Annotated in this window: 50 protein-coding genes (1 of these 50 running past the window's edge); 11 read left to right on the top strand and 39 right to left on the bottom strand. The window is 30.8% G+C overall.

Features of this window, described 5'->3' with window-relative positions:
- The 16 genes from ACW9UN_RS14135 to ACW9UN_RS14060 form a co-directional block, all read right to left on the bottom strand.
- Window positions 1-784 carry the 5' portion of a vWA domain-containing protein gene (locus ACW9UN_RS14135; protein WP_459486958.1) on the bottom strand. It extends 227 nt beyond the left edge of the window, so the window shows 784 of its 1011 coding nt (coding positions 1-784); its start codon is at window positions 782-784; the stop codon falls past the left edge of the window.
- The gene (locus ACW9UN_RS14130) at window positions 768-1766 is read right to left on the bottom strand and encodes a hypothetical protein (RefSeq protein ID WP_459486957.1); all 999 of its coding nucleotides are present in this window, start codon (window positions 1764-1766) and stop codon (window positions 768-770) included. Before ACW9UN_RS14130 ends, ACW9UN_RS14135 begins: the two co-directional genes overlap by 17 nt.
- A 67-nt stretch (window positions 1767-1833) precedes the next feature.
- Complete coding sequence (locus ACW9UN_RS14125) at window positions 1834-2703, bottom strand: DUF58 domain-containing protein (RefSeq protein ID WP_459486955.1); 870 nt, start codon at window positions 2701-2703, stop codon at window positions 1834-1836.
- Between the two features lie 120 nt (window positions 2704-2823).
- Window positions 2824-3813, bottom strand: a complete 990-nt coding sequence (locus tag ACW9UN_RS14120) for an AAA family ATPase (protein ID WP_459486954.1) — start codon at window positions 3811-3813, stop codon at window positions 2824-2826.
- A gap of 110 nt (window positions 3814-3923) precedes the next feature.
- On the bottom strand, window positions 3924-4688 hold the full coding sequence (locus tag ACW9UN_RS14115; RefSeq protein ID WP_459486953.1) for a UDP-2,3-diacylglucosamine diphosphatase: 765 nt from the start codon (window positions 4686-4688) through the stop codon (window positions 3924-3926).
- Between the two features lie 15 nt (window positions 4689-4703).
- Window positions 4704-6368, bottom strand: a complete 1665-nt coding sequence (locus ACW9UN_RS14110; RefSeq protein WP_459486952.1) for a S41 family peptidase — start codon at window positions 6366-6368, stop codon at window positions 4704-4706.
- The gene (locus tag ACW9UN_RS14105; RefSeq protein ID WP_459486951.1) at window positions 6355-6786 is read right to left on the bottom strand and encodes a deoxycytidylate deaminase; all 432 of its coding nucleotides are present in this window, start codon (window positions 6784-6786) and stop codon (window positions 6355-6357) included. Before ACW9UN_RS14105 ends, ACW9UN_RS14110 begins: the two co-directional genes overlap by 14 nt.
- Before the next feature lie 357 nt (window positions 6787-7143).
- Window positions 7144-7725, bottom strand: coding sequence for a HupE/UreJ family protein (locus ACW9UN_RS14100; protein ID WP_459486950.1), 582 nt, complete (start codon window positions 7723-7725; stop codon window positions 7144-7146).
- 97 nt (window positions 7726-7822) lie between these two features.
- The gene (locus tag ACW9UN_RS14095) at window positions 7823-10471 is read right to left on the bottom strand and encodes a carboxypeptidase-like regulatory domain-containing protein (protein ID WP_459486949.1); all 2649 of its coding nucleotides are present in this window, start codon (window positions 10469-10471) and stop codon (window positions 7823-7825) included.
- A gap of 4 nt (window positions 10472-10475) precedes the next feature.
- The gene (locus ACW9UN_RS14090; protein ID WP_459486948.1) at window positions 10476-11207 is read right to left on the bottom strand and encodes a GLPGLI family protein; all 732 of its coding nucleotides are present in this window, start codon (window positions 11205-11207) and stop codon (window positions 10476-10478) included.
- A 52-nt stretch (window positions 11208-11259) separates the two neighbouring features.
- Window positions 11260-11985 carry a GLPGLI family protein gene (locus tag ACW9UN_RS14085; protein WP_459486947.1) on the bottom strand — a complete coding sequence of 242 codons (726 nt, stop codon included), beginning with the start codon at window positions 11983-11985 and terminating at the stop codon, window positions 11260-11262.
- Window positions 11986-12055: 70 nt separating this feature from the next.
- The gene (locus ACW9UN_RS14080) at window positions 12056-12280 is read right to left on the bottom strand and encodes a hypothetical protein (RefSeq protein ID WP_459486946.1); all 225 of its coding nucleotides are present in this window, start codon (window positions 12278-12280) and stop codon (window positions 12056-12058) included.
- Window positions 12281-12541: 261 nt separating this feature from the next.
- A complete protein-coding gene (locus ACW9UN_RS14075) occupies window positions 12542-13264 on the bottom strand; it encodes a GLPGLI family protein (RefSeq protein ID WP_459486945.1) in 723 nt (240 codons plus the stop codon).
- 58 nt (window positions 13265-13322) lie between these two features.
- Window positions 13323-13532 carry a hypothetical protein gene (locus ACW9UN_RS14070; RefSeq protein WP_459486944.1) on the bottom strand — a complete coding sequence of 70 codons (210 nt, stop codon included), beginning with the start codon at window positions 13530-13532 and terminating at the stop codon, window positions 13323-13325.
- 703 nt (window positions 13533-14235) lie between these two features.
- Window positions 14236-14991, bottom strand: a complete 756-nt coding sequence (locus ACW9UN_RS14065; RefSeq protein ID WP_459486943.1) for a GLPGLI family protein — start codon at window positions 14989-14991, stop codon at window positions 14236-14238.
- 27 nt (window positions 14992-15018) lie between these two features.
- The gene (locus ACW9UN_RS14060; protein WP_459486941.1) at window positions 15019-15309 is read right to left on the bottom strand and encodes a hypothetical protein; all 291 of its coding nucleotides are present in this window, start codon (window positions 15307-15309) and stop codon (window positions 15019-15021) included.
- A 521-nt stretch (window positions 15310-15830) separates the two neighbouring features.
- Here ACW9UN_RS14060 and ACW9UN_RS14055 point away from each other — a divergent pair.
- Window positions 15831-16124 carry a helix-turn-helix domain-containing protein gene (locus ACW9UN_RS14055; RefSeq protein ID WP_459486940.1) on the top strand — a complete coding sequence of 98 codons (294 nt, stop codon included), beginning with the start codon at window positions 15831-15833 and terminating at the stop codon, window positions 16122-16124.
- Window positions 16125-16274: 150 nt separating this feature from the next.
- Here ACW9UN_RS14055 and ACW9UN_RS14050 read toward each other — a convergent pair whose 3' ends face one another.
- From ACW9UN_RS14050 to ACW9UN_RS14025, 6 genes are all read right to left on the bottom strand, one after another.
- A complete protein-coding gene (locus tag ACW9UN_RS14050) occupies window positions 16275-17015 on the bottom strand; it encodes a succinate dehydrogenase/fumarate reductase iron-sulfur subunit (RefSeq protein WP_459486938.1) in 741 nt (246 codons plus the stop codon).
- Between the two features lie 79 nt (window positions 17016-17094).
- Window positions 17095-19092 carry a fumarate reductase/succinate dehydrogenase flavoprotein subunit gene (locus tag ACW9UN_RS14045; RefSeq protein WP_459486937.1) on the bottom strand — a complete coding sequence of 666 codons (1998 nt, stop codon included), beginning with the start codon at window positions 19090-19092 and terminating at the stop codon, window positions 17095-17097.
- Between the two features lie 12 nt (window positions 19093-19104).
- Window positions 19105-19779 (bottom strand): succinate dehydrogenase cytochrome b subunit, encoded by a 675-nt coding sequence (locus ACW9UN_RS14040; protein ID WP_459486935.1) that lies wholly within the window; start codon window positions 19777-19779, stop codon window positions 19105-19107.
- 184 nt (window positions 19780-19963) lie between these two features.
- Entirely contained in the window at window positions 19964-20551 is a 588-nt protein-coding gene (locus ACW9UN_RS14035; protein WP_459486934.1) for a DUF6973 domain-containing protein, read from the bottom strand.
- A gap of 28 nt (window positions 20552-20579) precedes the next feature.
- The gene (locus ACW9UN_RS14030) at window positions 20580-21077 is read right to left on the bottom strand and encodes a hypothetical protein (RefSeq protein ID WP_459486933.1); all 498 of its coding nucleotides are present in this window, start codon (window positions 21075-21077) and stop codon (window positions 20580-20582) included.
- Entirely contained in the window at window positions 21078-23909 is a 2832-nt protein-coding gene (locus ACW9UN_RS14025; protein ID WP_459486932.1) for a WD40/YVTN/BNR-like repeat-containing protein, read from the bottom strand.
- Between the two features lie 138 nt (window positions 23910-24047).
- Between ACW9UN_RS14025 and ACW9UN_RS14020 the strand changes: the two genes are divergently transcribed.
- Entirely contained in the window at window positions 24048-24314 is a 267-nt protein-coding gene (locus ACW9UN_RS14020; protein ID WP_459486931.1) for a GlsB/YeaQ/YmgE family stress response membrane protein, read from the top strand.
- A gap of 146 nt (window positions 24315-24460) precedes the next feature.
- Window positions 24461-25786, top strand: coding sequence for a DEAD/DEAH box helicase (locus ACW9UN_RS14015; protein WP_459486930.1), 1326 nt, complete (start codon window positions 24461-24463; stop codon window positions 25784-25786).
- Window positions 25787-25844: 58 nt separating this feature from the next.
- On the opposite strand, the gene ACW9UN_RS14010 is transcribed toward ACW9UN_RS14015, so the two are convergent.
- Both ACW9UN_RS14010 and ACW9UN_RS14005 read right to left on the bottom strand, forming a co-directional pair.
- Window positions 25845-30782, bottom strand: a complete 4938-nt coding sequence (locus ACW9UN_RS14010; protein ID WP_459486929.1) for a BspA family leucine-rich repeat surface protein — start codon at window positions 30780-30782, stop codon at window positions 25845-25847.
- Between the two features lie 43 nt (window positions 30783-30825).
- Entirely contained in the window at window positions 30826-33966 is a 3141-nt protein-coding gene (locus tag ACW9UN_RS14005) for a BspA family leucine-rich repeat surface protein (protein WP_459486927.1), read from the bottom strand.
- A 301-nt stretch (window positions 33967-34267) separates the two neighbouring features.
- On the opposite strand from ACW9UN_RS14005, the gene ACW9UN_RS14000 reads away from it, so the two are divergent.
- Window positions 34268-35560 carry an aminopeptidase P family protein gene (locus tag ACW9UN_RS14000; RefSeq protein ID WP_459486926.1) on the top strand — a complete coding sequence of 431 codons (1293 nt, stop codon included), beginning with the start codon at window positions 34268-34270 and terminating at the stop codon, window positions 35558-35560.
- A 53-nt stretch (window positions 35561-35613) separates the two neighbouring features.
- Here ACW9UN_RS14000 and ACW9UN_RS13995 read toward each other — a convergent pair whose 3' ends face one another.
- The 10 genes from ACW9UN_RS13995 to ACW9UN_RS13950 all read right to left on the bottom strand — a co-directional run bounded on the left by ACW9UN_RS13995 (window position 35614) and on the right by ACW9UN_RS13950 (window position 44924).
- On the bottom strand, window positions 35614-35817 hold the full coding sequence (locus ACW9UN_RS13995) for a hypothetical protein (protein WP_459486925.1): 204 nt from the start codon (window positions 35815-35817) through the stop codon (window positions 35614-35616).
- A gap of 88 nt (window positions 35818-35905) precedes the next feature.
- Window positions 35906-37222 carry a Fe-S cluster assembly protein SufD gene (sufD, locus tag ACW9UN_RS13990; protein ID WP_459486924.1) on the bottom strand — a complete coding sequence of 439 codons (1317 nt, stop codon included), beginning with the start codon at window positions 37220-37222 and terminating at the stop codon, window positions 35906-35908.
- Between the two features lie 80 nt (window positions 37223-37302).
- Entirely contained in the window at window positions 37303-38052 is a 750-nt protein-coding gene (gene sufC, locus ACW9UN_RS13985; RefSeq protein WP_459486923.1) for a Fe-S cluster assembly ATPase SufC, read from the bottom strand.
- A gap of 104 nt (window positions 38053-38156) precedes the next feature.
- The gene (sufB, locus tag ACW9UN_RS13980; protein ID WP_459486922.1) at window positions 38157-39602 is read right to left on the bottom strand and encodes a Fe-S cluster assembly protein SufB; all 1446 of its coding nucleotides are present in this window, start codon (window positions 39600-39602) and stop codon (window positions 38157-38159) included.
- A 38-nt stretch (window positions 39603-39640) separates the two neighbouring features.
- A complete protein-coding gene (locus tag ACW9UN_RS13975) occupies window positions 39641-40033 on the bottom strand; it encodes a four helix bundle protein (RefSeq protein ID WP_459486921.1) in 393 nt (130 codons plus the stop codon).
- A 36-nt stretch (window positions 40034-40069) separates the two neighbouring features.
- Window positions 40070-40399 (bottom strand): HesB/IscA family protein, encoded by a 330-nt coding sequence (locus ACW9UN_RS13970; protein WP_397444729.1) that lies wholly within the window; start codon window positions 40397-40399, stop codon window positions 40070-40072.
- A 106-nt stretch (window positions 40400-40505) separates the two neighbouring features.
- Complete coding sequence (locus tag ACW9UN_RS13965) at window positions 40506-41564, bottom strand: cytochrome-c peroxidase (RefSeq protein ID WP_459486920.1); 1059 nt, start codon at window positions 41562-41564, stop codon at window positions 40506-40508.
- A gap of 47 nt (window positions 41565-41611) precedes the next feature.
- Window positions 41612-42364 (bottom strand): MbnP family protein, encoded by a 753-nt coding sequence (locus ACW9UN_RS13960; protein ID WP_459486919.1) that lies wholly within the window; start codon window positions 42362-42364, stop codon window positions 41612-41614.
- A gap of 2 nt (window positions 42365-42366) precedes the next feature.
- Window positions 42367-43683, bottom strand: a complete 1317-nt coding sequence (locus ACW9UN_RS13955) for a hypothetical protein (protein WP_459486918.1) — start codon at window positions 43681-43683, stop codon at window positions 42367-42369.
- A gap of 5 nt (window positions 43684-43688) precedes the next feature.
- Window positions 43689-44924: a choice-of-anchor B family protein gene (locus tag ACW9UN_RS13950; protein WP_459486917.1), complete on the bottom strand. Its 1236-nt coding sequence runs from the start codon at window positions 44922-44924 to the stop codon at window positions 43689-43691.
- A gap of 162 nt (window positions 44925-45086) precedes the next feature.
- On the opposite strand from ACW9UN_RS13950, the gene thiL reads away from it, so the two are divergent.
- A complete protein-coding gene (gene thiL / locus ACW9UN_RS13945; protein WP_459486916.1) occupies window positions 45087-46136 on the top strand; it encodes a thiamine-phosphate kinase in 1050 nt (349 codons plus the stop codon).
- Between the two features lie 45 nt (window positions 46137-46181).
- Here the strand turns inward: thiL and ACW9UN_RS13940 are convergent, their stop codons facing one another.
- The 4 genes from ACW9UN_RS13940 to ACW9UN_RS13925 form a co-directional block, all read right to left on the bottom strand.
- Window positions 46182-48560 carry a TonB-dependent receptor gene (locus tag ACW9UN_RS13940; protein WP_459486915.1) on the bottom strand — a complete coding sequence of 793 codons (2379 nt, stop codon included), beginning with the start codon at window positions 48558-48560 and terminating at the stop codon, window positions 46182-46184.
- Between the two features lie 140 nt (window positions 48561-48700).
- Complete coding sequence (locus tag ACW9UN_RS13935) at window positions 48701-49810, bottom strand: helix-turn-helix domain-containing protein (RefSeq protein ID WP_459486914.1); 1110 nt, start codon at window positions 49808-49810, stop codon at window positions 48701-48703.
- A gap of 1 nt (window position 49811) precedes the next feature.
- Window positions 49812-50927 carry a helix-turn-helix domain-containing protein gene (locus ACW9UN_RS13930; RefSeq protein ID WP_459486913.1) on the bottom strand — a complete coding sequence of 372 codons (1116 nt, stop codon included), beginning with the start codon at window positions 50925-50927 and terminating at the stop codon, window positions 49812-49814.
- A gap of 27 nt (window positions 50928-50954) precedes the next feature.
- Entirely contained in the window at window positions 50955-51740 is a 786-nt protein-coding gene (locus tag ACW9UN_RS13925) for an alpha/beta fold hydrolase (RefSeq protein WP_459486912.1), read from the bottom strand.
- Between the two features lie 43 nt (window positions 51741-51783).
- Here ACW9UN_RS13925 and brnQ point away from each other — a divergent pair, with 43 nt between their 5' ends.
- Window positions 51784-53070 (top strand): branched-chain amino acid transport system II carrier protein, encoded by a 1287-nt coding sequence (gene brnQ, locus ACW9UN_RS13920; RefSeq protein ID WP_459486911.1) that lies wholly within the window; start codon window positions 51784-51786, stop codon window positions 53068-53070.
- Window positions 53071-53190: 120 nt separating this feature from the next.
- Here brnQ and ACW9UN_RS13915 read toward each other — a convergent pair whose 3' ends face one another.
- Complete coding sequence (locus tag ACW9UN_RS13915) at window positions 53191-53769, bottom strand: Crp/Fnr family transcriptional regulator (protein ID WP_459486910.1); 579 nt, start codon at window positions 53767-53769, stop codon at window positions 53191-53193.
- Window positions 53770-53999: 230 nt separating this feature from the next.
- On the opposite strand from ACW9UN_RS13915, the gene ACW9UN_RS13910 reads away from it, so the two are divergent.
- From ACW9UN_RS13910 to ACW9UN_RS13890, 5 genes are all read left to right on the top strand, one after another.
- Window positions 54000-54758 (top strand): DUF481 domain-containing protein, encoded by a 759-nt coding sequence (locus ACW9UN_RS13910; protein ID WP_459486909.1) that lies wholly within the window; start codon window positions 54000-54002, stop codon window positions 54756-54758.
- Between the two features lie 122 nt (window positions 54759-54880).
- The gene (locus tag ACW9UN_RS13905; RefSeq protein ID WP_459486908.1) at window positions 54881-55720 is read left to right on the top strand and encodes a helix-turn-helix domain-containing protein; all 840 of its coding nucleotides are present in this window, start codon (window positions 54881-54883) and stop codon (window positions 55718-55720) included.
- Between the two features lie 278 nt (window positions 55721-55998).
- A complete protein-coding gene (gene trxA / locus ACW9UN_RS13900) occupies window positions 55999-56313 on the top strand; it encodes a thioredoxin (RefSeq protein ID WP_459486907.1) in 315 nt (104 codons plus the stop codon).
- A gap of 242 nt (window positions 56314-56555) precedes the next feature.
- Window positions 56556-57104 carry a carboxymuconolactone decarboxylase family protein gene (locus ACW9UN_RS13895; RefSeq protein ID WP_459486906.1) on the top strand — a complete coding sequence of 183 codons (549 nt, stop codon included), beginning with the start codon at window positions 56556-56558 and terminating at the stop codon, window positions 57102-57104.
- A gap of 46 nt (window positions 57105-57150) precedes the next feature.
- Window positions 57151-57531, top strand: coding sequence for a hypothetical protein (locus ACW9UN_RS13890; RefSeq protein ID WP_459486905.1), 381 nt, complete (start codon window positions 57151-57153; stop codon window positions 57529-57531).
- The last annotated feature ends 140 nt before the right edge of the window (window positions 57532-57671 follow it).

Genomic DNA, 57671 nt, shown 5'->3' with positions numbered 1-57671 from the left:
GCGCTTCATCAATTTCTACTTGTTGTTTTCTAAAATTTAAAGCACCTGTTCTTGGGTCTTTACTCCAAGGAAAATCTGCCATTCCATTAGTTCCTATTCCTATGGTATAAACTTTAATACCCAATTCTTTAGCCAGTTCTGTGGCGGTTCTTGGATCTATATTTCCAGAATTATTTACACCATCTGTTAATAGAATAATTACTTTGCTTTTGGCCTTACTTTGCTTTAATCGGTTTACACCAGAGCCTAACCCCATACCTATGGCTGTACCCCCCTCTAATTGTCCCCATTGCAAACCTTCTATGGTTCTTTTTACAATAGATTTATCGCTTGTAATAGGTGTTTGTGTAAAACTTTCGCCTGCATACACCACAATACCAATTCTATCATTTGGCCTTTTATTTACAAAGGTAACTGCTACTTTTTTTAATGCTTCTAGGCGGTTTGGTTTTAGATCTCTAGCCAACATACTTGCAGAAATATCTATTGCCATTACAATATCTATACCATTATTGCTCTTTGTTTTTTTACTAACAGAAACATTTCTAGGTCTTGCTAAAGCAAAAATAATAGCTGCTAACGCTAGCAAACGCAAAACATATACAATTGGTTTTAGCTTAGCTGCTAACGAGGGTTTTGTTTGAAAACCTTTTATGGTAGGCACTGTTAAAATTGCAGTATCTTTTTTGCTAACCAAGAAATACCATACTGCTAATAACGGAATGAGTATTAGCAACCATAAAAATTCTGGATTTAAAAGCTCGAAATTACTCCAATTCTTCATCCTTTATTACAGGTTTAGGTTTTAAATTATGTACAACTTGTTCTGCGTCTTTTCTATCTTCTTCAATTTCGCTAGCTAATGGTTTTGATTTTGCAAACTTTACCAAATCTGCTTCTTGAAATAAATCTCTTAGCTTTTTAATGTTTTCTTTAGTGGTGTTGATGGTATTTGCTTCATAAAAATCATTTAAGGTTTCTATGATTTCGTCGGATGTTTTTTCTAATGCTGGTACTTTAAGTTCGCGCTCAATATAATTTCTAATAATATCTGTAAGCTCACTATAATATTCTTTTACCCTATTATTTTGCCACAATAGTTTTTCATCTAATTCATTTAACTTATACATGGCTTCATCATAAGGACGCAAAGCAACATAGGTTGGTTTTTCTTCTTCTTCTTTTTTCTTTCGGATAACAAACCAATACACCCAAAAACCAATAATTATTAATGCTGCAATGAGTAGGTAAATGTATATTTTAAAATCATCAAAAACATAAGGTTCTTTTTTAATTGACTTTATAGGAAATTTTTTAACCTTAGTAGTATCAATAGGTACTGTAGCTACATTTATTAATATTGAATCTGTTAAATACGCTTGATTTCTAATAAAAACTTGTTGCTGCGGTATGTAAAAGGCACCACTATCAAAACCCGTGATTTTATACTTTTGAATAAGCATATAGTTAATGGTATCAATCTTAGCAGAATCTACCACTTCTAATCCTTTTAATTCTAGTTTTGGTAGAATTACCTTGTCTACATCTTTTACCGTTAATTTATAGGTAAACTGTTCACCTATTCTAATATTAGAGGTTTCTACTTGTGCTTTTACAATTCGGTCTTGAGAAAAAGCAAAAGAAACGCAAAAAATAATAAAAAGAAAGCCTAGCTCTCTAAGGCTCTTTCCTAAAGAAAGAAAGCTCTTAGCATGTGCTTTTTTATAACTTTTAGAAGGTTTAATATGTGTTCTACTTTTTTTCAATTTTATAAATTTTCCTTAATATTTCGTCAACAATTATTTCTCTTTAAGAAGGTTAGGTTGGTTCTATTTATCTTCCTTTATGTTTAAAATAGCCTAACATTTTTTTTACATAACTTTCATCAACCCTGGTATTTATAGTACCTGCACCACTTCTTTGAAACGTATTTTTATAATAATTTGTTAGGCGTAATGCATTTGCTTTGTAATTTTTTCTTGTGGTTTTAGAAGCTGTATTTACCAATTGTACAGTACCAGTTTCTGCATCTAACATGGGCACCATCCCTAAATTCGGAATTTCTTCATCGTGTTTATCGTAAACCCGAATACCTGTTAAATCGTGTTTACTACCTGCTATTTTTGCGCTTTTTTCGTAATCATCATCCATAAAATCAGACAACATAAACACAATAGCTCTCTTTTTTAATACGCTAGATAAAAACTTTAAAGCAACATCTATATTTGTTTTTTGGCTTTTTGGTTTAAACTCAATTAATTCTCTAATAATTCTTAAAACGTGACTCTTCCCTTTTTTTGGTGGAATGAATAACTCAATATCATCAGAAAATAAAATCAACCCAACTTTATCGTTGTTTTGAGTTGCAGAAAAAGCCAATGTTGCTGCAATTTCTGTAACTGTATCTTTTTTAAATTGATTGGTAGTACCAAAAAGCTCTGAACCTGAAACATCTACCATAAGCATCATGGTTAACTCGCGTTCTTCTTCGAAAACTTTTACGTAAGGTTCGTTATAACGCGCAGTAACATTCCAGTCTATTCCTCTTACATCATCTCCAAATTGATATTGGCGCACTTCAGAAAAAGTCATACCACGCCCCTTAAAAGATGAGTGGTATTCACCTCCAAAAATATCATTAGACAAACGCTTTGTCTTAATTTCTATTTTACGAACTTTTTTTAGTATTTCTTTAGTATCCATTTTTCCAGTAAGCAGTCTTCAGTATCCAGTTTTCAGTCAATAGTTTGTGGTAAAAGTGTACAGTTAATCAGAACTGAGTAAGCAACTGCCTACTGAATACTGATTTTACTGCCAACTTTTTTAAGGCACTTCTACTTCGTTGATGATAGCGTTTATGATATCTACAGAAGTTACATTTTCTGCTTCGGCTTCATAGGTAATACCAATTCTATGACGTAAAACATCTGTTACCACAGCTCTTACATCTTCAGGAATTACATAACCTCTTCTTTTTATAAATGCATAACATTTTGCAGCTTTTGCCAAGTTGATACTTCCCCTTGGTGATGCTCCAAAACTAATTAAGTCTTTTAAATCTGGTAGATTGTATTTTTCTGGATAACGAGTTGCAAAGATAATGTCTAAGATATATTTCTCAATTTTCTCGTCCATATATACCTCATTAACCATATCTCTAGCTCTAATAATTTGCTCGACAGAAATTACCGGTTTTACCTTTGCAAAACCACCTGATAAATTTTGACGCATAATTATTTGCTCGTCTAATAATTTTGGATAATCTATAACCACTTTTAGCATAAAACGGTCTACCTGTGCTTCTGGTAATGGATACGTACCCTCTTGCTCTACTGGGTTTTGCGTTGCCATTACTAAAAATGGCTCGTCTAATTTAAAAGTAGTATCACCAATAGTTATTTGGCGCTCTTGCATTGCCTCTAGTAAGGCAGATTGTACTTTAGCTGGTGCTCTGTTAATTTCGTCTGCCAGCACAAAATTTGCAAAAATTGGGCCTTTTTTAATTTCAAAGCTATTTTGCTGCATGTTGTAAATCATGGTTCCTACAACATCTGCAGGTAATAAATCTGGTGTAAACTGCACTCTACTAAATGAACCTTGAACCGCTTTAGACAAGGTATTAATTGCTAAGGTTTTTGCTAAACCTGGCACACCCTCTAATAAGATATGACCATTACCTAACAAACCAATTAACAAACTTTCAATCATCTGTTTTTGCCCTACAATTACTTTATTCATTTCTAAAGTAAGGATATCTATAAAGGCACTTTCCCTCTCTATTTTTTCGTTAATAGCTCTAACATCTACGTCCATTATTTATGACAATTAATTATTAAATTTTGTGAAACAAAGCTACAATTTTAACAAAATTATTCTGTTAAAACAAGGTTAAAGATAATTAGTATTTTAGCGGTACTGCTAACCTAGCTGAAGTTTTTTAATTGTAAGTGAGTATTTGCAAATTCGCCATAGGTAAAATGCGTTATCCAATCTCCGATATTAATGTACCTACTATTTTCTTGTAATTGAATATCTAATGGTAAATGTCTATGCCCAAAAACAAAAAAATCGTAATGATTACTTTCTAATTTTCGTTTGCAATATTGCACCAACCATTCGTTTTCATTGCCTAAAAATATAGCATCATCATCGCCAGAAATCATTCGGTTTTTTACAGACATGTACTGCCCTAGTTTTAAGCCTATATCTGGGTGTAGCCATCTGTACAACCATTGAAATAGCGGAAAAGTAAGCACTTTTTTTAGTCGTTTAAAACCTTTATCATGAGGGCCTAAACCATCTCCATGACCCACAAATACTTTTTTATTGTTGATGAGAAAAACTTGGGGTTTATGGTATACAGGAATGTTGAGTTCTTTTTCGAAATAATCTAACATCCATAAATCGTGATTACCTACAAAAAAATAAATGGGTATGCCAGCATCTCTAATTTCGGCTAATTTGCCTAAGGTTCTTACAAACCCTTTAGGAACAACAGTTTTGTATTCGAACCAAAAATCGAACAAATCACCTACTAAAAAAATGGCTGCTGCATCTTTTTTTATTTCGTTTAACCAGGCAATAAACTTTTTTTCGCGAGGAAAACTTAGAGCCGCAGTTGGTGCGCCCAAATGCTGGTCTGAAGCAAAATAGACTTTTTGTTCTTTAGTAGTAGTAATTGTAATCATCTTTGCAAAGAAACGCTATTCCTGTTTACTTTCCAACTCCAATACTTTTTGCAGCATTTTATCGTCTTGATGCATAATTCTGTAAAAGCCAACATCACCAAAAAGCACATTGGCAATAGATGCTTTTAAATAACGCTGTAAACTTTTTTTCTTTTTGATAATATCTTGTTCAAATGCATCTTTATTTGATTCACCATTATTAAGAAGAGTACCATCTTCTAAGACAATTTTTAAATTTTGAATTTCTTTTAAAAATCGATTATTGTTTGGTTTAACGCTATTGATGTATTTCTTAAATATTGCCTCATCAGCATCAAATTCATCAACAAAGCTGTCAATGGTCCAATTTGAAAGTTTGGTTCTGTTACTATCAACATAATCAAAGGCGAATTCATTTATGGTACTAAAGTAAAAGTTGGTCATATACGAAGTGGTATCTATTGGCACAAAAACATCAGGTATTATGCCTCCACCACCATATACTACTTTTCCTTTAGGGGTTATATACTTTAAAGAATCAATTACTTTGATGCTGTCTTTACTTAATAATTCGCCATTTAAAACCCTATTCTGATAGTCTTTTCTATAATTTTTATCACCGTTTTTGCTGTATGGTTTTTGGATAGAACGTCCTGTAGGCGTAAAATATCTGGCAGTAGTTAAACGCACTGCAGAGCCATCACCTAAACCCATTTCTATTTGCACCAAACCTTTACCAAAAGAGCGTCTTCCTATTATGGTTCCTTTGTCATTATCTTGTAAAGCACCTGCTACTATTTCTGAAGCTGAAGCTGAGTTTTCATCAATTAAAACGTATAAGCCTCCTTTTTCGAAAGACCCAATTTCTGTAGCTTCATATTCTTCAATTTCATTTTTATTATTTTTGGTAAATACCATTAATGTATCATCTTCTAAAAACTCATCAATAATTCGAGTAGCAATATCTATAAACCCACCTCCATTACCTCTTAAGTCGATCACCAAATCTGTCATCCCATTATTGATTAATTGATTTAATGAGGTTTTAAATTCGCGGTACGTATTTCTTGCAAAACGATCTAATTTGATATATCCTAAAGAATCGTTAATCATATAGGCAAGATCTACACTTTTAATATTTACTTTTCCACGAGTAATTTCTACATTAAATAAAGAATCGTTACTTTTTCTATAAACTTGCAGATTCACTTTGGTTTGTGGTTTTCCTTTTAAATATTTTGGTACAATACCACTTCTAAAATTCTTACCATACAAAGTATCTTTATTTGCCATTAAAATACGATCACCAGCTTTAATGCCTGCTTTAATGCTTGGCCCACCTTTTATGGGTTGCACTACTGTAATGGAATCTTTTATCATTCTAAACTGCACACCAATACCCACAAAATTACCTTGCATATTCTCGATATTAGCTTGTTGATTTTCTTTAGGAATGTATACAGAATGTGGATCTAATTTGCCCAACATTTGTGTAATAGCACCATCTAACAAATCGTCTGTATTTACATCATCTACATAATCTCTTTCAATAAAATTAATGAGTCTTTTTATTTTTTGTTCTTGCGATGTGTTTTTAGAAAATGATGCTATACCACTAGAATTACCCCCGAAGAAAACACCTATTAAAATTCCTAAAATAACGGCTATTGCAAAATATATGGGTAAATTATTCTTGTTCATAAGGTAAATGATTGATTTCTACACCTGCTTTCTCTAAAAATTGTATTCCTGATAAATCTTTGTACGCATTGGCATACACTACTCTTTTAATACCTGCTTGGTGAATAAGTTTACTACATTGTGTACATGGTGATAAGGTGATGTATAAGGTAGCTCCTTTGGCTGATTGTGTAGACGAGGCTACTTTTAAAATGGCATTGGCTTCTGCATGCAAAACTTCCCATTTTGTTTGGCCCTCATCATCTTCGCAACAATTATCAAACCCTGTTGGAGTGCCATTAAAACCATCAGAAATAATCATGCGTTCTTTTACAATTAAAGCGCCTACTTGTTTTCGCTTACAATGAGATAGCTTGCCCCACTCGCGAGCCATTTTTAAATACGCTCTATCGTACTTTAATTGCTTTTTTTCTATCATCAACTACGAAAATAAAAAGATTTGAAAGATAAAAAATGTTAAATAAAGATTTTTTTTAATCTAAATACATTGCATACCTAAAATTAATGCGATACTTTTTGTAAGAAGCAACACAACGTTTTTAACTGTTTCTAAAGTTTTTATAAAACAGTCTTTGATTTGTTGTAAATGTTATAGAGACTTTTACATATTGCCTAAGCACGCTACTTATAAATATACTAGTATATTTTATAAAAAATAGTAGTATTTATACAAAATAATTGTAGTATAAATTACAAAAAATTGTAGTACTTTTTTAAATGCTATGCTTGTACAAACCAAAAAAACGCTTTGTAAGTTAAAAGTATCCTCTTTAACTTACCAAAATACTCTATCTACCATCATTTGTATGGCAAAACCAATTACTATGGATGACAGCACTAAAACCCAATCTCTTTTAGAGACTTTTAAGTGATTTTTAACTAAGGCACCTATAATTAAAATACCAACTACAATGATTATTTGGGCAACTTCTATACCTAAGGCAAATTCTATTAAAGGAAAAAGTTTACTTTCTTCTTTGCCAATCATCATTTTAAAATAATTAGAGAATCCTAAGCCGTGAATTAAGCCAAAAAATAAAGCAAAGATTAAATTGATATTGTCTTTTTTTGTTGATGTTTTATTTGAATTGAAGATGTTAACTGCCCCTGTTATAAAAATAGATAAAGGAATTAAAAATTCTATAACATCCATTCTAATATTTAAAACTTCATAGGCAGATAATGCCAATGTTAGTGAGTGCCCTAAGGTAAATAAGGTAACCAACCACAAGACTTTTTTTACTTCGTAAAAACTAAAAACGACGGCTAAAACGATTAAAAATAAAATATGATCATAGGCTGTAAAATCTAATACATGATTTAAACCCATTTTAAAATACAGAATAAAATCGTCCATTTAGTGCTTTTGTTTGTAAATTTCTCAAAGATATTAAATGGTTTTGAAGATAAAAATGGAATTGTGTAATTTTTAAGTTAAAAATTCATTGAATAACTTACAGATTATAACCAATAGTAAACAACAAAATTCTTGGTAAAATAAAGGTTTTGGTGTCCGAAATTAAAAAATCTGAAAAGCTATTGCTTTGTTTAAATTGAGTATTAAATAGATTTTGTGCAGTTATTTTATAGCTCCAGGCAGCATTTTCTGTTTTGTAGGATAAAGTGGCATTGGCAATTTCGTAGGTGTTTTTTTGATTCAACGTTTTATTTTGATAATTGCTTTTGGTATAATCGAAATTAAAAATAAAGTTTTCTAGAAAATTGTAATCAATATTGATAAATGGCTGAGTGGTTATGAATTTTGAAGTATTTGCACTTGCTGTAAAATTACCAATATCTTGCTTAAAACCAATTTCTATGGTTGGAAATTTATCAAACAGCGTTTCTATAGCAATTTCATAATCGTAATTTTTATTGGTATTGGTTTGTAAAGTGCTGTTTAATTCTTGTACGAATTGGGAATTGCTAAAACCAACATCAAACTTATACTTTAGTTTTTTTATGGATTTTTCTAAATGAATATTTCCTCGCCAATTTTCTGAAGGATTCTCAAACATTTTTACCGTTAAAAATTGATTGATGTCATTAAAATCAACCGTGTTTCTTACTCCACGTATTTGTTTATTATAATTTACACTCGCAAACAACATTAAACCTCTGTACAAACTAAATCTGCTGTAATAAATTCTTGCACTATGAAATAAGTTATTTTGCAAGTTTTCATTTCCGCGAAAAACCGAGTTATACGATTGCAAATAAAAACGATTGGCGAATTTACTGGCATCAGAAAATGAAGTTTTTAAGTTGTAATTTATGGTGATTTTTTTTGATTTATTAAACTCAATTTTGGCTAAAAAATCTGGCAAAACAACCCATTTACCAATTGCTATATTTGTGTTTTGATTGATGTTCCAATCGTATTTATGAGCATAGACACCTTGTTTTAGGGTAAAAATACCTGCTCTGAATTTGTAATGCATGCCCACAAAAAAATCATTCAAACTAAAATTTACATCGTTTCCAAATCCGCCATTGGCGAAATTATTTAGAGTATCATCGTCTAAACGTTGTGTGTCTTCCGTAAAAAAGTCTTCTTGTAAAAACTTGTTTCCTAAAGTTGTATAAATGTGATTGCTGTTGTTAATTTCCCAAAAGTGTTTAAAAACACCATCAAAATTATGTTCTTGGGTGTTTTTTAATTGATTGATGCGTAATATTGCTTGGTTATTATCAGCAGGAATTAAGCCTTGTAAAATTGGGTCTTGGGTTTCCCAAAAAGCCCTTTTATTACGTTTATCAAACTTATAATTGATGACTGACGAAAACGTGTGTTTGTCATTTTGTCTTTTATGCCATTCTATATTTTGGTTGATGTAGGTTGCTGTTAAACCTCTATCTGTTATTATGGTATTTGTGTTGTTGTTGATAATACTCGTAAGACTTTGATTATTGGTATTATTGGTTCTTTTTACCTGTGTTCTTGCATAGAATTTCGATTTGGAGTCTGGTGTGTATTCTAAATTCAAATTTCCAATACCTAAGAGATTGTCGAAATTGGTTTTTCTGGTTCTGTCTTCTGTAAAAGCACTATATTCATTCAAATTTTCCACCAAGCTAGTTGTTTCTGAGTTTGAGAAAATAGCATACCCAGAAACATCTAATTTAGAAGTAGCTACTTTTGTAATATTTAACGCACCGAATTTTTGTTGGCTTCTCAACACATCATTACTTTGCATAAATTGAGAAAAATCGCCTCTATTCCAATTAAAGTTTCCACTAAAAATGGCATTTACACCTCCAGAAAAACTTAAATAATCTCTGAACGTAAATGTCTTTTCGCCAATGTTATTCACATTACCAATAAAGTTCACATTAGTTTTTGGCGAATAATAAAATAAATTGGCACTGGTTTTGTAAAAATCTTCATTTCCTTTGCCAGCCTCAACATCACCAAAAACAAAACGTTTTTTATCTTCTTTTAGGTTGATGTTCATTGCCATTTCATCAGAATCGGATAAACCTTTTAGAAAAGAAACTTCATTATAATTATCGATAACCTCTACATTACCAACTGCATCTGCAGGAATGTTTTCTACAGCCAATTTAGAATTACCGCCAAAAAACTTTTTACCATCTACGAGCATTTTCGTTACTTTTTTACCTTGTACTGTAACTCCGCCATTTTTATCTACCTCAACTCCTGGTAGCTTTTTTAATACATTTTTTAGCTTTCGTTCTGAACCATCTATAAATTTACTGGTTTTATAGATTGTGGTGTCTCCTCTCACAGTTACTGGCATTTCTATAACAACCTCATCCAACTGTTCTGAAGATTGTTGTAATACAAAGTTTTTTTTGGTGTCTTTTAAAGCGATAAATTGATAATCTAAAGGTTTATAACCCAAATAAGAAATACTAATGGTTATGGTATCTCCTTTTTGTAATATTAGTTTGTAATAGCCTTCATTATCTGTTATAGCAAATTGTAAATTTTTAGATACATCTTTGGGTTTTGCAATTACGTTTGCATAAGGCATTGGTTTTTGAAGGCTGTCTTTTACGGTTCCTGATAAAGTTATTTTTTGACTATAAGAGGTAATTGCGAACAATAGAAAGAGTAAACACAATAGAGTTCTTTTCATAAATTTATTGTTTATTCTTTTCTAAACTGTTCTTCAGTGCTATTAATCTTTCTTTAAACTGTGCTTCTGAAATTCTTTTTCCCTTTGTTGGTTTTATTATTTCCATTTTTTCATTTGGGTTTAGAACAATTTTTGAAGCACTGAAAGTTCTACCACCTGCCATTTCTACCCTAATAACCAAACCAGGTAAGCCGTTAAAATCTAATGGCCCAAAACTGACAGGAATTTGCGGAGTAAACCAGACTATTGGTTTCATTTTTGTATTCGTAGATGCTATATCTATTGCCTTAAAGCATACATATTCTCCTATTTTTTTTGATTCTTGTGTTACTTTCCATTTCTTTTCCTTTTTTTCTATTAAAAGATGCTCTCTTTTGTATTCTTTTAAATATTCTTTTGTTCTTGTATTTTTATATACTTTATTATCACCTCCAGCTGATATTCTATTAATGTTTAGTGTCGATTTGCCACCTATCTCCATTTTTTGCTCTACGTAATAAATTGATTCGCCATTGGCAAACTCTAAATAAGTATTTACACTAGGTGTATTTTTAAACATATTTTTCACCCAATCATTCATTTTTTCATTCTTCGATTTTCTTGTTGACAATAACGAATCGATTTTCTTATCTGGAATTGGAGACATCGAAGCTACATAAGTAACTTTACCACTTAATTGTCGAGAAAAAGTAGTAATTGAAAAAAATATAGTAATCCAAAAGAAGATATGTTTCATAGCTGTTTTTATTGATGTATATTATTCAAGGTAAAAAATTCATTTTTTTGAATTAATTTCCAAAAAGACCTTTTTTCGCCTTATTTGTAAGTTTTTTGTATTCTTCAAATGAAATTCTCACACCATCACTAGGCCTTTCAATGGTAATTTTGGTTTTAGGATTTAATACTATTTTAGTTGCTTTAAAAATGATTCTGCCTACTTCTAATTCTAATATTAAACCAGGTAAACCATACTCCCCTTTAGGACCAAAACCAACAGGTATATCTGGGGTATACCAAGCTATTACTTTACCTTTACTTCGGGTTGCTTTATAAACTTTATAATTATTTATCTTCTTTGTTTCTTGCGTCAAATTCCATTCAAAATATTTATTATCATGAATAAAACAATCACCTAAAGACGCACAATCTTTAATCAAATATTCTTTATTCTTAGTGTCGTAAAAATAAATTTTTGTGCTACCACTTGCTATTTTTAAAGCTCTTTGTTGCAAATCTTTTTTATCAATTGATAATTTTTCATCTACCTTAAAAATTCCTTTGTTATCAGAAAATTTAAGTTTAGATGTTAAAGCTTTGGTATTTAGAAAAACCTTATCTAAAGTTTTCTGAACTCTTTTATTTTTTATATCATTTCTCTCTTCACTTAAATATTTTTTAAGTTGTTCACTGTTAATTTTAGACTCATAATGTACAATACCATATAGGTTATTTTGTGAATTTACAGTCATTGAAAATACAATGAAAGTATTTAACATAATTAAAAAGTTTCTCATATCTAAAAGTTTTAAAAGACTGACTAAAACTAGGTTTTAGTCAGTCATAAATATCATTTGAAATTAATTATTATCTAGGACAATCTCTTGCATCCATGCAAGACTCATAAAAAAGACCATACCACTCCATTAATTCACCATCAGCGCTTCTATCCTCTGTATCTGAAGAAAAAGCCAAAGCACCGGCTCTAGAATCTGCAACACAATCTCCAGCACAGCTAAAATCGTCTTTTGTCTCTATATTTGTTCCTTTTGTAGTTTTAACTTTTTCACTATCCAAGGGTTTAGCATTCATAAAACTAACTCCTAATGATAAAACAAAAACTAAACTAAAATTACTTTTTTCATTTTTTCTAATTTTTAAAATGATTTATAAATATATTTTGATGTATTTAATTGATTGAACAAGTTTAAATAACACCTAAAACTTGTAGAAAAAATAGTACTTTTGCAACACTTCTTCTGCTTGTTATTTGTTTATTTACATAGGCAATGGTTTTAAGTGATACATTTATTTGGTAATTTTTATATTTCTTATTTCCGCAAGCGGAGGTTTTTAATTTCTTCTACGACGACGATAATACATCTCTTTTACAATAGAATCGTATTTTTTAAGGGTTACTTTTTCTCCTTGAGATGGTTTTTTAATAACAATTTTATTTTTTGGTTTCAATGTTATTTTAGAAGCTTTTATTAGTAGATTATCTTCTTGTAGTTCTAAAATTAATCCAGGTAAACTATTATAATCTTTTGGCCCAAAATTATAAGGTAGTTCATTAGTGTACCAAGCAATAACATTTCTTTCCATTTTACCATTACGCCCTTCTACGAACTTAGATGTTGTTGCTTTATAGCATATATATTGACCTATTTTCTTTTTTTCTTGAGTTAATTTCCATTTAAAAGAAGGCAGAAATATTAAAAAATCTTGACCTGAATAAAATTTGTGATTAATAATCTCATTTAAATTTTTGTTAATATAAAAAATACCTCTACCCATTTTCCTTTCTGCAAAACTTAGTCTATCTTTTTCTAAATTTATAGTTTTATACTTTTCGAAGTAAGATTCTTCTCTATTGAAAACTAGTCTATACTTCACTTTAGACTGATCTCTATAGATAGCTTTTAATGTCTCTTTCTGTGATTTAGTAATAGTATCATTTTCTAATTTTTTTTTAAAGTCTATTGGTATAATTTCTGCTTCATAAATTACTTCCCCACTTTGTGAAAAAGAGGAAAAGGTTATAAGAATATAGATGCAGAATTTTAAAAATTTCATATTTTAGAAAAGTTTTAAGTAAAAGGGGAATTACTCCCCTTTAGAAATTATTTTTTATTTAGGCTTCCAAACATAAGACCATTAAATAATTATAGTCATCTTCTTCTTCTTCAAAGCTATTGTTATTCCATATTGCAAGTAAACCTGCTAACTCACTAGCAGCCTCATGACACCCTTCAATATCTGGTTCGCTTTTATTTTTATCTATGGCAATTGTAAGACTACTAAATGATAAAACAAACACTAAACTTAAAATTACTTTTTTCATTTTTTCTAATTTTTAAAATGATTTATAAAATATAATTTGATGTATTTAATTGGTTGAACAAGTTTAAATAACACCTAAAAACTTGTAGAAAAAATGGTACTTTTGCAACACTTCTTCCGCTTGTATTTGTTTATTTACATAGGCAATGGTTTTAAGTGATACATTTATTTGGTAATTTTTATATTTCTTATTTCCGCAAGCGGAGGTTTTTCAGTAGGCAGTAGGCAAACTAAACAATAGCTTTTGTTTAATTTTAACTTCAAAATTATTTATTTTCATACCTCAATTTTTCTTTTTCATAGCAATTTCTTTTGTTCAAATTTCAGTATTTGTTTTTATTAAAAAAAATAAATCCATTTCCATTTTGGCATCCCCATAAATGGGGAGAGCGCTATCTCCCTATAAATAGGGAAGCCAATTTGGAAAGTGAAAAAGTTTAAAAATTAGAAATAAATAAATTTTTAATACTAATTATTTTTTTTTCAACTATGATTTCTGAGAAACTATATAAGTTACTTTACCACTTAATTGTTGCGTAAAACGATTGTTGAAAAAAATAAAAGAATACAAAATAGGGTGAATTTCATAGTGTTTTTGTTGATTGTTTGTACTTTTAGAACGAAAATAATTTATGGGAGTTTCAATTATTAAAAGTTATTTTAGGTCTCCAATATAATATTCAGAAAACATAGTAATTTGTGCACTAGTTTTTCATAAATCTACCATATTTTTCTTTTACTTTTTTATTGACTAAATTATCATATTCTTTTTGTGTAATTTCTATACCATTTTTAAAAGGACCAATTTTGTTTTCGACACTTTTACTTATTACTATTTCCTTTGCTTGCAAAATGGTTTTACCATTATCCAACTCCAATATTAAACCAGGTAAACCAAAATAACTTGATGGTCCAAAAAAACTGGTTAATTCAGGACAAAACCACGCTATAATCTGAAATTCAAATTTTCCTTTTGGATTTATTATAACTTCTTTTGAAGTTGCTTTATAAGATTTAAAATTACGAATGAATTTAAATTCATTCGTAATTTCCCACTTTCTAATATTCAATTTAATTTTAAAATCCTCACCTCCAAAATGTTTTTTATTGTAAAATATAGAGTCTCTTTTATTAACATAAAAGTCCCCTTTTGTCCCTCCAATACTCCCTGCTAATCTTTGAAAACTTCTATTCTCACCATCTATATTCATCATTTTCAATTCAAATAAAGAATGATAATCCTCAATTTTAAGTATGTATTCAACATTTTTTAAGTTTTTTTCTAAGAGATATCTTAACTTTTTTGTGTTATTATTATTGAGTTTTGGATCATCAGAATTAAGTATCGGCTTTATTTTTTTCAGATATTTAACTTTGATAAAGTTATTTTCCTGAGATCTTATAAAATCTATCTTTAATAAAAAAAGTAATAAAAACAGCGGCAATAAAAAACGAATCATAAGGTAGACTATTAAAAATTATATTTATTATTGTTCTGCTCCTAAAGCATTACTTAATACTGTGATGGCGTCACAAACAAGCTCCCAAGTATCTGCTATGTTGGCAGAATCTTCTACGCTATATCCTTCTCTTAAAGCCGCACGAAAAACTAACACTGCTCCTTGAAAACAGGTATCACTTGCTAAAACATCAGGAGTTAAGATAGTATAATTTTCAACTTTTGTTTCAATAATTTTATGATTATCAAAACTATCATTGGAAGCATAATTCACTGAAAATGTCGCTAGAAGGGTTAATAATAATATTACTTTTTTCATTTTTTCTAATTTTTAAAATGATTTATAAAATTTATTTGGTGTATTTAAATGATTCAACAAGTTTAAATAACACCTAAAAACTTGTAGAAAAAATGGTACTTTTGCAACACTTCTTCTGCTTGTTATTTGTTTATTTACATAGGCAATGGTTTTAAGTGATACATTTATTTACAAGATTTTTATGTTTCTTATTTCCGCAAGCGGAGGTTTTTCAATAGGCAGTAGGCAGTAGGCAGTAGGCAGTAGGCAGTAGGCAGTAGGCAGTAGGCAAAACTAAAACTAGCTATAGCTACAGTTACTAATTTACTTAATTTATTTTTTTTAAAGAGGCAATGTTTCTTTTTCATAGCAATTTGTTTTGTTCAAAATTGAGAAAGAATAATGGTTTAAAAAAATAAATCCGTTTCCATTTTGGCATCCCCATAAATGGGGGGAGCGCTATCTCCCTATAAATGGGGATGCCAAAATGGAAAGTGAAAAAGTAAATTTTTTACTTTATTTTTGAGTAAATTTTATTCTAAATGAGAGAAAAAGAGAGAGAAAAAGAGAGAGAAAAAGAGAGAGAAAAAGAGAGAGAAAAAGAGAGAGAAAAAGAGAAAATTGAAAAGAAAACAAAAGTAGTTTTACAGAGAATTGTAAAAAGAAGAAAAGAATTAGGGATAAGTCAAGCAGACCTATCTATGATGCTCAATATAGGTTTTAGCGGTTATTTTAAGGTAGAAACAGGTAAAACAAAATTAGATACTTACAGATTGTTTGAGATTTTAGAAAAATTAGAAATTTCTGCAGAAGATTTTTTTAAAGGAATGAAATAAAATCAAATAAAAAAACAAACCCAATACTATTAAGTATTGGGTTTGTTTTTTTTATAATATATTACTCTAATTTAAGAAATCAATTTAAAAAGAAATTAGTTTTCTTTCACAAAAAGATTACTTCGCTGTCGCTCGCAATGACGTTTATAACTAAACTGATGCCTTCATCAACTCTCTGTTCATTCTTGCAATGTTGTCTAAAGAAATTCCTTTAGGACATTCTACCTCACAAGCTCCAGTATTGGTACAGTTTCCAAAGCCTTCTATATCCATTTGTGCCACCATATTTTGTACACGATCTGCAGCTTCTACTTGTCCTTGTGGTAATAAAGCATATTGAGATACTTTTGCACCTACAAATAACATTGCAGAACTGTTCTTACAGGTTGCTACACAAGCACCACAACCAATACAAGTTGCAGCATCCATTGCTGTATCTGCTGCTTCTTTAGCAATAGGAATTGAATTTGCATCTTGTGTGTTTCCTGAAGTGTTTACAGAAATATAACCACCTGCGTGCTGAATTCTATCAAAAGCAGAGCGATCTACAACTAAATCTTTAATTACAGGAAATGCTGCTGCTCTAAATGGTTCTATAGTAATGGTATCACCATCATTAAACATACGCATGTGTAATTGACATGTGGTAATGCCTCTATCTGGGCCATGAGCTTCACCATTTATATACATAGAACACATACCACAAATACCTTCTCTACAATCGTGATCAAATGCTACTGGCTCTTCACCTTTAGCAACTAAACCTTCATTCAAAACATCTATCATCTCTAAAAAAGACATGTGCTCTGAAATTTCAGTTACTTTATAATCTACCATTTGACCCTTTGATTTTGAGTCTTTCTGTCTCCAAATTTTAAGTGTTAAATTCATATTTCTTAGTTTTTGGTTTTTGGTTGTTTGTTGTTAGCTTTTGTTTCCAGAAACCAACAACCATCAACCATCAACTATATTATTTATAACTTCTTTCTTTAACTTCTATATTTTCATACTCTAAAGCTTCTTTGTGTAACACAGCATCTTTAGGTTCTCCTTTATACTCCCAAGCAGAAACAAATTGGAATTCTTTTAAACGTTTTGCTTCTCCTTCTGGAGTTTGATATTCTTCTCTAAAGTGTCCTCCAGCAGATTCTTCTCTTACTAAAGCATCTTTTGCAAATAATTCTCCTAATTCTAAGAAATCTGCAACTCTACCTGCCTTTGCTAATTCTTCATTGTATTCGTTAGCTCCACCTGGTACAGATACGTTTTTCCAGAAATCTTTTCTAAGCGCAGAAATTTCTTCGATAGCTTCTTTTAAACCTTTTTCATTTCTAGACATTCCACATTTATCCCACATAATTTTACCCAATTTTTTGTGGTAATAGTCTACAGAGTGTGTTCCTTTATTATTTACAAAAAAGTTGATGCTGTCTTTTACAGCTTTTTCAGCTTCATCAAATTCTGGTGTATCTGTTGGTATTTTTCCTGTTCTAATATCATCAGCTAAATAGTCTCCAATAGTATATGGCAACACAAAATACCCATCTGCTAAACCTTGCATTAATGCAGAAGCACCTAATCTATTTGCACCATGATCTGAGAAATTAGCTTCACCAATACAATAGCATCCAGGAATGGTTGTCATCAAATTATAATCTACCCAAACACCACCCATAGTGTAATGCACTGCAGGATAAATCATCATAGGAGTTTCATAAGGATTTTCATCAACTATTTTCTCGTACATTTGAAATAAGTTACCATATTTCGCTTTAACGATTTCTCTACCTAAATCTATAATTTGTTCTTTAGAAGGATTTTTTATCCCTTTTACCTTTGCTTGTTCAGCTCCATATCTTTCAAATGATGCTGCAAAATCTAAATACACAGCTTCACCTGTTGCATTTACACCATAACCAGCATCACAACGTTCTTTTGCTGCTCTAGAGGCTACGTCTCTTGGTACTAAGTTACCAAATGCAGGATAACGTCTTTCTAAATAGTAATCTCTATCTTCTTCTTTTAAATCAGTAGGTTTTAATTTACCTGCTCTAATGGCTTCTACATCTTTTAAATGCTTAGGCACCCAAATACGACCATCGTTACGTAAAGATTCAGACATCAATGTTAATTTTGATTGATAATCTCCAGAACGTGGAATACAAGTTGGGTGAATTTGAGTGTAGCAAGGATTTGCAAAATACGCTCCTTTTTTATGAATTTTCCATCCTGCAGTTACGTTAGAACCCATTGCATTGGTTGATAAGAAATATACATTTCCATAACCACCAGAAGCAATAACTACAGCATGTGCTGAGTGACGTTCAATTTCTCCTGTTACTAAATTACGTGCAATAATTCCTCTTGCTTTTCCATCAACAATTACAACATCTAACATTTCGTGTCTGTTAAACATTTCTATTTTACCACGTGCTATTTGTCTGTTCATTGCAGAATATGCACCTAGTAATAATTGTTGGCCTGTTTGCCCTTTTGCATAAAAAGTTCTAGAAACTAAAACTCCACCAAAAGAACGGTTATCTAACAAACCACCATAATCACGTGCAAAAGGTACACCTTGTGCCACACATTGGTCTATAATATTTGCAGAAACCTCTGCTAATCTATATACGTTTGCTTCACGAGATCTATAATCGCCACCTTTTACAGTATCGTAAAATAATCTGTACGTAGAATCTCCATCTCCTTGATAGTTTTTTGCTGCATTAATACCTCCTTGAGCTGCAATTGAATGCGCTCTACGTGGCGAATCTTGGTAAGCAAATGCTTTTACGTTATATCCTAATTCTGCTAATGTTGCAGAAGCAGAACCTCCTGCTAAACCTGTACCTACAACAATAACATCTATATGACGTTTGTTGGCTGGGTTTACCAAGTTAATTTCGTTTTTATAATCTGTCCATTTATCTTTAAGTGGACCTTTTGGTACTCTTGAATTTAAAGCCATAGTTTTTTAAGATTAATGGTTAAGATGATGAAATAATGCAATAAAAATAAAGCCTAAAGGAACAATTATTGAATATGCAATTCCTACTTTTTCTAATTTTTTTCTCAAAGAAGCTGCCCCAACTGATTGGAATGCGGAAGTGAATCCGTGTGCTAAATGCAAGCCTAAGAAAACAAAGGCCAATATGTAAGCTCCAACTCTTAACGGACTTACAAATTTGTGCACCAATTCTTCGTGGTAACGCAAACCTTCAATACCTTCCATAGTACCAGACCAATCACCTTGAATAAATTTTGTATTGATTTCTGGAAACCAAAAATCGATAAAATGTAAAAGAATAAATGCTAAAATGGTTAAACCACTCCAAATCATATTTCTACTAAACCAAGTAGAGTTTGCAGCTCCGTTATTTTTAGCATAACCTGTTCCGTTTGCTTTTTTGTTTTGCAATTCTAAGATAAAACCCATTACAAAATGAAACACTACAGCAAATATTAAAACTGGCTGCAAAGCAAATTGTACAACTGGGTTTGTACCCATAAAATGTGATACTTCGTTAAATAAGTCTGGGCTAAACACAGACATGATATTAATTGTTAAATGCTGTAATAAAAAGAACATCAGAAAAAATGCTGAGAGTGCCATTGACACTTTTCTCCCTATTGAAGATTTGAAAAATCCGCTCATTGTTTTTTGGTTAAAATTTTGGTAACAAATTTACGGCGAAAAGCATCTACAAACAAACATTTAAAATTCTTTTATACTTATTTAGAATAATTATAAAATTGCTGCGCCATAATCGTTCTTTTTTTATTTTTAAATGATAAAAATCAGTACTTAAACAACTTTTTTTACACTTTATTTTATGAATTTAAATTTCATTAGAAGCAACCAAACATTTGTTGTTTTTCCACTTTCCTAATAATTTTTGTAGAGAGATTTTAGCTCCATTACAAGTTAAAAAATTGCCTTTTTTATCTTTTTTAATGATTTTTAACTTACCCGATTTTACAGCATTTATAACTCTAAAAATTAAACCATTTTTAGAGATTTTACTTCCTTTTTTGATTAATTTTAAACCTTGTTCATTGTTCCATAAATCCATTTTTGATGAAATTTCATCTGGCAATACCCCATCTTCTAGCTTCTTTTTTTTAAAAGTAATATAATTCTCTTTTTCGTGGGCTTTACCTAAGGTTCTTGCAGCAGATTTCCCTAATTCTTGATGCAATCTTGCCATCCAAAAAGCATGTCTAAAAGCATCAACTTGACCTCCTGATCCATCACCATCTAATACATTTGTTTTTTGAATGGAATCTGAAATTCGTTTTGCCTCTAAAGAAATTTTAAGGGCTTTTTTAGCTTTTAAGGGATGTAATAACACCCATTTTTTTGCTGGACCAGACAATCTAAAAAAGTTTTTATGGTTAGATTGCCCGAATGAAACCATAAAGCTCATAAACAACATACAACACAAAAACCTCATTTTAGTTTTTAAAGTATTTTTTAGGAATATCTTTTCCATCATCGTTACTCATTGTCCAAATCATATTGGCTATCCACCATCTATTATTAGAATAAATTAATTGGTAGCTATTTACGCCATACCCTTTAACTCCATCAGAATCCTCGCCATAAAAACTTTCGATAACCTGTGCAATTCCATTATACTCTTCAATGATTTGACCTTGATTAACCTCAAAATAACCCTGAGAATAATATTCATCGGTTAAACTTTCTAAGAAATCATTCAAGTTCATGGTTTCGTGTATTTGTTTTTCATTCTCTTTACCAACAACCGTAAAATGGGCTGTTGGCAAAAAGAGTTTTCTAAAAGCAGCAGTATCAATTTTTTGGCCTTTTTTAACACTCACCAATTGTTGTGTTTTATTGGTGATTTTTTTTATGCTTTGATATACTCCTTTAGATTGAGTATTTGCTTGAAGCGCAAAACATAACATTAAAAATAAAAATAATTTTTTCATTTATTTTATCTCGAACTTGTTTTTATCGTCGCCAATTTTAATAGTATACTTTCCTTTTGGTAAATAAAACACACCATTTTGTGCTTTACTAATTTTTGGTTTTTTAGACCTCTTTTTGTATTCTTTCAATCCTTTTTTAGAAAATGAAAGATCATAAACCATTTCATTATAACCCTTATCTGCATTAATGGTTATCGAATTCAGCTCCATATCTTCTTTAAAAATGTGTGCAGTTACCTCTTTATTTGCATTTGTATAAAAAGGAATGGTTATTTTTGGCTCGTAAGCAGCTCTCCACTGACTCCAAGAACGCCCCCAATTTCTACTTTTTCTAATATCATCAATAGAAAAAATATGTATTGACTTTGCTAAAACTTTGGGAGTCATTTTTTGTAGTGGTGCAATATCTGCTTTGTATAAACTTCGGCCATGTGTAGCTACAATTAGGTGTTTTGCTTTGGGTTGAACTACCAAATCGTGTACTGCAACATCTGGTAAATTCTTTTCAAAAACTTGCCAAGAAGTTCCTTTATCGAAAGAAATATACATGCCATTATCAGTACCTACATATAATATGTTTTCGTTTTTAGGATCTTCTTTAATTACGTTTACAGCAGCTGTAGGAATAGACTCTCCAATATTTTTCCAAGTTTGTCCATAATCATCAGACATATAAACATAAGGTGTAAAATCGTCGAATCTGTAACCATTTAATGTTGCGTAAACTCTTTCTTTTTTGTGAGCTGATGCAATAACTCTAGACACCCATAAATTTTGTGGCAAATTGTTCGAAATTCTAGACCAAGAACCTCCACCGTTTTTTGTAAGGTTGATGTAACCATCATCAGAACCTACGTATATCAGTCCAAATTGAAAAGGGCTTTCTGAAATTGTAGTTAATGTTCCGTATGCAACGTTTCCTTTTTTGCCTCCAGTTGTTAAATCGCCAGAAATGGTTTCCCAATCATCACCTTGATTTAAAGATCTGTGTAATTTATTACCTCCTAAATATAAAATATCTTGATTGTGTTTTGATAATAAAATAGGAGTTTGCCAATTGAAACGATAAGGAGTTTCGCCTAAAGTATGTTTTGGTTGTATGTATTTGCTTTTACCTGTTTCTCTATTAATTCTGTAATAGTTTCCAAACTGATATCCTGTGTATACAATATTCGGATTTCTGTCATCAACTTGCACTTGCATTCCATCTCCTCCCATAATTGACTCATATGGATTTTGACCAGATGCTTGCCATTCTTTATTTATTCTTGCATTGTTATTTGCAACCCAAACCCCATTATCTTGCAAACCACCATACACTTTATAGTTTTTTTGATTATCTGCATATACCGAATAAAATTGCCCCACTGCAGGATCGTTTAATTTAATCCAATTTTCACCATCATCATAAGAAAGGTTTAAACCACCATCATTACCATTTAGAATATGACCCGATTTTTTAGGATTTACCCACAAAGCTTGGTGATCTGAATGTACATTTTCTCTACTGATAGATGTAAACGTTTTTCCACCATCTTTAGATTTTATAATTGGGACACCTAAAACGTAAATTCCGTTTTCGTCTTGTAAATCTACTCTTATTTCACCAAAATAATAACCATAAGAACTGTAAACACCATTTAAAAAATCTTTGTGTGTTTTTTTCCAAGTTTTACCTCCATTCTTAGTTTTATACACCTCTGCACCTATTACTTGAGTATCAAACAACATTGAATTGGCATCTTCTAAATAGCTTGCCAAATCAATAGGTTGTACAGAGCCAACTCTAACCATTTGTTTTACATTTTCTGCCCTGTACTTTTCTTGAAATCCGTTATTTTTTAAATAGGCATTCAATTTTTTGTTAGATATTTTTAAAAAATCGTCTTTAGATATTGTTTTAAAATCGTCTTTGGTCAATTCTTCAGAAGCTTTTTTATCTGCATCTTTTGGCCTTCTAAACTGACTGTCGTGCAAAGCATACACTGTATTTGCGTTAAAAACAGCCAAACCAATTCTACCTACACCATCACCTACAGGAAAACCACTTTTATCAGAAATTTTTGACCAAGTATTCCCTGCATCTGTACTTTTATAAATTGCAGAATTTTTTCCATCACCATCAAAATTCCAAGCTTTACGCTCTCTTTCCCAAGAAGCAGCATACATCACTTTAAAATTTTCTGGCGCAAAAGCAACGTCTATAATTCCTGTATCATTATTAATAAATAAAGGATTAGACCATGTTTTACCACCATCTGTGGTTTTAAAAATTCCTCTTTCTTTGTTTGATGAATATAAATGCCCAATAACACCTACAATAACCTCATCTGGATTATTTGGGTTGATAAGAATTCTACTAATATGATGAGAATCTAACAAACCAACATTTGTCCAAGTTTTGCCTTTATCCGTAGATTTTAACATCCCAATACCAGCATAACTAGACCTTGATGAATTTTTTTCTCCAGTACCCACCCAAATTGTACCTGAGTTCCAATCTACAGCAATATCACCAATGTTTTGTGTTGGTGAATTGTCTAGCACTGGTGTAAAAGTAGTTCCATTATTATTGGTGTACCACAAACCACCAGAAGCATATCCTACATAAAACTCAGTAGGATTATTTGGGTTTACAGCAACGTCTGCAACTCGCCCACTCATCACTGTAGGTCCGATATTTGTAAAATTGATGTTTTTTACTAGAGATGTTTTTTCAAGTTGTGCTTTATCATTTAAACCTTTTTGAATTGTAGAAGATTTTGTAGGGTTAGTTTGACTAAAAACAAATGATGTAAAAACAGCAAAGGTATAGAAGATAATTTTTTTCATAAATGAGTAAATATGTAAATTGATGTTATTTAAAAAAATTGATTTTTTTTACTAAAATATTAGTTTTAAAAGACTTCCTTTCGTTTTTATTGTTAATTTTACTAAATTGTACAAAATTAATCACTTAAATTCTATAAAATGAACATTTTATATACATTAATTATTGGGGCAATTTGCGGTTATATTGCAGACGTTTTGATGAGAGACAACGGTTTTGGCCTAATTGTAAATATTATAATTGGTATTGCTGGTAGTTTTGTTGGCGATTGGCTTTATGGGCAATTAGGCATAAAAATAAATGTAAACCCTTACTGGTTAGAAGACATTATAGTTGGCGCAACTGGTGCCATTGTAATTTTATTTTTAGTGGGTGTTTTAAGAGGGTCGCGTTCTAGAAGAAGGTAAAAATCTAAAAAAAATTGCAGATAAAAAAGATGCCATTTATAGCATCTTTTTTTATTTACAGCAAATAACAACACGAAAGCAAAAGAATCCACCTACATTTGCACTTTATTAGAAATGATGAAAAAATTGTTTCTTAAATACCATTTATGACATTTAAATCTCTAGGCTTATCAGATGCCTTTACTAAAGCAGTAGAAGAAAAAGGGTATACAAAACCTTCTCCTATTCAGCAAAAAGCAATACCACATATTTTACAAGGAAAAGATGTTTTGGCATCCGCCCAAACAGGAACAGGAAAAACAGCAGGATTTACTTTGCCTGTTTTACAATATTTATCAGAAACCAAACATCCAAAATACAGACCTTTACGTGCTTTGGTTTTAACACCTACAAGAGAATTAGCTGCACAAGTTTACGATAATGTAAGAGAATACAGTAAATACGTAAACATAAAATCTGCAGTTGTTTTTGGCGGAGTTAAACCAGCATCGCAAATTGCTACACTAAAAAGAGGTGTAGATATTTTAGTAGCAACACCAGGAAGGTTACTCGATTTACACGATCAAAAAGCAGTATCTTTTAAAAGAATTGATGTTTTAGTTTTAGACGAAGCTGATAGAATGTTGGATATGGGTTTTGTAAGAGACATCAACAAGATTATAAGTTTTATGCCAGAAGAACGTCAGAATTTACTGTTTTCTGCTACTTTTTCTCAGGATATAAAAAAGCTTGCCAATGGCATTTTAAAAAACCCTGTTGAGGTAGAAACTGCACCACAAAATTCTACTGCAAAAAAAGTAACACACAGTGTTTTTAAGGTTGATAAAAAAAGAAAGACAGAATTTACGATTCAATTAATTAAAGAGAACAATTGGAGTCAGGTTTTAATCTTTACAAGAACCAAACATGGAGCCAATAAATTGACTCAAAATTTGATAAAATCTAAAATTTCGGCTGCTGCAATTCATGGAAATAAAAGTCAAGGTGCTAGAACAAAAGCCTTAAGAGATTTTAAAGATAATTCCATCAAAGTTTTAGTAGCTACAGATATTGCTGCTCGTGGTTTAGATATTCCTTTATTGCCTCATGTTATTAATTATGAGCTGCCAAATGTGCCAGAAGATTATGTACACAGAATTGGTAGAACAGGGAGAGCTGGTGCAAAAGGAGAAGCTATTTCTTTGGTTTGTAGTGAAGAAGTAGAGTATCAAAGAGAAATAGAAAAGGTTTTAAACGAAAAATTGAAAACCTCGATAGTCGAAGGTTTTGAGCCACAAGATACTGCTCCACCAAAAAGAGCAGCTACACAGAGTAAAAAGTCTTTTGGAAAGAAAAAGAAACCTTCTGGCTCGAATAAAAATAAGGATGCTGAAACAGGTTCAGCACAGAGAAGAAAACCTCATTTTAAAGGGAATACATCAAAAAATAAATTTCAAGGCAGAAGAAATAACAATTCAAATCAGAAAAATTAGTGTCTTTTGAAAAAAAATAAAACTCCTATTCACATTAAGTCAATAGGAGTTTTTTTATTTATTCAATAATAATCTTATTGATTTTCACATCATTCCCTGCTTTTAGTTTTACAATATAAACTCCTGTTTGTATGGTATTTAACTGAATGATATTATTTGCCTCAGCTTGTTTTATCAAAGAAATAAAAACACTTTTGCCTAGTAGATTAAAAATTTCAACCTCAACTTTTTCTCCAACAGAAACTCCAGAAATATTGAGTTCTTTATTCTTAGAAACATATATGAATATGTTTTCATCAGAAATAAAGTCTGTAGTGTTTAATGTTGGGCATGTACCCCAAACAGGCATATTGCTTGTTGATAATGCAGAACTTTCGGAAAACCCTGTAGGTAAACTAGTAATATTTGTAACACACCAATTACTAATATCTTGATTAAAAGCTGTGGCTTCAAAAAACATAAAATCCATATTTGTTACACTAGACACATCCCAGCTACCTATATCTTGACTAAAAGCTTTAGAATTTCCAAACATAGCAAACATATTAGTTACTTTTGACACATCCCAGCTACCGATATCTTGATTAAATGCAAAAGATTTTCGGAACATCTCTGACATATTGGTTACGCTAGAGACATCCCAATTACTTATATTTTGGTTAAAAGCAATAGCTTCATAAAACATATCTTTCATGCTTGTTACATTAGATACATCCCAACTTCCTAAATTTTGATTAAAAACAAGAGCTTCTCTAAACATACTATTCATATTAATTACATTAGATACATCCCAACTACTTAAATCTTGGTTAAATGCATTAGAATCTTGGAACATCTCTATCATATATATAACACTAGACACATCCCAACTACTTAAATCTTGATTAAAATTTCTAGCGCGAGAAAACATCCAAGACATATTAGTTACGTTAGAGACATCCCAAGCAGAAATATCATCATTGAAAGTTGCTTTACCTCTAAACAAACTGCTCATATCTGTTACTGCAGAGACATCCCAGTCTTTAATATGACCATAGGTAGATTCTGCTGCTACTGGATCTGCAATCCAAGTATCTACTGCAGTTTGTATGTTATCCTGAGTTATTAGAGTTACTTGCACAGGACAAGTACCCCAAAAAGGCATATTGCTTGTTGTTAATGCAGAACTTGCAGAAAACCCTGTAGGTAAACTAGTAATATTTGTAACACACCAATTACTAATATCTTGATTAAAAGCTGTAGCTTCATTAAACATAAAATCCATATCTGTTACATTAGAAACATCCCAAGAACTAATATCTTGGTTAAAACTTCTTGCTCCACTAAACATATTTGACATATTTGCTACATTGGAAACATCCCAAGCAGAAATATCATCATTGAAATTTGCTTTACCTATAAACAAACTGCTCATATCTGTTACTGCAGAGACATCCCAGTCTTTAATGTGGTCATAAGTAGCTTCTGCTGTAACAGGGTTTGCAATCCAAGCATCTACTGCAGTTTGTATGTTATCCTGAGTTATTGGAGTTACTAGCTCAGGACAAGTACCCCATAAAGGCATGTTACTTGTTGTTAGTGCAGAACTTTCGGCAAAACTTGAAGGTAAACTAGTAATATTTGTAACGCACCAACTACTGATATCTTGGTTAAAACTAGTTGCAGACCGAAACATCTGTGACATATCTGTAACATTTGATACATCCCAACCACTAATGTCATCATTAAAATTAAATTTATCCTTAAATAATTCACTCATATCTGTTACGTAAGAAACGTCCCAATCTTTTATGTGACCATACGTTGCTTCTGCTGCTGTTGGATCTGCAACCCACTCATTTACTGCTTTTCTTATGTTGAATTGTGTAATTGGGCAACTACCCCATACTGGTTTATTGTTCTCTTCTAAAGCAGACCGATCTGAAAACCCTGAAGGCACATTTGCAATATTGGAGACACACCAGCGTGTAAGGTCTTGGTTAAAACTTTTTGCCCCTAAAAACATATTTCTCATACTTGCAACACGAGAAACATCCCAAGAGCTAATATCTTGATTGAAACTTACTGCTTCTTGAAACATTGAAGACATAGTAGTAACATTTGATACATCCCAAGAACCAATATCTTGATTAAAACTAAATGCAGAAGTAAAAATCTGAGACAAATCTGTGACTTTAGAAACATCCCAAGAACCAATGTCTTGATTAAAAGGAGTTCCCCAAAACATACCACGCATCGTTTTAACATTAGAAACATCCCAAGAACCTATGTCTTGATTAAAACTTATTGCTGCAAAAAACATAATACTCATATCTATAACCTTAGATACATTCCAAGAACCTATATTTTGATTAAAGCTACTTGCTCTAGAAAACATAGCTTCCATATCGAGAACATTAGAAACATCCCATAAACTAATATCTTGATTAAAAATGTTAGCACTAAAGAACATATAATCCATAGACTGGACACTTGAAACGTCCCAAGAGCCAATATCCTGATTAAAACTTGAAGCTTCATAAAACATATATTGCATATTTGTAACATTAGAAACATCCCATAAACCAATATCTTGATTAAAAATGTTAGCGCTAAAGAACATATAATCCATAGACTGAACACTTGAAACGTCCCAAGAGCTAATATCCTGATTAAAACTTGAAGCTTCATAAAACATATATTGCATATTTGTAACATTAGAAACATCCCAAGAACTAATGTCACCATTAAATTGAGTTTTACCTCTAAATAATTGAGACATATCTGTTACGCTAGAGACATCCCAACTTCTAATATGACCATACGTATCTTCTGCTATTGCTGGATCTTCCTCCCAATCATTTACTGCTGTTTTAATATTTTCTTGTGTAATAAGTGTTAAACTACTACAAGTACCCCAAACAGGTTTATTATTGGTTCCTAAGGCAGAATTTAAAGCAAAGTCATTAGGCTCCTCTAAAATTTTTATAACACACCATCTAGTAAGATCTTGATTAAAATTACTTGCATTTTCAAACATGGAACTCATATTAGAAACATTTGATACATTCCAAGAACCAAGATCTTGATTAAAACTTGTTGCTCCATTAAACATTGAAGCCATAGTAGTAACACTTGAAACATCCCAAGAACCGATATCTTGATTAAAACTTGTTGCTTCTAGAAACATTATAGACATATCTGTAACCTTAGAAACATCCCAATCACCAATATCTTGATTAAAATTAGTTGCTCCTGAAAACATTAAGTTCATCTGTACCACATTAGAAACATCCCAATCGCCAATATCTTGATTAAAATTGATGGCAGCAAAAAACATGAAAGTCATATCTGTAACACTTGACACGTCCCAGTTATTAATATTATGATTAAAACTTGAAGCTTCTGCAAACATTACTTCCATATTAGTTACATTAGAAACATCCCAATTACTAATATCTTGATTAAAACTTATTGCTCTTTGAAACATATTATTCATCAAAGTAACACTAGAAACATTCCAAGAACTAATATTTTGGTTAAAGTTACTTGCTCCAGTAAACATCGAAGCCATAGTAGTCACTTTAGAAACATTCCAACCACTAATGTCATCATTAAAATTGAATTTATCCCTAAATAATTCACTCATATCTGTTACGTTAGAAACGTCCCAATCTTTTATGTGACCATACGTTGCTTCTGCTGCTGTTGGGTCTGCAACCCAAGCATCTACGGCTGTCTGAATGTTAGCTTGTGTAATTGTAGTTAATACATTTTCACATGTACCCCAAATTGGTTTGTTTTCATTCGTTAAAGCAGAATTTGATGAAAAATCATCTGGTTCAGTAGTAATGTTAGTTACACACCAATTGCTTAAGTTTTGATCAAAAATAGTGGCAAAACCAAACATGCCTGACATATCTGTTACAGCAGAAACATCCCAACTTCCAATATCTTGATTGAAACTATTGGCAAATGCAAACATAAAAGACATATCTGTAACACTTGATACATTCCAACTTCCAACATCATGATTAAAATTGATAGCGCCGTAAAACATCCTAGATACATCTGTTACTGCAGAAACATCCCAACTTCCAATATCTTGATTGAAATTACTGGCGAATGCAAACATTTGCCTCATAGCTGTTACTGCAGATACATTCCAATTTCCTATATCATTATTAAAAGCTTCTGCTCTAGTGAACATATCTTCCATATTAGTCACAGCAGAAACATCCCAAGAACCAATATTTTTATTAAAATTAGAGGCATATCGAAACATAGATTTCATATTGGTAACACTAGAAACATCCCAACCTCCAATATCTTGATTAAAATTAGAGGTATATTCAAACATATTATTCATAGTTGTAACTTTGGATACATCCCAAGAACTTATGTCTCCATTAAAAGTACTTCGAACACTTAAAGTACCCTCAAACATGCCAGCCATTGTTGTAACACTAGAAACATCCCAACCTCCAATATCTTGATTAAAACGATTTGCGCCAGCAAACATGTACTCCATGTTAGTAACACTAGAAACATCCCAACCTCCAATATCTTGGTTAAATCTTTCTTCTCCAAAAAACATTTTTCTCATATTAGTAACATTTGATACATCCCAAGAAGTTATATCTATATCATCTTGATCAAAATTTACTGCACTAAACAAATTAGACATATCTGTAACACTTGATACATCCCAATCTTTTATATGACCATAAGTTGCCTCTGCATCTTCTGGATTTGCAGACCATGCCAATACAGCCGTTCGAATGTTTTCTTGAGTAATCGGGGTTAGACTTTTAATATTGCTCTTTTTTTCTAAACCTGTGTTTGATTCTTTAATTTCAATTACATTAGTTTTTGAACTGTTTTCACATTTACTATCATTTAACAACACCACGCTATCTACATGGTTGTCATGTAGATAGCGTGTTTTACTAGATATTGTGTTAAAATTTAATAATAGTGCAAGAAATACACACCAATAGGTAGCTTTCGTTTTCATAATATTCTTTTTAATTAGCCGTTTAAAATTATTCTCAATAATTTTATTGCATAAAAATCTTTTTTTGTTTTGTTGTAGTTGGTGTACTTAGTTTCACTACATACAAGCCTGTTTTAGCAGTATGTAATTGAATATAGTTATTCGTCCCTGCTTGTTGTATAGCATATACGCCTACTTTTTTACCTAACATATCAAACAACTCTATCGAAATTGCATCACCTATTGTAATTCCTGTAATATTTAATTCGTTATGATTTGAAAGGTAAATGTTTATGTTTTCTGAAGTTGTAAAATCTGTTGTACTTAATGCTGGGCAAGTACCCCAAACTGGTTTGTTAACCTCTGCTAAAGCAGCATCTGTTGCAAAATCATTAGGCTCTGAAGTAATATTAGTTACGCACCAACTGCTTAAGTTTTGATTAAAATTTGTGGCATCACGAAACATATAAGACATATTTGTTACGTTGGATACGTCCCAACCACCTATATCTTGATTAAAATTAATAGTGCCATCAAACATTTGAAACATAGTTGTTACGTTAGAAACATCCCAACTACTAATATCTTGATTAAAATTATCTGCAAAAGCAAATAATGCTTCCATACTTGTTACACTAGAAACATCCCAAGATGCGATATCTTGGTTAAAACTATCTGCCCCAAGGAACATTGCGAACATATTAGTTACCTTAGAAATATTCCATTTACTAATATCTCCATTGAAATTACTTGCAACTCTAAACATTTGATGCATTGTTGTTACGTTAGAAATATCCCAACCGCCAATATTTTGATTAAAAATTGTAGCACCAGTAAACATTTGACGCATACTTGTTACACTAGAAACATCCCAACTACCAATATCTTGATTAAAACTTTTCGTTTCAAAAAACATTGTCCCCATATCAGTTACACTAGAAACATCCCAACCACCAATATCTTGATTAAAACTCTCAGCATAAGCAAACATTCCAAACATATCAATAACATTAGAAACAATCCAATTACCAATTTGTCCATTGAAATTTGTAGCTTTTCTAAACATTCGATACATAGTTGTTACGCTAGAAACATCCCAACTACTGATATCTTGGTTAAAATTAGAAGCACTTTCAAACATAGAACTCATATCTGTTACGTTAGATACGTCCCAATCACTAATATCATCATTAAAATTGGTTTTATCCTTAAATAATTCTGACATATTAGTGACCCTAGAAACATCCCAATCTTTAATGTGCCCATAAGTAGCTTCTGCTGCAATTGGGTTTGCTACCCAAGTATTTACTGCTGATTGTATGGTGGTTTGGGTAATTACAAATTCTGGGCAAGCCCCCCAAACTGGTTTGTTAGCTTCTGCTAAAGCAGAGTTCGTTGCAAAATTAGTAGGCTCTGAAGTAATATTAGTTACGCACCAACCGGATATATTTTGATTAAAAGATGCAGCAGCAGCAAACATTTGATACATAGTTGTTACGCTAGAAACATCCCAACCACCTATATCTTGATTAAAATAAGCCGCCTCAAGAAACATTGATCTCATATTCGTAACATTAGAAACATCCCAACTACTTATATCTCGATTAAAACTCCAAGAACCCGCAAACATTGCAAACATAGTTGTAACATTAGAAACATCCCAATTACTAATATCTGGATTAAATCTAGAATCGTTAAACATAAGGCTCATATCTGTTACGTTAGAAACATCCCAATTACTAATATCACCAATAAGTGTCTTACCTCTAAATAATTCAGACATATTAGTTACTCCAGAAACATCCCAAAATTCTATAGGACCATAGATATCTTCTGCTGCTCTACTATCTGCAATCCAAGCATCTACAGCTGTATATATGTTAGCTTGGGTTATTTTTGTCCAATCCATAGGACATTTACCCCAAAGTGGCATATTGGTTTCATCAATAGCTGAATATGCTGAAAAATTAAAAGGTTCTCTATTAAAACTAGAAACACACCAATACCTTAAATCTTGATTAAAATTTCCTGCAACATAAAACATCTCTGTCATATTTGTAACGTTAGAAACATTCCAAGATCCTATATCTTGATTAAAATCTGATGCTCTATTGAACATCCCTTCCATATTTGTAACACTAGAAACATCCCAAGATCCTATATCTTGGTTAAACCTATTTGCACCTCCAAACATATATCCCATGTTGGTAACATTAGAAACATCCCAAGAACTGATATCTTGATTAAAATCACCAACATGTCTAAACATATGTTCCATATTTGTAACACTAGAAACATCCCAAGAACTGATGTCTTGATTAAAATCACTAGCATTTCTAAACATATATGCCATGTTGGTAACACTAGAAACATTCCAAGATCCTATATCCTGGTTAAAAACAAATGCCAGAAGAAACATACTACTCATATTGGTAACATTAGAGACATCCCAAGAACTAATGTCTTGATTAAAATCACGAGCACTTTTAAACATAAATTCCATGTTAGTAACACTAGAAACATCCCAAGATCTAATATCTAAGGAATTGTCTCGTGTATCCTCAAACATATGAGACATATCTGTAACATTAGAAACGTCCCAATTGCTTACATCTATCTGAACTTCGGATGCTTCTAGAAACATATAACTCATATTTGTTACATTAGAAACGTCCCAAGAGCTCATATCTATTTGATTATCGGATGCTTCTCGAAACATATAGCTCATATCTGTTACGTTAGAAACGTCCCAAGAATTAATATCTAACCTAAAGTTACGAGAACGATTGAACATATTTGACATATTGGTTACATTAGACACATCCCAAGCACTTATATCACCATTAAGTGCAGGATAATCTTCAAATAAACCAGACATATCTGTTATACTCGATACATCCCAATCTTTAATATGACCAAAAGTAGCTTCTGCTGATCCTCGGCTTAAATACCAAAGAGCTATTGCTTGCTTAATATTATCTTGTGTAATTGGGGTTAGATTAGTTGTGCTCTTTTTTTCTAAATCTGTGTTTGATTCTTTTGTTTCATTTACATTGGTTTTTGAGCTGTTTTTAGATTTACTATCATCTAACAACACCATATTATCTATATGATTATCATAGAGATAGCGTGTTTTACCAGATATTGTTTTAAAATTCAATAATAGTGCAAGAAATACGCACCAATGGGTAGCTTTAGTTTTCATAATATTCTTTTTTATTAGCAGTCTAAAATTATCAAGAATCTTATCAAATCTCAAAAAAATGTTAAATAAACCTTGATTTTCCTACAAAATAAAGGGGTTTTTCCTGTTATTTTTATGGTTTTTAAGGTTTTATAGAATTATTTTAATACATTACTTGAATTTTCAATATTTTTTTTAGTTTCATTTAAGACAACATAAACCGACATCGTACTATGTATTTGCATCAATACACTTTATTCCCTTCCTTGTTAGTGAACGTAAATCTTTAGTATCTTTGTGTATCTTTTTAATATTGTATACTATGAAATATCATCCTATAGATTCCGCTTTATTTATTAAAAACCGTAAAAACTTTATGGCGCAAATGCTGCCGAAAAGTATTGCTGTTTTTAACTCTAATGACATTTATCCTATAAGTGCAGATAGCACAATGCCTTTTGAACAACATCGTGATATTTTTTATTTAAGTGGTGTAGACCAAGAAGAAAGTGTTTTAATGTTGTTTCCAGATTGTCCTAATCCTGATTTACGTGAAGTGCTTTTTGTTAGAGAAACCAATGAGCATATTGCTATTTGGGAAGGTGAAAAATTAACCAAAGAAGCTGCATATACAACTTCTGGCATTAAAACTGTGTATTGGTTGCAAGATTTAGAAAAAGTACTTTTCGAAATGAGTACCTATGCAGATTGTTTTTACATTAATACTAACGAACATTATAGAGCAAATGTAGAAACCGAAACACGCGAAGACCGATTTACAAAATGGTTGTTGGCAAAATATCCTGCACATTCTGTGGCAAAAAGTAATCCTATTTTACAACGTTTGCGTTCTGTTAAAGATCAAATAGAAATCGATTTAATGCAACATGCGTGTAATATTACCGAAAAAGGTTTTAGAAGAATTTTAAATTTTGTAAAACCTGGAGTTTGGGAATATGAAATTGAAGCAGAATTATTACACGAATTTGTAAAAAACAGATCTAAAGGATTTGCATATACACCAATTATAGCATCAGGAAATAATGCTAATGTTTTGCACTATATAGAAAACAATCAACAGTGTAAAAATGGAGATTTAGTTTTGTTAGATACTGCTGCAGAATATGCTAATTATTCATCAGATCTCACAAGAACGATACCTGTTTCTGGACGTTTTTCTAAAAGACAAAAAGAAGTTTATAATGCAGTTAACTTTGTTAAAAAAGAGGCTACAAAATTATTAGTGCCTGGTACCATATGGAAAGAATATCACATAGAGGTTGGTAAAATAATGACATCAGAATTATTAAAACTAGGTTTATTAGACAAGGCTGATGTACAAAATGAAGACCCCAATTGGCCAGCTTATAAAAAGTATTTTATGCATGGGACAAGTCATAACATTGGTTTAGACACTCATGATTATGGTTTACTACACGAACCTATGCAAGCCAACATGGTATTTACTGTAGAACCTGCTATTTATATTCCTGATGAAGGTTTTGGCATTCGTTTAGAAGATGATGTTGTGATTCAAGAAAATGGATCTCCATTTAATTTGATGCAAAACATACCTATTGAAGTTGATGAAATTGAAGAGTTGATGCAACAATAAATTACAAAGCCACTCAAAATTGAGTGGCTTCGTAATTTATAAAGTATTTTATGTTAGCTTTTTCCTTTTATCAAACTTAATACAACTGATAACAATCCTAAACCAATAATAATATAAGCATTTGTGTTGTCTTGCGCTTCAACTAAATCTAAATCTCCTATAGAAATTTGGGTTTCTGGCACTACCATTGTGTAAATTCCGTAGGCTAATAAAATTATTCCTATAACTAATAATACTGATTTTATTGTTTTGTTCATAATGTATTGGTTTAAAGGTTTCAATACAAAACTAGGATATAAACTTAGTTAAATGTAGCGCATTCGCAATAAAACTTAACTGATTTACCTATAAATCAAAACCAATATTAACACCTAATTTCCTAGCTATTAACTTTGTAATTCTAGATTTTACTTCTGGTATTTTTACGCTTTCTAAAACCGTATTTGCAAAAGCAAACATCAATAATCCTTTACCTTCTTTTTGCGGAATTCCACGTTGTTGCATGTAAAACAAAGCATCATCATCTAATTGACCAATAGTACAACCATGAGAACATTTTACATCATCAGCAAAAATTTCTAATTGAGGTTTTGCATTTATGGTAGCTTTATCATTTACTAAAACATTATTGTTTTGTTGATAAGCGTTTGTTTTCTGAGCTTCTTTATTTACAATTACTTTACCATTAAAAACACCTGTAGAACGCTCATCAAAAATACCTTTATAATCTTGGTGAGATTCGCAATTTGGCTCTATATGATGCACTAAAGTATGATGATCTACATGTTGTTTACCTTCAATAATAGTAACACCTTTTAAAATAGAGTCTATATGTTCTCCATTTTGATAAAAGTTTAAATTATTTCTGGTGATATTTCCTCCAAAAGAAAATGTATGCACAGAAGCCACACTATTCGATTTTTGATTTACATAAGTATTATCAACCAAAGAAGCGTTTATATCATCATTTTGAATCTTATAAATATCTACAGTAGCACTTTTATCAACAAAAACTTCTGTAACTACGTTAGATAAAACTGCGTTTGATGTTAAACTTTGATGACGTTCTATAATTTGAACATGTGCATTTTCTTCTACAACAATTAAATTTCTAGGCTGTATCATTGTAGAAAAATCTGCACAGGTAGAAAAATTAATAATCTGTATTGGCTTTTGTACTTCTACATTTTTAGGAATATGTATGTAAGCTCCTTCTTTAGCAAAAGCTGTGTTTAAAGACGTTAAATTGTCTTTTTGAGCTACTTTATTAAAATACTTGTCTATTACAGATTTGTATTTCGGTTTAGAAAAAGCTGCAGACATTAAGCAAACATCAATAGTATCGTGAGTAGTTTGTGATAAAAACGGACTGTATTTACCATCAATAAAAACCACTTTATAACTATCTATATCATGTATAAAATACTTTTTTACATCTGCTAATTCTACTGTTGTACATTTATTAGGAAAAATACTGTAGTCTTCTTTTAAAATTGAGTTTAAAGAAGTGTATTTCCAAGTTTCTAACTTTTTGGTTGGGAAACCTAATTTCTCGAAATTTTCTAAAGCTTCTGTTCTAATGTCATGCACATCTGTATTGATGTCTACCTCATTTTCAAAAGCTACATATGAAGAAAGTATCTTATCTTTTAATAATTCCATTGTTGTTCAAAGTTTTAAGTTTAAAATTCAAGATTGAGTAACTTTGAATTTAAAATTTTTGAATTTTGAATAAGAGTTAGCTATACTAACTCTTTCTTAATCCAGTCATAACCTTTAGCTTCTAACTCTAAAGCCAAAGAAGCATCACCAGTTTTTACAATTTTACCATCGTGTAAAACGTGCACAAAATCTGGTACTATATAATCTAACAAACGTTGGTAATGTGTAATTACAATTACAGCATTGTCTTTAGATTTTAACTTATTTACACCATTTGCTACAATACGCAAAGCATCGATATCTAAACCAGAATCTGTTTCATCTAAGATGGCCAATTTAGGCTCTAACATTGCCATTTGAAAGATTTCGTTACGTTTCTTTTCTCCACCTGAAAACCCTTCGTTTAAAGAACGCGATAAAAACTTTCTGTCTATTTCTAACAATTCAGATTTTTCACGAATTTTCTTTAACATGTCTTTAGCAGGCATGTCTTCTAAACCTTTTGCTTTTCTGGTTTCGTTTATGGCTGTTTTTATAAAGTTAGTTACAGAAACTCCAGGAATTTCTACTGGATATTGAAATGATAAAAACACACCATTATGTGCTCTTTCTTCAGGAGCTAATTCACTAATATCTTCGCCATCTAACTCTATAATTCCGTCAGTTACTTCATATTCTTCTTTTCCTGCAACAATGTTAGCCAATGTACTTTTACCAGCACCATTTGGCCCCATAATTGCGTGAACTTCACCAGCCTTTACTTCTAAATTCAATCCTTTTAAAATTGATTTTTCTTCTATTGAAGCGTGTAAATTGTTTATTTTTAACATGATAATTTTTATTTCCTACAACATCTTTTTTGATATTGGAGGTATTTGCATTTTTATTTATTTAATACCTACAAGGTTCTTGAAACCTTGCAGGAAAATCCTATCTATCCTACAGAACCTTCTAAAGAAATTTCCAATAATTTTTGAGCTTCTACAGCAAATTCCATTGGTAATTTATTTAAAACCTCTTTACTAAATCCGTTTACAATTAAAGCAATTGCTTTTTCGGTATCAATTCCTCTTTGATTACAGTAAAATAATTGGTCTTCACCAATTTTACTTGTAGTAGCTTCGTGCTCTATTTGAGCGGATTTATTTTTAGCTTCTATGTACGGAAATGTATGTGCGCCACAAGCATTACCCATCAACAAAGAATCGCATTGAGAAAAATTACGTGCGTTTTCTGCTCTCGAATTTACTTGAACCAAACCTCTATAAGAATTTTGGGATTGACCCGCAGAAATACCTTTAGAAATAATGGTAGACTTGGTGTTTTTACCCAAGTGAATCATTTTAGTACCTGTATCTGCTTGTTGAAAGTGATTGGTTACTGCAATTGAGTAAAATTCGCCAACAGAATTGTTTCCTTTTAATATGCAAGAAGGATATTTCCAAGTTACAGCAGAACCTGTTTCTACTTGTGTCCAAGAAATTTTTGCATTGGTTTCGCATAAACCTCTTTTGGTTACAAAGTTAAAAACGCCACCTTTTCCATTTTCATCACCAGGAAACCAGTTTTGAACCGTAGAATATTTAATTTCTGCATCGTCCATTGCAATTAATTCTACAACAGCTGCATGCAATTGATTTTCATCTCTTTGAGGAGCAGTACATCCTTCTAAATAAGAAACGTAACTACCTTTATCTGCAACTACTAAAGTTCTTTCAAATTGTCCTGTTCCGCCTTCGTTAATTCTAAAGTAGGTTGATAACTCCATTGGACATTTTACACCTTTTGGAATATAACAAAAAGATCCATCAGAAAAAACAGCCGAATTTAAAGCAGCATAAAAATTATCTGATGTTGGTACAACTGTTCCTAAATATTTTTTAACCAATTCTGGATGCTCTTGAATGGCTTCTGAAATTGGCATAAAAATGATCCCTTTTTCAGCTAAGGTTTTCTTAAAAGTAGTCGCTACAGAAACAGAATCCATTACAATATCTACTGCTACGTTTGCTAATTTCTTTTGCTCGTCTATAGAAATTCCTAATTTCTTAAAAGTTTCTAATAAGTCTGGATCTACCTCATCTAAAGAATTTAATTTTGGTTTCTTTTTTGGTGCAGAATAGTAAGCAATTTCTTGAAAATTTGGCTTTGGATATTTTACATTAGCCCAATCTGGCTCCGTCATTTTTTCCCAAACTCTAAAAGCTTCAAGTCTCCATTCCGTCATCCATTCTGGTTCGTTTTTCTTTTTAGAAATTGCACGAACCACCTCTTCATTTAACCCTTTTGCAAAGGTTTCACTTTCTATATCCGTATAAAAACCATATTCGTATTCTTTGGTTTTTAATTCAATCGCTAAATCGTCTTCTGTATACTTCATTGTTCAAAGTTTTTTGTTTAAAATTCAAAGTTGGCTTGTTAACTTTTATATTTACTTCCTTTGAAATCACTTTTTTTTAAATAACTGATAAAACCACCAATCATTTTACTTAATACAAGTGCTTGTTCTTTTAATTTATTAAAATCTTTTTCATTTACATAATTTCTATCAAAAACTCTATATAATTGAGACCTTGTTTCTCCACAAGATGCTTTTGCTATTGATAAAAACTGAATAAACTCTTTATTACCATTTCTTTCAAATCCTTCTGCAATATTATCCATAATTGAACCAGAAGAACCATCTATTTGATTATATAATCTGTAATCTCTTTTTAATTCTGTATTATTTGCAACTGTATTTATGTCCTTACAAAGAATTCTAGAAAGTTTCCAAATTTCTAAATCTTCGAACATTTTAACAGTTGCCATAATTTTAAATCTTAAATTTTAAATTTTGAACCTCGTTTATAGAGAAAAACTTTCTCCACAACCACAAGTTCTATTTGCATTTGGGTTGTTAAATACAAAACCTTTTCCGTTTAAACCTCCAGAATATTCTAAAGTTGTTCCTACTAAATATAAAAAACTTTTTTTATCTACAATGATTCTTACCTCATTTTCTTCGAATACCTTGTCGTTTTCTTCTTGTTTATTATCGAAAGTTAAATCATAAGATAAGCCTGAACAACCACCACTTTTTACACCAACTCTTACATAGTCTTTAGTTGCGTCAAAGCCATCATCAGTCATTAGTTCAATGACTTTCTTTTTTGCTGTGTCTGAAACTTTTATCATAATTTTAAATAGATTAAATCTAAATTGTTCGCAAATATACGATATAACATCAACAAAATTGTTAAACTTTCATTAACAACTGCTATGAAACTATTGGTTTTATTGATTAATTTTTAAAGTCGGGATTAGTGATAAATTCTAAATCGGTAAGGGTTAACAAAAAGGATTTTAAATCAGCTTTTTCTTGTGCTGATAATCCTACACCACCTTGGTTTACCTTTTTCATTAAAGGGTCTATAGTGGCTGAGGGTTGTAAACCTTCTGAATAATGATTGATAACCTCTTCTAACGTTGTAAAACGACCATCGTGCATATAAGGTGCTGTAAAGGTTAAGTTTCTTAATGATGGTGTTTTAAATTTTCCATTATCTGCAGGGTCTCCTGTAACTGCTCCCAAACCTAAATCAGAAAAAGTGGAATCTAAACCATTGTTATGAAATTGATTATCTGTCCAAAGCGGATTGTTATTACTTCCATGACAATGAAAGCAATCGCCTTTATTTTCATCCATAAAAATAGCAAAGCCATTTTGTTCTTGAGCTGTTAATGTAGCTTCACCTAGTAAGTATTTATCAAACTTAGAGTCTCCAGAAATTAAAGTTCTTTCAAATTGGGCAATGGCTTTTACCACTAAATTAGAATCTATTTTTGAGGTGCCAAACGCTTGTTGAAATAAACTAGGATAGGTATCGTGATTGTTCAATCGAGTTTCTATTTTTTTCCAATCTGCATTCATTTCAATGGGATTAGAAACTGGTTCAAATGCCTGATTTTCGAGCGAAAATGCTTTTCCGTCCCAAAAAAATACCTCATCAAAATTCCAAGCTAAATTGAATAATGGCATTGAATTTCTATCGCCAAAAGAACCATTTGCGCCTTCACTAAATTGTTGACTATGAGAAAATGCTTCTTGTAATCTGTGGCAATGTGCACAAGATTGTGTTCGGTTGCCAGACAAAATATTGTCTGTAAATAATTTTTTACCTAAAGCTACACCTTCTACAGTTAAAGGATTATCTGCTGGTACTACTGGTGCAATTAGTTTATCTGCAAATAATTGTGGTATTTTTAAATCATACGAAATTGGGGTATAACTGTCTTCTTCTTTTGATGCGCAACTTATCAAAAGAAATAAGGAAAAAATGTAAAACCAAATTTTTTTCATTGTTGAGATTTCTCTATAAAGTCTAAATGACAGTTTGAAGTTTTTTTTTAATTGATATCACCTAAAGAAAAAACCGATTTTCCATTAGCATTCATTAACTTTTGGGCTTCAAAATTAGGCATTAAAACTGTATTTAGCTCATTTAAGTTCCAAGTATTTGGGTTTTTAAACCATTCTGCAATGTTCATTTCAATTTCTATTATGGTATCACTTTTAAAATCGAAAGTCCCTAAATCAACCTCAAAAGAAGTATCAGGTAAATTTTCCCAAGGATTCGAATTTGCACTGTTTGCTGCACGAATTACATGGTAATTAAAATTGGCATCTGCATTATTAACATCTTTATATTTACCATCAAATTGCATGTAATGATACCCACCACCTAACATCAGTGGAACTCCAAAATTTACCGAATTTAAATCTTGATAAATACCATCTTGATTGTCTTCGTCAGAAAATCCAAAGGTAAATTTTATAAAATTTGAACCTTGTGAAACTTCATTTACAACCAACTCTAAACCAGAATCTTCACCAATATTAATTAAATGATGGTTTATTTTATTGATACCTATATTGATATCAGAAAGCACGTATCTTAGTTTTTCGACACGTATTGTTTCGCCATTTTTATTGATGAATTTAAACTGATTAAAGTCTGACGAGTTCACTGGAACTCCATCCCAATTATGGGTGAATTTTAGTGTAACTTTTACAGGAGGCATATTTATACAACAATCTATTTCGTCTTTACAAGCATTTATTGTGATCATAACAAAAAACAAGCTAATTACCTTTTTCATTTTTATTTTAAGTTTATGATTAAAGCATCCGAAAAGCCTTTATTTTCTGGTATTTCTTTATCAGCGCTACTACTTTCTCCAACAGCAATAATAGATTGATTGCTTAATTGAATAGCATCAAAAAGAAATTCGTTTTGCGAACCTCCTACAAATTTTTGCCAAATTTCATTTCCTGAATCATCAACCTTTAACATCCAGGCATCATTTTTACCTTGATTGATAAAACCAAAATCTATGCTTCTGGAATTTCCTGAAATTATAAAACCATTATCTTTAGTTTTAGAAATAGATCTGGCAACGTCAAAACTACTTCCTCCAAAGTTTTTTTCCCAAATTTTGTTTCCTGAAACATCTATTTTTAGCAGCCATAAATCTGCACCTCCATTATTGTTGGTAATGTCTTGATCTGTGCTTCGTGTATCTCCAACAATTACAATATTATTATCATTAGCTAGGGTTATTCCTCTTGGTTCATCAATTTCTGAACCTCCAAAGTTTTTTTCCCAAAGCAAATCACCTGTATTGGCAATATTTAAAATCCAAAAATCGTAAGATCCTTTGTTGTTAGAAATATTAAAATCGTTACTATCTGATGAGGCTGCAATGAGGTAAGAATTGTTTGCAGTTTCTACCACGCCAAAAGGAGTGTCTGTAAATGAGCCACCAAAAAACCTGCTCCAAACTAAATTTCCAGAATGGTCTAATTTTATTACCCAAACATCACCACCTGCATGTTTTTGAGTAGTTTTTGCGTTTCCTTGGCCATTGGACGCAGAAACGTCTAAAACTCCTGTTATTAAAAATCCATTGTCTGAAGTTTGCAGTAAAGCAGTACCAATATCTGCGCCAGAATAACCAAATGATTTTTGCCAAGAAACAAGGCCATTTTGGGTTAATTTTATCAACCAAACATCTTGTGCGCCAGCATTTTCAGACACGTTAACATCATCACTTTTACTAAAACCTAATAAGGCAAAACCACCATCATTAGTGGCAATAATATCTGTACCTCTGTCATTATCTGAGCCTCCATAAGTGTGTTGCCAAAGTAAGGTATTATCAGATGAAAATTTCATCACCCAAAAATCATAACTTTCGTTAGATTTATTACTGATATCAAAATCGTTGCTTTGTGTATATCCTAACACTGCATACCCCCCATCTGATGTTTTTACGACTGATTGCAAAACATCGTTTTTAGAGCCTCCAAACGTTTTTACTACCGCTGTTTTTGCAGGCTCTACAACATCATCTTTCGTGCATTGTAAAAACAATAAAAAAAATAGTATGAGTCTTAATTTCTTGATCAAAGAAAACACTTTTATTAAGATTTTTTAAGAAGAAATAATCCTTTTTGAATATCACTAACAACGATAATTCCACTTTCGAAATAAGGATAAACATTCCAAGCGCCACTAAAAGCGGTTACATCACTTTCTGGATAAGTATCAAAAAAGCCAACTTCTGTAAGGTTTTTATTTTCGATGTTAGCAATATCTATAATTCTAAGACCTGCTGTGTAGCTTGCTTGGTAAAATAAATCGCCTTTTACATAGCCATTATGATCTATGGCCGAATTGTCTGTTACATAATCAAAATAATGAACAGGGTTATCTAAGTCTGTAAAATCGAAAACAATAGTTCTGGTTTTATAACCAGCTCTTAGTTCGTCTAGCTCATCACCCAATAAAAAATATTTAAAATCTTCTGTAAACCAACCTTGGTGAGTATACCTAACATCTTGATAAGCTATTGATGATAATTTAATTGGGTTGGCTTTATCAGAAATATCAACAATAACTACTTCTGTTTCGTTACTGCCAATTAAAATTTCTTTACCAACATGTTCTGCATCTGGTCCATCATAGGTTACTACTTGAGCATCATGAGAATAATTTAAAAAACCTCCTTCATCAACAGGGTTTAAAGGATTTTGAATATTAATAAATAATGGACCTCCTTTATAGATACCATTTCTACTTGTGCCTACAGGATATACATAGCCTTCATTTTCGTTGAGTACAATATTGTGTGCGTTACCAAAACCTGTATAGGTGGCATCCGCAGAAAATATTTGAGGCGGATTTGTAACGTTACTGAGTTTTGTTAAATCGAATATTTGCATACCATGATTTGCAGCTTCGCTTACAACAAAGGCATAATTTTGATATACTTTTACATCTCGCCAATCGCTAGGAAGAGTAGCAGTAGGTAAAAAACCGACAACAATTGGCTCTACAGGATTACTGATATCAACAAAAGAAACTCCTGAGTTTAAACCCACCAAAGCATACTCTTTTTCTGTAGAAGGGTCTGTCCAACCCCAAGAATCGTTTCCATTGAGAGCGGTTGTTGATATTGCTGTTGGATCTAAGTCTGCTAACGAAAGTGTAGCTACTAAATCATAATCCTTACATGGATACTCTCCAGCAAAACCGTTTTCACATTTTGCTAAAGGTGTTATTGCTGTTGGGTCATCTATTTCTAAAGTTGGTGTATCTATATTACTTTTGGTACAACCTGCAATAATTAACAGCACTATTAAAAAGACTTTTTTCATTATTATTTTTTTAAAACGCTATACTTTATAAACGCTGTTTTGGTATTGTAAAGTATATGAATCTGCTTTTTACCCAAAAATAGAACTTAATAATCAAATTCTATAAAAAAATCTCTGTTAAAGTACTTCTTTCATTTTTAAGAATGTACCTATCTTTGCAGCATGCTAGCAAATAAAAATCCACAAAAAACATCATTAGCTGAACTTGGAGAGTTTGGTTTAATCAATCATATTACAAAATATTTTAAAGTTGATCATTCATCAACAGTTAAAGCGGTTGGAGATGATGCTGCTGTGCTTGATGCATCAGAAAAACAGACTTTGGTAACTACTGATTTATTGATTGAGGGTGTTCATTTTGATTTGAGTTATATGCCCTTAAAACACTTGGGTTATAAAGCTGTTATGGTAAATTTATCTGATGTGTATGCCATGAATGCAGATGCTGAACAGATTACGGTTTCTATTGCAGTTTCTAACAGATTTCCTTTAGAAGCAATAGAAGAATTGTATGCAGGAATTCAATTGGCTTGTAATACGTATAAGATAGATTTGATTGGAGGAGACACAACTTCATCAACAAAAGGAATGTTGATTTCAATCACTGCTATTGGTAAAGCCAATAAAGAAGATATTGTGTATAGAAATGGAGCTAAAGAAACCGATTTAATTGTGGTTACTGGCGATTTAGGCGCTGCATATTTGGGTTTACAAGTTTTGGAAAGAGAAAAACAAGTTTTTAAGGTAGACCCAAACAATCAACCAGATTTAGATAATTATACCTATTTGATTGAGCGCCAGTTAAAACCTGAAGCACGAAAAGATATTAGCGGAATTTTACGTGAATTAAAGGTGAAGCCAACTGCTATGATTGATATTTCTGATGGATTATCATCTGAACTGTTTCATATCTGTACACAAAGTAAAGTAGGTTGTAAAATTTATGAAGATAAACTGCCTTTAGATCCACAAGTAATTTCTGCTTGCGAGGAATTTGAATTAGATTCTACCATGGTTGCCTTAAGTGGTGGTGAGGATTATGAATTGCTATTTACTGTGCCAATTGCTGATTTCGATAACATAAAAGGAAATCCTAATTTTTCTATTATTGGCCATATTACAGAAGAAAAACAAGGTTTACAATTAATTACCAGAGCCAACCAAGAAATTGAATTGAAAGCTCAGGGTTGGAATTCGATGAACAAGGAATAAAAGAGAAACAAATTTGCTTCTCTTTTACTGATGTTAAATTATCACTTAATTACTCCTTCTCTGTTCATCATCATTACTAAAAGCTCTGTTTTTTACGTTTACTTTTTTGTTTCCAAAATCATAAGAAAGTGAAACTCTTAAATTTCTAGAACTTGCATTTTGACGATAACTTTGGTCGATATTATTTACTGTAGAGTTGTAATCTCTTAAACTACCTGTGTTTAAAACATCGCTAAATAACATAGATAATTTGATGTTATTTTTAAAGCTGTGTTGTAGCCCAAATGATAAATGGAACATTTCTCCAAGACTAAACAAACCATCATTATGAAAAGAACTATACCAAGCATTGGCTTGTAATTTTGTGTTTTCACTTAAAGAGAAAGTATGGTTAGACGCAGCATAAAACTGAATTCCATCATTTATATCTGCATCAATATTTTTAGTTAATTTTGTGATGTGTGCCAAAAGTCTAACATCATTTTGGGTTTTCCACCAAGAAATAGGGCTAAAAGAAAAACTTTCTTGGATTTGATAGGTGTACTTTTTAAAATAATTTTCTCTAGTTACAATTTGATCTTGATTGGAGATGTCTGTGTTAAAAAATACGCCAAAGCCATCTGTAGTAATATTTACAGAAAAACCTGTATTCCATTTGTTTTTATATAAGTGAGAAATTTCAAAATTATCTGAAAAAGAAGGTTGTAAAAACGGATTACCAACACTGTAACTATTGTCGTTAATGTAAAAACGAAACGGATTTAAATCTCTAAAATTGGGTCTATTGATTCTTTTTCCGTAAGAAAAATTAAAATTATTGTTGTCATTTTTAGCATACGAAAGGTATAAAGTTGGGAAAAACTTACTGTAGTTATTTTTGTTTTCTTGATTTAAATCATCACTTATTCCTGTTGTTTTTGTGTCTTCAAAACGCAGCCCAAATTGTAGGGTTAGTTTATCATTTAGTTTTGTGTTTCCAGAAAAATAAGCAGCCAATACATTTTCTTTGTATTTAAAATTGGTAGATTGGTTTGGATCTAAAATTGGGGTACCAGAAAGTGTATCGTAAAACAAAACACCACTATTGGTATTGGTAAAACTTGCTTTAACACCATAAGAAAGATTTACTTTTTTAAGTGGTAAATCCATATCTAACTGAGAACTAAAATTGTCTATTTTTTGATTAGAAATGTTAAGTGCAGCAGAGCTAATTCCTTGAGAATTTCCTGCAACATCAAATTGTTCTGTTGTAAAATCTAGATTTCTATCAGAAATAAATGTAAAATAATCTGCATCAAAAGACAGTTGTTTGCCTAAAGTATCTAGTTTTGAAATCAAATGAAAATTTATAGAATGATTGTTGTTATCCACATCATTTTGAGCTTTGTTTTTTAAACTTCTTTCTAAATTATTATCGGTATCAAAAATAGTTGAGGTAGTTACAGCATCTATATTTGGTTGTGTTGTATTTCCTAAATATTGCACACCTAAAGTAGTCTTATCAGACAAGGCATAATCCAACAAAAAGCGTCCAGAAAGTTGGTCTGTTTGTTGTTTTCCAGCAATATCAATATCCCAAAGATTGTTTGGATATTCTATAACTATACCTTCTAAATTTTCAAAATTACCTTTGTTTGCATTGATACTTGTTGATAATGAAACTTTGTTTTTGTTGTAGAAAAAATTATTAGTAATTGTTGTAAAATTATATTTGTTTTGATTGTAAGAAATGGTAGTTGCATTTTTCCAAGAATTTTGGATTCCTTTTTTTAAAATAATATTAATTAAACCTCCATTTCCAGATGCATCATATTTTGCTGGAGGATTTGTAATTACTTCAACTTTTACAATATCACTAGCAGATAATCCGCTTAAAAAAGCCACCAATTCATCTCCTATTAATGGCGATAATCTTCCGTTAATTAGCACCTGAGTAGCACCTTTACCCAAAATAGATACCGTATTATTTTGCAATTGTATACCAGGTGTTACTCTTAAAACATCAACACCATTTCCACCAGTTGCAGCAATACTTTTTTCTACATTAAAAACCAGTCTGTCTATTTTTCTTTCGATGACTCTTTTTTCTGTTTTTACCACAATTTCATTTAGTGCTTGTGCATTTTCTTGTAAAATTAAAATACCTAAATCTAGATTCTGATTCACTTTAATTTTTTTGATTAAAGTTTGATATCCTAAGAAACTAATTTCTAAAATATAATGCCCTTTTTGGGTATTTAATTTAAAAACACCTTCATCATTTGTTGTTGTTCCTGTAATAATTTTTGCACTATTGTCTTTTACAATAACATTTGCAAAAGAGATAGCACCTAAATTATCGGTTACTTTTCCTGTAATAGTTTGTGCTGCTAAAATTCCTGAGAATAGTAATGCAATTAAAGTTAATAAGGTTTTAGTTTTCATCGTATTTGTTTTTGATGTTACAAATGTGCGATTGAAACGAGTTGTATGCGACCGAAAGCACAAAGTCGAACGAATTTCTTTGGTTAAAATCAGTTCGACTTTGTTTTACAAACGTTCGACTTTACGTTAACTACTTGATTTTAAGAAGATTTTCGAAACTGAGTTGGTGTTAAACCCGTATGCTTTTTAAACGCAGTATTAAAAGAAGATTTTGAATTAAACCCAACTTCATACAAGATTTCGAGAACTGTAAGTTCTTTTTTGTTTGGATTTTTTAAAATCGATTTTGCCTCTTCAATTCTATATTGGTTTACAAAATCGAAAAAATGCTGGTTTAAATGTTGATTGATTAAAACCGATACATCTCTAGAATTCATTTTAAGTTCTTCTGCCAATTTTCTAATAGATAAAGACGGATTTAAATACGGTTTGTTTGTTGACATAAACAAGGAAAGTTTATCAATATGTTCATTATTTTCTGCTTCATTTTGTTTTTCACCCAAATGTCCAGTCAATTCTATTTTAGAATTTACTCCACTAAATAAATTAGGATATTTTAGAATTTTTAGCACATACCAGCAAACAAAATATAAGGTAACCATACTTAAAATAATTTCTGAAATTTGAAAATGTACTCTGTCTCCAAAATATTTAAATAAATTTTTAATGAAAGCAAAGCTGTATAAAACTCCTGTAAAAAGTAAAAACTGAAACAGCCAATTGTAAGTTTCTATAGTGCCACTAGAATAATTTTCTACAAAAATTTTCTTGGCTCTTTTTAAAACAATAAACCCCATTATGATATAAATAGCAAATTGAATGTGCAAAGAAAAATGTAGAAAAATGATTTCAAATTGCTCATTATGATTTTCAAAAAGCTCAAGTTTTTCTGATGAATTACTTAAATAAAATCTAGGAAACATCACCAAATTTCCTATAACATAAGGCAATAAATGCCATAAGTGTTTCCATCTTAACTTAAAATCTGAATAACAAACAGAAAGGATATACAGATATAAAACTGGCATTAACAAATACGATAATTGGCTTTTAAAAGTTAAAATATTGCTTGTAATATCAATAAATAAAGACCAAGCCGTAAATTCAAAAGCACATAAGGTTAAATAAACAGCAAAAATTTTATTACTAAATTTATTAGTAGATTCAACAGAAAAAATAAAAAAGGCTAAAAGCAATGATATAGAGGTAGAAACAATGCCAATTAAATCTGATAGCTCTAAATTTTCCATTCTATTTATTTTTTCTAAACTGTGTTGGTGTAGTGCCTGTATGTTTTTTAAAAGCTGTATTAAAAGAAGATTTTGAGTTAAACCCAACTTCATATAAAACTTCAAGTACCGTAAACTCTCTCTTTTTAGGATTTTTTAAAATCGATTTTGCTTCTTCAATTCTATATTGGTTTACAAAATCAAAAAAATGCTGGTTTAAATGTTGATTGATTAAAACTGATAGATCTCTTGAATTCATTTTGAGTTCTTCTGCCAATTTTCTAATGGTTAATGATGGGTTTAGGTAGGGCTTTTTATCAAGCATAAAATTTTTTAATGCAGATAAATCTTCATTTTGTTCAATATTTTTAGAAGTGTTTATTTCTTTTGAGGTTTTTAAATTAACATCAACCCCTTTAAATAATTTTGGTGAGTTTACCGCTTTTAAAAATAGCCAACAAATTAAAAAAACGCCAAAAACTAATATAATTGTTCTTAAAGAGTTGGTTTCCTCCAAAGATAAGTTTAGGCGTGCATAGTTTTTTATCCAAGTTAAAACTTGACCAATAAAGAGTAAAATGGCCAATTGTTTTAACCATTTGTAATTCTTAAATGTAGTTTTATTTGTAAAGTTTTCTAGTAATAATTTTCGATATCTAGTGATGTAGTACAATTCAGCAATTAAATAAGCGAGTGATAAAAAATCACCAAAATAATCTAAAAACTGAATTTCTATAGTCGTGTTATAATTTTTAGTAAACTCTATTTTTGCTTCATTACTAACTAAAAAAAAGTTTGGCATTAAAACTAATATTGTAATTATCCATGGTAAAAGATGTACTAAATGTTTCCATTTTAATCTAAAATTTGAATAAATAACCGATAAAATGTATAAGAATAATAATGGGTTTTTAAATGCAGAAATACTATTTCTTAACATTTCTAAATTTAAAGGGATTTGTATATGTTGATGATAAAAGAATGCACTAATATCAATTGCAGTAACTATTAAAAAGGAAGCTAATAATTGATTAGGTAATTTTTTTTCTGTTTTTACACTGAGTAAAAATACAGAAAACAATAAAAATAGAATTACAATAAGAACAGCTAAAAAAGGAATTATTGACTGGTAATTCATAATATCAAATATACTTAAAATTTAACGTTAGCATTTTTTTAAAAAATCGTTTAAAGTTTTAATCAACTCTTCCGTATTTTCTATATGACTCATATGTCCATTAGAAAAAACAACATCTTCCGAATTTGTTTTTACTGCTTCCTCTAAAGATTTTTCATAATCTAAAACAGGATCATTTTTACCTATTATTATCTGTTTTTTAAAATCATTATCTGCTAAAACAGAATTTCTATTTGGTCGAATTCGCATGCCTTCATTTGCTGCAATATAACCTTGAAGAGGTGTTTTAAGTGCTTCTTGTAAAGCCAAATCTATTTCGTATTGATGCTTATGTTTGCTGTTAGGTCCAAATAAATTTGCAAAAGATAGTCTTACCATATTTGTAAAATTCTTTTGAATCATTTTGTTGGCTCGTAATCGTAATTTTTTACGTTCTTTATCATCTTCATTAGATGTAGAATTTAGTAAACACATGCCTTTTATTTTTTTGGGATATTTTTCAGCAAAGGCTAAAGCAACATAACCGCCTAAAGAATGCCCAACTAAAATACATTTTCGAATTCGTAAATGTTTTAAAACGGCAGCTACAGTTTCTGCAAAAAGTTCCATAGAATGCACATAACCCAAACAATCTGAATTGCCATGTCCTAACAAATCGATAGTTATTACTCGATTTCTTTTAGAAATTTCGGGAATAATCTTATTCCACATGGTAGAATTTTCTAAAAATCCGTGGATTAAAACTACAGCAGTTCCTTTTCCTACATCAGAAAAAGAAATTTTTGCGTTTTTAAATGTGATCGACTTTTGCATCAAACAAAAATATGTATATTTCCATATCTAAATCAATCTAATAATGAATAAAACCAAAGAAATCTGGATTGGAGGTTTTGCTTTGTTTTCTCTTTTTTTTGGTGCTGGAAATTTAATTTTACCACCAACCTTAGGTCTAAAATCTGGTTTAGATTGGTGGATTGTAGTATTGGGTTTTGTTACTACAGCAGTTACTATACCAATTTTAGCCATTTTTGCACACGCAAAATTACAAGGTACGCTATATGATTTTGGTAAAAAAGTATCGCCATTTTTTAGCACTATATATTGCTTTTTAATATATAGTATTGCTATTGCAATTCCCTCTCCAAGAACCGCTGCAGTTACTCATGAAATGACAGTTGCACCCTTTTTTGATACAACACCATTATTAACCAGTATTGTTTACTTTGTATTGGTTTTTGTTTTTGCTATAAATCGGTCTAAAGTAATTGGTTTAATAGGTAAATTTTTAACTCCAATCATCGTTTTAATTTTACTTATCATTATTGGAATTGCCATTTTTTCATCACCAGAAAACAGCAATCCATCAACATTTACCACACCTTTTGTAAGTGGCCTTTTAGAAGGCTATCAAACTTTTGATGCCATTGGAGGCGTTGTTGTTGGCGCTGTAATTATTATCTCTTTAAACTATAGTAGTTATACTACATTTGATGCAAAAAGAAAACTAATTAGGCAAGCTGGTTTAATTGCAGGAATTGGGTTATTGTTAATTTATGGAGGTTTAATTTTAAGTGGTTCTTTATTTTCATCAACCTTTGCAAAAAATGCTACAAGAACCGAAATTTTATCAGCATTAAGTACACAAACTTTAGGTAATTTAGGCGCTACTTTTTTAAGTGTTTTGGTGGCTTTGGCTTGTTTTACAACTGCAGTTGGTATTGTAACAGGAACTGCAGATTACATGAAAGGAATTTATAAGAATTCACAAAAAGCATATCTTATAACTGCAGTAGTTGCTTGTGGCGTTGGAATTATTATTGGTAGTTATCAAGTAGATTTTATCATTACGTTAGCTGTACCTGCCTTAATGTTTTTATATCCAATAACTATTGTATTGATTTTATTGAATATTGTAAATGATAAATTTGCCTCTAAACTAACATTTAAAGTGGTGGTTGCCATTACTTTTTTATTTAGCATTCCAGATTTTTTAGGCTTTATACTACCAAAAGAAAGCTTGATAGGTATTAAAAGTAGTATACCATTAGCAAAATATAATTTGGGCTGGGTAATACCTGCTTTGCTAAGTTTTTTTATTGCAAACAGCTATACCCTATTTTATAAAAGCAAAAAGCTCAAGTAAAATTTTACTTAAGCTTTTTTTTACTAATTTATAAATTGGGGGAAATTATTAAATAGTATTTTGTACAAAATTACTTTCTTTATTTATTTTATAAATTGATATATGTTAAGAAATTAAAAATTAATGTATTGACTTTCTGATTCTGCTTAAACTTTCTGTAGTGATACCTAGATAAGAGGCAATGTGGTAGTTTTTAATCGATTTTGCAATTTGCGGATAAGTGTTTATAAATTTTAAATATCTTTCTTTTGCTGGTTGAGACAAATAATCTAAGATTCTTTTTTGAAAACTAGCAAAAGCCTTTTCCATTTTTTTCCTAAAAAAAATTTCTACTTTGGGCATGTTTTCGCATAAATGATGCATGTTTTCTCTAGAAAATTGATAAACAACAGCATCTTGTAAACACTCAATATTCATTACAGCCTTATCAGAACTAAAAAATGCGGTATAATCACTAATCCACCAGTCATTTATGGCAAACTGTGTTGTATGATCTTTACCTGAAGCGTTAATAAAATACGAACGCAAACAACCACTACAAACATAATATTGATTTTTTACATAAGTATTGGGCGTTAAAAGAACATCTCCCTTTTTTAATGCTAACCTTGTAAATTTACTATTAATAAAAGCAATCTCTTTTTCAGAAAAAGAAATACCTTTAAATATTTCTAATGCAATTGATTCTTCAGTTTCCATAAATACTCTTAAATATAAGAAAAGTGCAATTTTTCACCAATAAATATAGTAAAAATATACATTACATCCAAAATAATTAACAAAACAATAAATATAGGTGTCTCGTTGTAACATTATCACAATAACTATTATTTATTTTTCACTAACAAATTAGCTTCAAAACAGAGTTTTAAATATTTATTTTTGCATTTAAATATTAAAATAGATTTACCACTAGTAATCCTAAAAAAATGAGAAAAATTATTTTTTTTATATTGTTAATTCCGCTTCTTTTAAACGCCCAAATAAACGAAAGCGACACCTTAACAATAAAGGCAAAACTTTCTTTAACAGGCTTTTGGCAAGCAGGAAATGTGGAAACTTTTATTTTTAGAGCTAAAACTGATGCAAGCTTTATCCCTGTAAAAAATGTTGTTTTTAAAACTCAAAACTCTTACGTTTATCAAGCTTTTGGAGGTGATAAAGCTGATGAAGATTTTTTAAGTTTAAACTTTTTGTACTTAAATCCAGACAAAAAGTTGTATCCGTTAGTTTTAGGTTTTATTAGCACCAATTATAGAAGAGAAATTGATACGCGTTATCTTTTTGGTGCAGGTTTTACTTATCAAATAATTAACAGCAATAAAAACTGGTTAAAATTTTCTTTAACAAGCGAGTACGAAAAAACCTACTTTAAAAAAACCAATTTTAATATTGTTGATTATAATGGAGAAGAAAGCATAAGTACAATGCGGGGTACAATTTGGTTAAATGGAAAATATCACTTATTCAAGAAAAAAGTTATTATTACTCACGAAACTTATGTACAACCCTCTTTAAGTAAAAGTAATAATTATAGATGGCAATCTGATATTGGTTTAGAATTACCCGTTTGGAAATACTTAAATTTTAAAGTTAATTATTTACATACATTTGAAAGCTTGGTAATAGAAAATCAAAAACAACAAGATAAATTTTTAACTTTTGGCTTTACCTTAAAGAGTTTTTAACGCTAATATCTTGTTTATTATAAATGCAATAGAAGTCAATTTTTAAAAAATGCTCTTACAAGCAAAAATTTACGATTAAGCTTTATACATTTATAACGACCAACAAATAAAAAAAACCAGATTTGGCCATACAAGATATTACAAAGTACAGTTTTAAAGAGATTTTTTCTGTTAGTAAAGTTGCTTTTAAAAAAGCCTGTACAATAGATCATTCTGTGCAACAAAATGCTTATTCTATTTATTGGATACAAGAAGGAAAAGGAACCTATAATATCGATTTCGAACAATATAATTTCGAGGATAATGTGCTTTTTTTCTTATCTCCAGGTCAAGTATTTACGGTAGATTCAGAACAAATAAAAACGGCCTATAAACTTACCTTTGTTAGAGATTTTTACTGCATTCAAACCCACGATAAAGAAGTAGCCTGCAATGGAGTCTTGTTTAACAATATCTACGAAACACCCTTTGTAAAACCCTGTAAAAAAGATACCCAAAAGCTTCAATTTATTTTAGAGAGTTTAATTGATGAGTTTCAACAAGATGAAACTGCACAATACGATATGTTGCAATCTTATTTAAAACAATTTATGATTTGTGCTGTTCGCGTACAAAAAGAAAATCATATTATAAAAGAAGATACAGAAACGCGTCTGTTTAAAGATTTTAGTTTGCTGGTAGAGCAGAATTTTAAAACATTACATGCTGTAACAGATTATGCAAACAGATTGGGTGTTTCTCCGAAATCAATCAGTAAACACTTTCAAAAAATAGGTACAAAAACTCCTTCAGATTTTATTAAAAACCGCATTTTACTAGAAGCAAAACGTTTATTAATTTATACCGATAAAACAGTTAAAGAAATAGCTTTTGAACTTGGCTTTAACGATCCTGCATACTTTACACGTTTTTTTACTAAAGCCATTTCTAAGTCGCCTTTACAATTTAAAAAAGAGTATTAATTTATACCTTATTTCATTTTTTCTAATTTGGGCGTGCCTTTATCCTGAAAGCATTCAGGACCAAGTCAGGCTTTCACTACTCGCTTTTTTTTCGTTCCTCAAAAAAGAGCTCAAACAAGTCGTTCAATCCTTCACGCACTTTTTTGCCAACTATTTTCCTTGTCCAAACAGTAGGAACCTTTGTCCATTTTTAAACCTTGATGTTGGTTGCATCTTTGCAGTGTCAAACACAAGTACTCACATTCCGATAATTAAAAAGGAATATAGAAAACAATAAAATGGAAACAATATTAGAACAAACAGACGTAAAAAACATCATTAGAAACAATCCAAATGTAGTATTAGATTTTTATGCAGATTGGTGTGGCCCTTGTCAAACTTTATTGCCAACAATACACAAACTAACAGACGAATTAAAAGACGATGTAATTATTAAAAAAGTAAATGTTGATGATTATCAAGAATTGGCAGCAGAATTTAGCATCAGAAACATACCAACCTTAATTTTCTTTAAAGAAGGAGAACCAGTAGATAGACATACAGGCTTAATTACAGAACTAAATTTAAGAGATAAAATAGACAGATTAAAATAAAAAACGGACAGTCCAAACCAAAGGAACCTTTGTCCATTTTTAAACACTACTGTTGATTGCATCTTTGTACCATCAAAAGAAAACAACTTAAAAACAATAATTATGAAAACAATAGAACAAACACAATGCCCTAACTGTTGGGGTTATCAAACCTATGATGAGCAAAATCAACAACAACAAATTTGCACATGCAATTAAGAATACAATCAAAATAAATTTAAAAACAAATTAAAATAGAAATTATGAGCACATTTAATGTACCCACAAAAAACGAAGTATCAGAAAACAATCAAGCAATTTTTAACCAATTAGAAAAAGGATTAGGTTTTGTACCCAACTTATATGCTTCTTTTGCACACAGTGAAACAGCATTAGGTAACTTTTTAGCATTCGGAAACTCTAAAACAAGTTTCTCTGCTAAAGAAAAAGAAGTGATTAACTTAGCAGTAAGTCAAGTAAACGAATGTGTATACTGTTTATCTGCACACACAGCAATTGGTAAAATGAATGGTTTTTCTGAAGATGAAATTTTAGAATTAAGAAGAGGTGTAGCTCCATTTAACGATAAGTTAGATGCATTAGCAAAATTTGCAAGAAGTGTTGCTATAAATAGAGGAGCAGCAACTCCAGAAAGTATCGATAATTTTTATAATGCAGGATACACAAAAGGAAATTTAGCAGATGCTATTTTAGTAATTGGCGAAATTACCATCACTAATTATTTCCATAGAACAACAGAAGTACCTGTGGATTTCCCAGTAGCACATTCTCTAGAATTGGCAACAGTATAATTAACATCAAAAGAAATTAACAAACACCAAGTAAACAATAGAAAAGATGAAAAAAGTAATCGTAATTTTAATAGTATTAGTAGGTTTTGCATTCAACACAAATGCACAAGATAAAATGAATAAAGAAACTGTAAAAACAGTTGCTTTAGAACAAACCAAAGGTGAATTTACTCAAAAACAAATTACCTTATCTGAAGGAACTTACATTTTTGAAGTTGCTAACAACAATGTTGGTAAAGATGTAGGATTTGTATTGCAACCAAAAGGTAAAAGCGGACAAGCAAACCATATTAAAGAGGCGTATGTAAAAGCTTTGGTAAAAAACAATACCAAACAAACGTCTAACAAAGTAACTTTAAAAAAGGGAGAATACACGTATTTCTGTCCTTTAAATAAAACACCAGAATATACTTTAATAGTAAAGTAGTTTTTTTAAGGTAGTTTTATAAAAAAAGTGGCTGTCTGAGAAGTATTAAAATTTGTCATTTCTACTGTAATGGAGAAATCTTATTTATTGATAATTAAATACATAGATTTTTCGACTTCGCTCAAAATGACATCCAAACC

It is taken from the genome of Polaribacter litoreus, from assembly GCF_054584775.1.
The sequence above is the reverse complement of the archived record's forward strand: the minus strand, read 5'-3'. Positions and strand labels throughout refer to the sequence as shown.

Coding starts and splice junctions, on each gene's coding strand:
- ACW9UN_RS14125 (WP_459486955.1), bottom strand. CDS start 2,703: ATGGATACTAAAGAAATACTAAAAAAAGTTCGTAAAATAGAAATTAAG.
- ACW9UN_RS14120 (WP_459486954.1), bottom strand. CDS start 3,813: ATGGACGTAGATGTTAGAGCTATTAACGAAAAAATAGAGAGGGAAAGT.
- ACW9UN_RS14115 (WP_459486953.1), bottom strand. CDS start 4,688: ATGATTACAATTACTACTACTAAAGAACAAAAAGTCTATTTTGCTTCA.
- ACW9UN_RS14110 (WP_459486952.1), bottom strand. CDS start 6,368: ATGAACAAGAATAATTTACCCATATATTTTGCAATAGCCGTTATTTTA.
- ACW9UN_RS14105 (WP_459486951.1), bottom strand. CDS start 6,786: ATGATAGAAAAAAAGCAATTAAAGTACGATAGAGCGTATTTAAAAATG.
- ACW9UN_RS14100 (WP_459486950.1), bottom strand. CDS start 7,725: ATGGACGATTTTATTCTGTATTTTAAAATGGGTTTAAATCATGTATTA.
- ACW9UN_RS14095 (WP_459486949.1), bottom strand. CDS start 10,471: ATGAAAAGAACTCTATTGTGTTTACTCTTTCTATTGTTCGCAATTACC.
- ACW9UN_RS14090 (WP_459486948.1), bottom strand. CDS start 11,207: ATGAAACATATCTTCTTTTGGATTACTATATTTTTTTCAATTACTACT.
- ACW9UN_RS14085 (WP_459486947.1), bottom strand. CDS start 11,985: ATGAGAAACTTTTTAATTATGTTAAATACTTTCATTGTATTTTCAATG.
- ACW9UN_RS14080 (WP_459486946.1), bottom strand. CDS start 12,280: ATGAATGCTAAACCCTTGGATAGTGAAAAAGTTAAAACTACAAAAGGA.
- ACW9UN_RS14075 (WP_459486945.1), bottom strand. CDS start 13,264: ATGAAATTTTTAAAATTCTGCATCTATATTCTTATAACCTTTTCCTCT.
- ACW9UN_RS14070 (WP_459486944.1), bottom strand. CDS start 13,532: ATGAAAAAAGTAATTTTAAGTTTAGTGTTTGTTTTATCATTTAGTAGT.
- ACW9UN_RS14065 (WP_459486943.1), bottom strand. CDS start 14,991: ATGATTCGTTTTTTATTGCCGCTGTTTTTATTACTTTTTTTATTAAAG.
- ACW9UN_RS14060 (WP_459486941.1), bottom strand. CDS start 15,309: ATGAAAAAAGTAATATTATTATTAACCCTTCTAGCGACATTTTCAGTG.
- ACW9UN_RS14055 (WP_459486940.1), top strand. CDS start 15,831: ATGAGAGAAAAAGAGAGAGAAAAAGAGAGAGAAAAAGAGAGAGAAAAA.
- ACW9UN_RS14050 (WP_459486938.1), bottom strand. CDS start 17,015: ATGAATTTAACACTTAAAATTTGGAGACAGAAAGACTCAAAATCAAAG.
- ACW9UN_RS14045 (WP_459486937.1), bottom strand. CDS start 19,092: ATGGCTTTAAATTCAAGAGTACCAAAAGGTCCACTTAAAGATAAATGG.
- ACW9UN_RS14040 (WP_459486935.1), bottom strand. CDS start 19,779: ATGAGCGGATTTTTCAAATCTTCAATAGGGAGAAAAGTGTCAATGGCA.
- ACW9UN_RS14035 (WP_459486934.1), bottom strand. CDS start 20,551: ATGAGCTTTATGGTTTCATTCGGGCAATCTAACCATAAAAACTTTTTT.
- ACW9UN_RS14030 (WP_459486933.1), bottom strand. CDS start 21,077: ATGAAAAAATTATTTTTATTTTTAATGTTATGTTTTGCGCTTCAAGCA.
- ACW9UN_RS14025 (WP_459486932.1), bottom strand. CDS start 23,909: ATGAAAAAAATTATCTTCTATACCTTTGCTGTTTTTACATCATTTGTT.
- ACW9UN_RS14020 (WP_459486931.1), top strand. CDS start 24,048: ATGAACATTTTATATACATTAATTATTGGGGCAATTTGCGGTTATATT.
- ACW9UN_RS14015 (WP_459486930.1), top strand. CDS start 24,461: ATGACATTTAAATCTCTAGGCTTATCAGATGCCTTTACTAAAGCAGTA.
- ACW9UN_RS14010 (WP_459486929.1), bottom strand. CDS start 30,782: ATGAAAACGAAAGCTACCTATTGGTGTGTATTTCTTGCACTATTATTA.
- ACW9UN_RS14005 (WP_459486927.1), bottom strand. CDS start 33,966: ATGAAAACTAAAGCTACCCATTGGTGCGTATTTCTTGCACTATTATTG.
- ACW9UN_RS14000 (WP_459486926.1), top strand. CDS start 34,268: ATGAAATATCATCCTATAGATTCCGCTTTATTTATTAAAAACCGTAAA.
- ACW9UN_RS13995 (WP_459486925.1), bottom strand. CDS start 35,817: ATGAACAAAACAATAAAATCAGTATTATTAGTTATAGGAATAATTTTA.
- sufD (WP_459486924.1), bottom strand. CDS start 37,222: ATGGAATTATTAAAAGATAAGATACTTTCTTCATATGTAGCTTTTGAA.
- sufC (WP_459486923.1), bottom strand. CDS start 38,052: ATGTTAAAAATAAACAATTTACACGCTTCAATAGAAGAAAAATCAATT.
- sufB (WP_459486922.1), bottom strand. CDS start 39,602: ATGAAGTATACAGAAGACGATTTAGCGATTGAATTAAAAACCAAAGAA.
- ACW9UN_RS13975 (WP_459486921.1), bottom strand. CDS start 40,033: ATGGCAACTGTTAAAATGTTCGAAGATTTAGAAATTTGGAAACTTTCT.
- ACW9UN_RS13970 (WP_397444729.1), bottom strand. CDS start 40,399: ATGATAAAAGTTTCAGACACAGCAAAAAAGAAAGTCATTGAACTAATG.
- ACW9UN_RS13965 (WP_459486920.1), bottom strand. CDS start 41,564: ATGAAAAAAATTTGGTTTTACATTTTTTCCTTATTTCTTTTGATAAGT.
- ACW9UN_RS13960 (WP_459486919.1), bottom strand. CDS start 42,364: ATGAAAAAGGTAATTAGCTTGTTTTTTGTTATGATCACAATAAATGCT.
- ACW9UN_RS13950 (WP_459486917.1), bottom strand. CDS start 44,924: ATGAAAAAAGTCTTTTTAATAGTGCTGTTAATTATTGCAGGTTGTACC.
- thiL (WP_459486916.1), top strand. CDS start 45,087: ATGCTAGCAAATAAAAATCCACAAAAAACATCATTAGCTGAACTTGGA.
- ACW9UN_RS13940 (WP_459486915.1), bottom strand. CDS start 48,560: ATGAAAACTAAAACCTTATTAACTTTAATTGCATTACTATTCTCAGGA.
- ACW9UN_RS13935 (WP_459486914.1), bottom strand. CDS start 49,810: ATGGAAAATTTAGAGCTATCAGATTTAATTGGCATTGTTTCTACCTCT.
- ACW9UN_RS13930 (WP_459486913.1), bottom strand. CDS start 50,927: ATGAATTACCAGTCAATAATTCCTTTTTTAGCTGTTCTTATTGTAATT.
- ACW9UN_RS13925 (WP_459486912.1), bottom strand. CDS start 51,740: ATGCAAAAGTCGATCACATTTAAAAACGCAAAAATTTCTTTTTCTGAT.
- brnQ (WP_459486911.1), top strand. CDS start 51,784: ATGAATAAAACCAAAGAAATCTGGATTGGAGGTTTTGCTTTGTTTTCT.
- ACW9UN_RS13915 (WP_459486910.1), bottom strand. CDS start 53,769: ATGGAAACTGAAGAATCAATTGCATTAGAAATATTTAAAGGTATTTCT.
- ACW9UN_RS13910 (WP_459486909.1), top strand. CDS start 54,000: ATGAGAAAAATTATTTTTTTTATATTGTTAATTCCGCTTCTTTTAAAC.
- trxA (WP_459486907.1), top strand. CDS start 55,999: ATGGAAACAATATTAGAACAAACAGACGTAAAAAACATCATTAGAAAC.
- ACW9UN_RS13895 (WP_459486906.1), top strand. CDS start 56,556: ATGAGCACATTTAATGTACCCACAAAAAACGAAGTATCAGAAAACAAT.
- ACW9UN_RS13890 (WP_459486905.1), top strand. CDS start 57,151: ATGAAAAAAGTAATCGTAATTTTAATAGTATTAGTAGGTTTTGCATTC.